Genomic DNA, 55,653 nt, shown 5'->3' with positions numbered 1-55,653 from the left:
ATGCCCGGCATCGACGGCCTCCAGGTCTGCCGGGTGCTGCGCGCCGAGGGCGACCGCACGCCCATCCTGATGCTGACCGCGCTCGTGGAGACCGCGGACCGGATCGCCGGGCTGGACGCGGGCGCCGACGACTACGTGCCGAAGCCCTTCGACGTCGAGGAGGTCTTCGCCCGTCTGCGCGCGCTGCTGCGCCGCACCGGCCCCGGCGCCCGGCCCGAGATCCCGCCGAAACCGACGACGCCGCCCGCCCGCTTCCTGGAGGCGGCCGGGCTGCGCATGGACCCGCAGGCACGGCGCGCCTGGCGCGGGGAACGGGAACTGGAGCTGACCCGCACCGAGTTCGAGCTGCTGGAACTGCTGGTGCGCAACGCCGGCATCGTCCTCGACCACTCCACGATCTACGACCGCATCTGGGGCTACGACTTCGGCCCCGGCTCCAAGAACCTCGCCGTCTACGTCGGCTATCTGCGCCGCAAGCTCGACGGGCCCGGCGGTGCCCCGCCGCTGATCCACACCGTGCGCGGCGTGGGTTACGTGCTGCGGGAAGACTGACGCGATGGCTCGCACGGGCCGTTTCCCTGCCCGCACGGGCGGCCGGCTGGGCGGGCTCATGTCCCGGCGCCGCGCGAAGCTCGTCTCGCTGCGCACCACCTTCGCGGTGTCCTTCGCCACCGTGACCGCCGTCGTCACCGTCCTGGTGGGCGTCCTGTCGTACAGCGCCGCGGCGCGGCTGGTGCGGGTGGACCAGGAGTCGGTGTTCGACGAGGTCGTGCAGGACCTGCGGGACGAGGTGCGCGCGCGGGCGATGCAGCCCGGTGACTTCTCCTCGTCCGCGCCCGGCCACGACATCGTGCGCCCGGCCCGCACGGACGTGCAGGTGCTGGGGCCGGACGGCGCGGTCGTCGACCCCGGCGCGCCCGGGCTGCCGGTCAGGGCCGCCGACCGTGACATCGCGGCCGCCGCGGCCGCCGGGACGCTCACCGAGCACGGCGACGTCGACGTGGGCCACGACGAGTACCGCGTGGCGACCGTCGCGCTCGGCGGCGGCCGGGGCGCGGTGCAGATCGCGCAGGAGTTCAGCGGTACGGAGGACCTGCTGCGGGCGCTCCAGCAGCGGACCCTGATCCTGATGATCGCCGTGGTGACGGCGGCCGGGCTGTTCGGCTGGTGGCTGGCCCGGCGCATCACCCACCGTCTGGTCATCCTCACCACCGCCGCCGAGGACGTCGCCCGCACCCGCCGGCTCGGCGTCCAGGTGCCCGTCACCGGCCATGACGAGGTGGGCCGCCTCGGACGGGCCTTCGACCGGATGCTGGGCCGGCTCGCGCAGTCGGAGGAGGACCAGCGGCGGCTGGTGCAGGACGCGGGACACGAGCTGCGTACCCCGCTGACCTCGCTGCGTACGAACATCTCGCTGCTGCGCCGTATCGAGGAGCTGCCGCCCGCGGCCCGTGAGGAGCTGGTCGCCGACCTGGGCCAGGAGGCCCGGGAACTCACCGATCTCGTCAACGAGCTGGTGGAGCTGGCGGCCGGTCAGTCGGACACCGAGCCGCCCCGGCGGGTCGATCTGGCCGACCTCGCCGAGGACGTCGCCGGGCTCGCGCGCCGCCGTACCGGGCGGACCATCCGGGTGCGGGCGAGCGGGGACACCACCACGGACGGGCGGCCGGCGATGCTCCAGCGGGCGCTCAGCAACCTCGTGGAGAACGCGACCAAGTTCGACCGCGGGGGAGCGGGCCCGATCGAGATCGCCGTCACCGGCCCGGCCGGCCTCGGGCCGGTCCGTGTCGAGGTCCTCGACCGCGGCCCCGGCATCAGCGAGTCCGACCTCACCCGTGTCTTCGACCGCTTCTACCGCGCCGCCGACGCCCGCTCCCTCCCGGGCTCGGGCCTGGGGCTGTCGATCGTCCGGGAGGTGGCCCTCGCCCACGGCGGCGCCCCCTTCGCCGCCCGCCGGGAGGGCGGCGGCTCGACGATCGGTTTCACGGTAGGCGGCGGCCCCGCGGACCACCGGCTGGACGAGGTCTGAGTGGCCGGTGTCACTCCGTCCGGGCGGGTTGATCCGCCCCGGAGCGGCGAGCTGTGCTACGTTCTGAGTGTTGCAGTTGTGGTACCCATGAACCTATGTGCGCCTGACGGGAATGTTTCTCCTTCGGGCGCATTAGTTTTTTCCGGCATCTCCGGATGGGGCCTCTGCCTACAGAAGGAGAAAGTCATGGCACAGGGAACCGTGAAGTGGTTCAACTCCGAAAAGGGTTTCGGTTTCATCGAGCAGGACGGCGGCGGCCCTGACGTCTTCGCCCACTACTCGAACATCGCGACCCAGGGATTCCGCGAGCTCCAGGAGGGCCAGCGGGTCTCCTTCGACGTCACGCAGGGCCAGAAGGGCCCGCAGGCGGAGAACATCGTCCCCGCCTGATCGCCGGACGCGTATCCACTCACCGGGGTCCGCACCGTCATGGTGCGGACCCCGGTTTGTGCTGTTCCCAGGAAGGCAGATAGCCGCATGTCCCGAAGAAGGTCCCAGAAGCCGAACCGGCGGACCTCGTCCCCCTCACCCTCGTCGTCGGGGGCGTCGCCGACGGAGTTCCGGCTGCCCGAGAGCACGACCCCCGCGCTGGACGCCGTGGAGGACTTCGCCGCTCTGGACATGCCCGCGGCACTGCTGAAGACCCTCACCGCGCAGGGTGTGACCAGCCCGTTCCCCATCCAGGCCGCCACGCTGCCCAACTCGCTCGCCGGGCGGGACCTGCTGGGCCGCGGCCGCACCGGCTCGGGCAAGACCCTCGCGTTCGGACTGGCGCTGCTGGCCCGCACGGCAGGACTGCGCGCGGAGCCCAAGGCGCCGCTCGCCCTCGTGCTGGTGCCCACCCGGGAACTCGCCCAGCAGGTCACTGACGCGCTGACCCCTTACGCGACGGCGGTCAACCTCCGGCTCACCACGGTGGTCGGCGGGCTGTCCATCACCAAGCAGGCCGGTGCGCTGCGCCGCGGCGCCGAGGTGCTCGTGGCGACCCCCGGCCGGCTCAACGACCTCGTGGACCGCGGGGACTGCGTGCTGGACGACGTACGCATCACGGTGCTCGACGAAGCCGACCAGATGACCGACATGGGCTTCCTGCCGCAGATCACCAAGCTGATCCAGCGGGTGCGGCCCGACGGGCAGCGCATGCTCTTCTCGGCCACCCTGGACCGCAACATCGACCGCCTGGTCCAGCGGTTCCTGACCGACCCCGTGGTGCACTCGGTGGACCCGTCCGCCGGAGCGGTGACCACCATGGAGCACCACGTGCTCCACGTCCAGGACGAGACCGACAAGAAGGCCGTCACCACGCGCATCGCGGCCCGCGACGGCCGGGTCATCCTCTTCCTCGACACCAAGAGGTCCGCCGACCGGCTCGCCAAGCGGCTGCTGGCCGTCGGCGTCCGAGCGGCGGCACTGCACGGCGGCCGCTCCCAGCCGCAGCGCAACCGCACCCTGGAACAGTTCAAGAGCGGCCAGGTCACCGCGCTGGTGGCGACGAACGTCGCGGCCCGCGGCATACACGTCGACGACCTCGATCTCGTCGTCAACGTCGACCCGCCCACCGACCACAAGGACTACGTCCACCGGGGCGGCCGCACGGCCCGTGCCGGCGGCTCCGGCAGCGTGGTCACGCTGGTCCTGCCCGACCAGAAGCGGGACGTCACCCGGCTCATGTCGGACGCGGGCATCCGTCCCCGGACGGCCCGTGTCACCTCGAGCGACACGGAACTGGCGACCCTCACCGGCGCCCGCGAGCCGTCCGGAGTGGCCGTCACCATCGAGGTCCCCCAGCCGCCGACGCCTCCGGCGTCCCGCCCGAAGCCCGCCCGCCGACGCCGCCCCGAGGGCGCCCGCAAGCCGGCGGCGTCCGCGGAAGGCCGAGCCCCGGGCCGGGCGAAGGCGTCCGAGGACGCTCCCGCTGCAGGCGGCCGCGGCACCGCACGCCGTGCGAAGTCCACCGGGGCCACCGGCCGCCGTTCCGGAGCCGACGGGGCCGCGAACGGGGCCAACAGGGCCGCGAACGGAACCGCCGCAGGCCGTGGCTCCACGCCCGCCGCCTCCGCGAAGACCACGCGCGCGTCGGGCCGCCGGGCGACCCCTAAGAGCGACACCCCGCGAACCGGGGACCGCGCTCGGTCGGCCCGCCGCCCCAGCACCCCCCAGAACGACCGCCCCTGACCTGGCGACACCGACGCACACGACAAGGGCGAGGCCACACGGCCTCGCCCGAATCCGTCGTGCTGTCCGCTCAGGGCCACACCAGGCAATACGGCTGATGTCCCGCCTCATGCAGCCGGTGGCTGAAGTCCTGCCATTCGTGCAGGAGTTGGTACACGTTGAACGCGTCGCGGGGGCCGCCGCGGTCCGGGACCGTGGACCAGATGAACGCCGCCGCGCCCACCGCCTCCTCGCCGATCTCGCGGAGGGGGTCGACGACCGTCATGGGGAGCTTCACGACCGCGTAGTCGGGGTGCAGGACGACCAGTTCCAGCGGCGGCACCTTGTGCAGGGGGACGCCCTCGATGCCCGTCAGGACCATCGCCGCCATCGTCTCCGGCTTGATCTTGGTGAACATGCCGCCCATGCCGAGCTCGTCACCGCCGAGTTCCTCGGGGCGCATCGAGATCGGGACGCGGGCCGCGGTGGCGCCGTCCGGCGCGCCGAAGTACTTGTACGTCACCCCCACCCGACCACCATTCCTGCTCCCCGCCGAGAACCGCTCGACCGCTTGGTCGAGGCGCTCGGACTCGCTCGGTACCCCGGGCACGCCGGGCATGCCGGGTACGCCCTGTGTCTGTCGTACGTCGTCGACTTCCTCCGCGTCGCGCCGGTGCCTTCCCCGCCGGGCACGTCGAGGACCCAGGTCATCAGTCCCCTCGCCCAGTCCGCCACCGCGATGCATATCTCCACCCGACTGCTTTTCTAGGACGCGCGGCCCCCGCCGCGCAACCCGATCATCGTGTCAGTGACCTCCCCCGCGGCCGCACGCCGAAACGTGCGGTGAAGCTCCCGCCCGCGGGATGTGCGCAGTCACACGACACATCGTCGTAAGTGAGCTACGTCCACGAGGCTCGGTCCGTTTCAGTTTCGCAGACGACCGGCCGGTGGGGACTCGGTGACGGCCCCCGTCGTGGCCGGTCCTCGCTGGCCTACCCTGAGGGGGTCATCGGCAACGGAGTCCCAGTACCCCCCCCAGAAGTCGGAGAAGGTCGGAGTAGCCGCAGGTCATGAGTGAAATGCCGTATTCATACGATGCGCCTGTCTCGCAGGCCCTGTTCGACCGGGCGGCCGCCGTCACGCCGGGCGGCGTGAACTCGCCGGTCCGCGCCTTCCGCGCCGTGGGCGGAACGCCCCGGTTCATGGTGTCCGGCTCCGGTCCCTACCTGACCGACGCGGACGGGCGGGAGTACGTCGACCTGGTCTGCTCCTGGGGCCCCATGATCCTCGGGCACTCGCACCCCGAGGTCATCGCCGCCGTCCAGGAGGCCGTCGCGCGCGGCACCTCCTTCGGCACGCCCGGCGAGGGCGAGGTCGCCCTCGCCGAGGAGATCGTCGCGCGTGTCGAGCCCGTCCAGCAGGTGCGGCTGGTCTCCAGCGGCACCGAGGCGACCATGTCCGCGATCCGGCTGGCCCGCGGGTTCACCCGGCGCACCAAGGTCGTGAAGTTCGCCGGCTGTTATCACGGTCACGTCGACTCGCTGCTCGCCGCGGCGGGCTCCGGCGTCGCCACCTTCGCGCTGCCGGACACCCCGGGCGTCACCGGCGCCCAGGCCGGCGACACCATCGTGCTGCCGTACAACGACCTGGAGGCCGTGCACGAGGCCTTCCACCGGCACCCCGGCGAGATCGCCTGCGTGATCACCGAGGCCTCGCCCGGCAACATGGGCGTCGTGCCGCCGCTGCCCGGGTTCAACCAAGGGCTCAAGGACGCCTGCGCCGCCAACGGTGCGCTCTACATCTCCGACGAGGTCATGACCGGCTTCCGCACCAGCCGCGCCGGCTGGTACGGCGTGGACGGCGTCAAGCCCGACCTGATGACCTTCGGCAAGGTGATGGGAGGCGGCTTCCCGGCCGCCGCGTTCGGCGGCCGCGCCGACGTGATGGAGCACCTCGCCCCCGCCGGGCCCGTCTACCAGGCCGGCACCCTCTCCGGGAACCCGGTCGCCACCGCCGCCGGCCTCGCCCAGCTGCGGCTGCTCGACGACGCCGCGTACGCCACGGTGAACTCCGTGTCCGAGCAGATCCAGGCGCTGGTGTCCCAGGCGCTGTCCAAGGAGGGCGTGGCGCACACGCTGCAGAGCGCCTCCAACATGTTCTCCGTCTTCTTCACGGACCGGCCGGTGCGCGACTACACGGACGCGCGGGCGCAGGACTCGTTCCGCTTCACCGCCTTCTTCCACTCGCTGCTGGCGAACGGCGTCTATCTGCCGCCCTCGTCCTTCGAGTCCTGGTTCGTGTCCACGGCCCACGACGAGCGGGCCCTCCAGCGCATCGCCGACGCCCTCCCGGCGGCGGCCCGAGCGGCCGCGGAGGCCACCGCGTGAGCACCGAGAAGACCCCGAGCCCCCAGAACGACAGCGACATCACCGTCGTCCACCTCATGCGCCACGGCGAGGTGGAGAACCCCGACGGAGTCCTCTACGGCCGTCTCGGCGGATACCACCTCTCCGAGCTGGGCCGGCGGATGGCCGACCGGGTCGCCGAGCACCTCGCCCCGCGCGACGTCACCTACGTGTGCGCCTCCCCGCTGGAGCGGGCACAGGAGACGGCCACGCCGATCGCCAAGGCGCACGGGCTCGACCTCGGCAGTGACGCGCGGCTCATCGAGGCCGAGAACGTCTTCCAGGGCAAGACCTTCGGCGTCGGGGACGGCGCCCTGCGCCGGCCGGAGAACTGGAAGCACCTGGTCAACCCGTTCAAGCCGTCTTGGGGTGAGCCGTACGTCGACCAGGTCGTGCGGATGATGGGCGCCCTGAACGCGGCGAAGGACCAGGCGCGCGGGCACGAGGCCGTGCTGGTGAGCCATCAGCTGCCGATCTGGATCGTGCGGTCCTACGTCGAGCGCCGGCGGCTCTGGCACGACCCGCGCAAGCGGCAGTGCACGCTCGCCTCGCTGACGACGTTCACCTACCGGGGCGACACCATCGTCTCCGTCGGTTACACCGAGCCCGCCCGCGATCTCGTGCCCGCCCACCTCCTCGCCGGTGCCAAGCCGGTCAAGGGCAAGGGCAAGGCCTTCGGGGCGTAAGGCGGTTCACTCGCCCTGCAACCCGCTGGGATCAAGTGGCTCATTCCCGGCCATCATCACGAAACTCGCACGAACAAGCGGAACCCCTTTGTTCGCCGCGTCCTCTGAGTGGGTGACCACCAGAGGACGTGACGAACGGGGATTGCCATGCGCACTCTCAGCCGCAGGGGAGCGATCGGGCTCGGAGCAGGAGCCGTGGCCGCCGCCGGACTCGCCGGATGCGGCGGCTCCGCCGACCCGGACGGAGCGAAGCCGTCGTCCGGTTCCGGGAAGAATCGTTCGGGCTCGGCCGGGTCCAGCCCGAGCCCGACCGCCTCGGCCCGCCCCCTCGGTGACGGGTCCACCTCCTTCACCGGCAAGCAGCCCCACCAGCCCGCCGCGCCCCGGCCGCTCGAACCCGGCCAGGAGCCGCCGCAGTTCGTCGTCTTCTCCTGGGACGGCGCCGGCGAGGTCGGCAACGGGCTCTTCCCGCGCTTCCTGGACCTCGCCAAGGAGCACGGCGCGGCGATGACCTTCTTCCTCTCCGGCATCTACCTTCTGCCCGAGTCGAAGAAGCGGCTCTACGATCCTCCCAACAACCGTCGCGGGGCCTCCGACATCGGCTACCTCACCGACGCCCACATCAAGGACACCCTGAAGAACCTGCGCCGCGCCTGGCTGGAAGGGCACGAGATAGGCACCCACTTCAACGGGCACTTCTGCGGGGAGGGCCGCGGCTCGGTGGGCAACTGGACGTCCCAGCAGTGGCGCAGCGAGATAGACCAGGCCAAGTCCTTCGTGAAGGAGTGGCGCACCAACTCCGGCTGGACCGACCTGGCCGCGCTGCCCTTCGACTACGACAAGGAACTCGTCGGCGGCCGCACCCCCTGCCTCCTCGGCCAGGACAACCTGCTGCCCACCGCCCGCGCTCTCGGCTGGCGCTACGACGCCTCCTCGCCCGGCGGCCGTCAGACCTGGCCCACCAAGAAGCAGGGCCTCTGGGACCTGCCGTTGCAGCAGATACCGTTCCCCGGCCGGGGGTTCGAGGTCCTGTCGATGGACTACAACATGCTCGCCAACCAGTCGATCAACTCCACCAAGGCGCCCAGCCACAACTACCCGCGCTGGCGCCAGCAGGCCGCACAGGCGTACATACAGGGATTCAAGCGGGCATTCGAGACGAACCGCGCGCCCTTCTTCGTCGGCAACCACTTCGAGCAGTGGAACGGCGGCATCTACATGGACGCCGTCGAGGAGGCCTTCAAGCACATCGCCCGGGAGAAGGAGAAGGGCGCGGACGTACGGCTGGTCTCCTTCCGGCAGTTCGTCGACTGGCTCGACGTGCAGAAGCCCGAGGTGCTGGCCAAACTCAGGACCCTGGAGGTCGGACAGCGGCCGGCCGGCGGCTGGCGGACCTTCCTCGCGGACCAGGCCCCCGCTTCACCTCGGCCGTCCGCCGCCTGAAATGCGGGTTTCCACCCACAAGGGGGGTGCCCAAGATCCCCAGAACGGGCATGCGAAACTTTTCACATGAGTGCCGCCTGCCGCGCCCCCCGCAGCTCGAGGAACCGGATCCGTACGCGCCGCGCCGCCCTGACCGCCGGCGCCGCCGTCGCGGCGCTGTTCGTGTCCGCGTGCACCTCCGGGGGCACCTCGGGCGGGGGCGGCGACACCAACTTCATCATGGGCGCGGACGGCGTCGCGACCGCGAAGAAGGGGGAGCGGGCCGAGGCTCCCGACCTCTCGGGCGCGACCGTGGACGGCGGGCAGCTCGCCGTCTCCTCCTTCAAGGGCAAGGTCGTCGTCCTGAACGTGTGGGGCTCCTGGTGCGCCCCCTGCCGTGCGGAAGCGCCGAACTTCGAGAAGGTCTACAGCGACCTCAAGGGCCAGGGCGTGCAGTTCGTCGGCATCAACACCCGTGACCCCGAGGTCGACAACGCCCGCGCCTTCGAGAAGCAGCAGGGCGTGACGTACCCCAGCCTGCACGACCCGACGGGCAAGCTGATGCTCCGCTTCAAGAAGGGCACGCTCAACCCGCAGGCGATCCCCTCCACCCTGGTCATCGACCGGGAGGGGAAGATCGCCGCCCGCTCGCTGTCCCCCCTCAGCGAGGAGAAGCTGCGCGCGATGATCTCCCCGGTCCTCGCGGAGAAGTGACGTGAGCACGGTCACGACGCTCGCCGCGGTGGGCGAGCCCAACCAGACGGTGATGAGCGGCGCCCTGCTCGTCGCCCTGCCCGTCGCCCTGCTCGGCGGCCTCGTCTCCTTCTTCTCGCCGTGCGTCCTGCCCCTGGTCCCCGGCTACCTGTCGTACGTCACCGGCGTCACCGGCACCGACCTCGGCGAGGCCCGGCGCGGCCGGATGGTCGCCGGCGCCTCCCTGTTCGTCCTCGGCTTCACGGCCGTGTTCGTCTCCAGCGGCGCCCTGTTCGGCTACTTCGGCGCGACGCTCCTGGAGAACCAGGACGTGCTGACCAAGGTGCTGGGCGTGCTCATGATCCTCATGGGCGTCTTCTTCATGGGCCTGATGCCCTGGATGACCCAGCGGGAGTTCCGCTTCCACAGGAAGCCCGCCGCCGGTCTGGCCGGCGCCCCGCTCCTCGGCGCGCTGTTCGGCATCGGCTGGACGCCGTGCATCGGCCCGACCCTCGCCTCGGTGCTGGCCCTGTCCTCGCAGCAGTCGAGCGCGGGGCGCGGCGCGATACTGACTGTCGCGTACTGTCTCGGCCTCGGCGTGCCCTTCGTGCTGGCCGCGGTCGCCTTCCGCAAGGCGCTCGGCGCCTTCGGCTGGGTCAAGCGCCACTATGTCTGGGTGATGCGGATCGGCGGCACGATGATGATCGTGACCGGTCTGCTGCTTCTTACCGGCGTCTGGGACAGTCTCGTGCAGGACATGCAGTCCTGGTCCACCGGCTTCACTGTGGGGATCTGATCCATGAGCAAGACGACCGTCGGCGAGCAGACCCCGGCCGCCCCCGACGACCAGGGCCTCGGCGCGGCCGGCTCGCAGCTGTCCACCGCCCCGACCGAGACGCTCTCGGGCGCGCCCGCGCTCGGCGTCGTCGGCTGGGCCCGCTGGTTCTGGCGGCAGTTGACCTCGATGCGGGTCGCCTTGCTGCTCCTGCTGCTGCTCGCGCTCGGCGCGATTCCCGGCTCGCTGATCCCGCAGACCGGCACCGACCCCACCAAGGTCGCCGACTTCCTCAAGGAGAACCCGACCCTCGGGCCGGTCTACGACAAGCTGGGCCTCTTCCACGTCTACAGCTCGGTGTGGTTCTCCGCGATCTACCTCCTGCTGTTCGTCTCCCTCATCGGCTGCATCATCCCCCGCACCTGGCAGTTCGTCGGCCAGCTGCGCGGCCGCCCGCCGGGCGCGCCCAGGCGGCTGACCCGGCTGCCCGCCCACACCACGTGGCGCGCGGGGGGCGAACCGGAGGAGGTCCGCGAGGCGGCCCTCGTCCTGCTGAAGAAGCGCCGCTTCCGCGCCCACCTCGCCGGTGACGCGGTCGCCGCCGAGAAGGGGTACCTGCGCGAGGTCGGCAACCTCGCCTTCCACATCGCGCTCATCGTGATGCTGGTCGCCTTCGCCTGGGGCCAGTTGTTCAAGATGGAGGGGAACAAGCTGATCGTCGAGGGTGACGGGTTCTCCAACACTCTCACCCAGTACGACGACATCAAGTCCGGCACCCTCTTCAGCACCGACGACCTGGAGCCGTTCAGCTTCACCCTGAACGACTTCACGGGCACCTACGAGGTCTCCGGCCCCAACAAGGGCACCCCGCGCACCTACCAGGCGGCCCTCACCTACAGCGTGGGCGCCTACGGCAAGGACGAGAAGACCGTCGTCAAGGTGAACCACCCCCTGGAGATCGGCGACTCGAAGGTCTACCTCACGGCCCACGGGTACGCCCCCGCGGTCACCGTCCGGAACGGCAAGGGCGAGGTCGTCTACCGCGACGCTGTCCCCCTGCTGCCACTCGACTCCAACGTCACGTCCTCCGGAGTGATCAGGGTCCTCGACGGCTACCGCGACGCCAAGGGCAAGAGCGAGCAGCTCGCCTTCCAGGCCTTCCTGCTGCCGAGCTACGCCAAGGGCAACGAGGTGTCCTCGGTGTTCCCGGCCCTGCTGAACCCGGTGCTCAACCTGGTGCCGTACCACGGTGACCTGGGCGTGGACTCGGGCATCCCGCAGAGCGTGTACCAGCTCGACAAGAGCCACATGAAGGCGTTCAAGGACGCCAAGGGCCTGCAGATGCGGGAGAACCTCAAGCCCGGGGAGACCCTGACGCTGCCGGGCGGCGCCGGTTCGATCACCTACGACGGCACCAAGGAGTGGGCGAACTTCCAGGTCACCCAGCAGCCGGGCAGCGGCTGGGCGCTGGGCGGCGCGCTCACCGCGATCTTCGGCCTGGCCGCCTCCCTGTTCATCCAGCGCCGCAGGGTGTGGGTGCGTGCGGTGAAGGGCGCCGACGGCGTGACGGTCGTGGAGATGGCCGGCCTCGGCCGCAGCGAGTCCGCGAAGCTCCCCGAGGAGATCGGCGACCTCGCGGGACTCCTCTACGACCAGACGCCCGCCGCACCCGACCCCGACGACGACCCCGGCGGCCCTGAAGCCGCCTCCGGCCCTGACGCCGACCCTGAGCCGACCCCGGGGGCCGCCCCCGAAGCCGCCCCCGGCTCCCCGACCCCCCACCCCCGAGCCGTACCTGCCGAAGGGCTGGAGAAGTGACTCTCGCCGCCGCCACCAACGAGAACCTCGCGAACGTCAGCAACACGCTGATCTACTCCGCGATGGCCGTCTACACCCTGGCCTTCTTCGCGTACATCGCCGAATGGCTCTTCGGCAGCCGCAGCAAGGTCGGCCGCACGGCCGCCGCGCTCACCGCCGACGCCAAGGAGGCGAAGGGCCCGGCCGTGACCGTGAAGAAGGCCGGCGGAACCGCCGTGCTGGAGCGACCGAAGGTCGTCGTCCGGTCCGCGGCCGGCGCGCGAGACGTGCCCGACGGGCCGGGCGCGCACGGCGGGGACGAGCAGGGCGACCTCTACGGCCGCGTCGCCGTCTCCCTCACGGTGCTCGCCTTCCTCGTCGAGTTCGGCGGGGTGCTCACCCGGGCCCTCTCGGTGCAGCGCGCCCCCTGGGGCAACATGTACGAGTTCAACATCACCTTCTCCACGGTGGCCGTCGGCGTGTACCTCGCGCTGCTGGCGCTGCGGAAGAACGTGCGCTGGCTCGGCCTGTTCCTGATCACCACCGTGCTGCTGGACCTGGGCCTCGCCGTGACCGTCCTCTACACGGCGAGCGACCAGCTGGTCCCGGCCCTGCACTCCTACTGGCTCTACATCCATGTCTCCACCGCGATCTTCTGCGGCGCGGTGTTCTACGTCGGCGCGGTCGCCACGATCCTGTACCTGTTCAAGGACTCCTACGAGAGCAAGCTCGCGAGCGGCGGCACCCCCGGCCGGTTCGCGAACTCGGTCCTGGACCGGCTGCCGGCCGCCGCCTCCCTCGACAAGTTCTCCTACCGCGTCAACGCGGCCGTCTTCCCGCTGTGGACGTTCACGATCATCGCGGGCGCGATCTGGGCGGGTGACGCCTGGGGCCGCTACTGGGGCTGGGACCCCAAGGAGACCTGGTCGTTCATCACCTGGGTCGCCTACGCCGGCTATCTGCACGCTCGCGCCACCGCCGGCTGGAAGGGCCGCAAGGCCGCCTACCTCGCGCTGATCGCCTTCGCCTGCTGGCTCTTCAACTACTACGGCGTCAACATCTTCGTCAGCGGAAAGCACTCCTACTCGGGGGTGTGACCACCGGCCCCCCAAGGGGTGCGTGAGGTGTCTGTCGGGGTCAGGCTGGTGTCATGAGCGGTTCGATCGAGCAGGGCACCAGCCAGACCCACGGCGACATCCGCATTTTGCACTTCCTGGTGCGGCTGCCGCGGACCATGGAGGCGGTCTGGCCGGCGTTCACCACCCCGGAGGGGCTCGCGCAGTGGTTCGGGCCCGTCGACGTGCTGGAACCCCGGTACGGGGGCGTGATCGGGCTGCCGGGCCTGGGCGGCGGACAGGTCACCGCGTGGGACGTCGACCGGGTCGCCGAGTACACGGTGGAAGGCGGCGGCCGGATGCGGTTCCACCTGGAGCGGGACGGTGAGCGCGGGTGCGCCCTCCGGTTCACCTACGAGTTCCAGGGCGGCGGCGACGACGAGGACGACGCGGCAGGCACCGCTCGGGCGGGGGAGCCCGAGGGCGGGAGCGAGCCCGGCTGGAGAGCGCGTTTCGAACGTCTGATCGAGCACATGGAGCAGGTCCCCTAGACCGGTCGAGGGTCCTCGACGCAGGCCCCTCGAACGGACCCTCCAGGACAGGTCCGCTACGACGGCGGCAGGCACTCCTTCGCCGGCGGTCTCCCCTCCGGCCAGGCGATGCGGACGAAGCGGGAGGCGCCCTGCGGGGTGAGCTCCACGATCGGCACGGCCTTGTCGTACGGGTTGCCGTGCACGTCCAGACAGATCCACCCGCTCGCCCCGCTCACCCGCAGCGAGCCCTTGACCTGCGGCCACTGGAGGCCGACGTCCGCGAGGGACGGCACGGTCCCGCCGTCGGGAGTGGCCTCCCGGATGCCGTGGACGGCGAGGCGCAGCGCGTCGTACGCGATGATCAGCTGCCCGTCGTCCAGGGCGGTGGGCCCGACCGGGCCGACCGGCTCCCGGACGGCGCGTTCCAGCAGCGAGGTCAGCGCCGCGGCGTCCCGCGCCGAGCCGCCCGTCGCCGGGGCGCCCTTCGTCCAGGCGTCCGGGTGGGCGAGGGCGGTGTAGCGGACGGAGAGGTTGCGGGTGAGGGCGGTGCGGTCCAGTTGGCGGTCGCCCGTCAGGTAGGAGCCCTCGTCGCCGGTGAGCAGGGTGAACCGGCGGTCCTGGCAGCCGCGGCCGCCGAGCGCGTTGATGAACTGCCGCAGCTGGGTGTGGCGGCCGGCGAACAGAATGGTGTCGGTCTCCGGCGAGGTGTCGCACACGAGGTGGGTGATCTGCCGGAAGGTGTTCGCGGTCGTGCCCTCCTGGGAGCGGTCGGCGGGCGGCGTGAACGGTTGCGGCTCGTAGGGGGAGCCCTTGATCAGCGCGGCGAACGACGTCTGCAGCGTCCGGGTGTACGGATCGCCGGGCTTGTCGTACACCAGCAGCGCCCGCCCCGCGGTGACCTTCGCGAACGAGGCCAGTGCGCGCGCCTCGTCGGTGTTGGTGGGGGAGACCCGGGCGAGCCCCGGGAAGGGGTCCTTGCCGCCGTGCCCGTTGGCGAGGTCGTCGGCGGTGATGGACGCGCCGATGACCGGGATGCCCCGCCGGGTCAGCTCCGCCACGGCCCGTTTGTTGTCCTCGGTGCTCATGCCGACCCCGGCGACCGCGCGCAGCCGCTCCGGGCCGGTCGTCATCCGCTCCAGCTGGTCCACCAGGCGCTCCCAGTGCGCGCTGGTCGCACCGGGGTTGGCGAGCACCAGCCGGATCGCCGGGGCCTGCCCGTTGGAGGTGTGGTTGGCCTCCGACTGGGCGAGATAGGCGCCCTGCACCTCGTGCAGGATGTCGCTGAGGGTGGAGGCGGTGGTGGCGGTGTACGGCATCATCAGCGCCACCGTCACGTAACTCCCCTCCTTCAGCCGGTCGTTCTCCCGGTCGATGGCCCGCACCGCGTCCCGGAACTGGGGCCGCCCGAAGTCGTACGCGGTCGACGTCACGCCCACGCACTCGTCGCTGCCCTCGGGGCGGGACACGCCCGGCGCGCAGGAGCGGTCCTCGCGGGTGAGCGCCCGCGCCGCGAAGAACGCGCCGGTGACCAGGGCGGCCGCGACCAGCACCGCGACATAGCGGTAGAGGCGGATCTCCCAGATCTCCCGCAGCCACCGCCCGAAAGAACCTCTGCCGCCGCCGGAATCTCTGCCGCCGTCAGCCATCACGCCTCCCCGTCCCCGTCCACGTCATCGGCGTCGTCGTCCGCGGGGACGCGCAGGGGGCGGCCCGCGAGGGCGTCCCGGTGCCAGGACCGGGACGCCGCGAACAGCAGTGCGCCCCCGGCGGGCCGCAGGTCGGACAGTTGCAGCAGTTCGAACCGCAGCCGGTCGCACACCGTCGCCTCGGGCGGCACCAGCGGGTCGGTCAGCTGCCACACCGCGTGCAGCAGCCGCCGTACGCGCAGATGGAGGGCGGCGTCCACGCCGTGGGGCGGCCGCTCGTCCCCGTCCGTGCGGCCCAGGGCGATCGCCGACCGGCGGTCGTCGTCGCGGGCCGGGAAGCAGGGCGCGGAGGCGAGGAAGGCGAGCGTGCCGAGCCAGGCCCGGGTGTCCAGCGTGGGGAAGGTGTCCCGCAGATGGGCCACCGCGCCGGCGGTGTCGCCGAGGGCCAGTTCGTGGTGGAGCCGGTAGCGGGCGTGGGACGGGTCGGCGTCGCCCTCAAGGCCGGGCGTGTAGTGCCGGATCAACGTCTCGTGCACCTCCCGCCACTTGGCGCGGTCGGCGTTGCGGTGGTGCAGCCGGAGCAGCAGCAGGGTGCGGACGAAGGGGTCGCCGACGAAGTGGTCCGGCCGCCCCGCGAGTCCCTCCGCGGCGAGCCGCGCCCGCAGGGACCGTACGCCCGACGAGCCGAAGTCGTCGGGAAGTTGCGCGGCGGCGAGGGCCACGGCGGAGTCGTGGTCGTGGGCGGCCGCGAGGACGGTCAGCTCGTCGAGGCGGTCGGCGGGGACCAGCCGGGTGAGCAACTCCGTGTAGGCGGACCGTCCGTCGTCGGTCTGGTCCTCGGTGAGTTTGATCCGAGCGGTCAGCAGCCGGCCCAACGACGATGCGCGGTCAGGGTGTTGTCGGGCAGCGGCGGCGGTGAGCACGATGCCGAGCGGGTTGCCGCCGGTCAACCGGTGCACCGCGTGCGGAAGTCGAGGTGGCACGACGACGTCGTCGCAGACCGCGCCCACCATGTGCAGGGTGTCGTCCGGGGACAGCGGCGGCAGCGGCACCAGCAGCGCCCGCGAGGACGGCGACGAGCCCGGCGTCCAGCCGGTGGCGCGGGCGACCTCCGCGAGCTCGCGCCGTACCGCGTCCCGCAGCGAGGGGGGACCGGTCCCGCGTACGGTCGCCGCCCACACCACCTGGTCGGCGATCCCCTCGGCCCGGTCCCGCAGCACGGCGTCCAGCAGCCCCGGGCCCGGCCCGCCGCGCGCGTTGTCCAGCAGGATCAACGGCCGCCCCAGCCGCCGCAGATGGGAGCCGAGCCCCGAGTACGCCTCGGCCAGGTCGGCGAGCAGCGCCCGCACCAGCCAGCGCTCGGCGTGCTCGCGGGACGCGCCGCCGGCCCGGAAGTTCCCCGCGAGCAGCAGCAGTCCGCGCTTGGCGTTGCCGCCCGCGTTGGGGTAGGCGCGGTACCAGGTGGCCGGTTTCTGCTCCTTGCGGGAGGTGACGCCCTCCGACAGCGCCTCCAGCGTGGCCTCGATGGCCGCCGCCACGAAGGCGCCCTGGCCGCTCGCCGTCGAGACGACCTGCACCGCGACCCGTGCCGCCCACCGCCCGGCCATGCTGAACCGCGAACCCCGCTCGTTCAGCAGCAGGATCCGGGTCAGCTCCCGCCGGATGCGCTCCGAGTCGCCGCGTCCGCTCCAGTCGCCGGCCCGCACCGCCACCAGGCCCGCCGTCAGCCGCGGGAAGGTGAGCTGCCCGGCCGCCTTGACCGGCTCGGTCAGCTGCTCGGCCAGCACCAGCAGCGCCTGCCAGACGGGGGACCAGGACTCGGGGCTCTCCGCGTGCGGCGGGCGCGCGAACTGCTCGTCCTCGCAGTCGATCAGCGCGGCCGGCGTCCGCTTGCGGGTCTCGCCGCCCCGCAGCCGCTCGGTGTACGCGCCGAGGATCTCGGCGAGCACCGCGCTCTTGCCCGCGCCCCGGCCGCCGGCCAGCACCAACAGGGGCGGCCCGCCGGGGTGTTCCACCCGCTCCGCGTGATGCTCGTACGGCCGTAGCCCCACCAGCCGCGACACCAGCCCGGCCGGCTCGACGTCGAACAGCGCCCCCCGTCCGTACAACTGTCCGTGCACCGCACCTCCCCCGTGGCCGGTCTACGACGCCAGGGTAAGGAGGGAGTGTTGATGTGTGCCAGACCGCGTGAGGCCCGCCGGGTGCGGCCCGACGGGTGAGAACCGCGTCAGGACTGCTCGCCGTCGTCCTTGCGCCGCTTCTTCTCCTCCTCGTCCAGCGACTTCAGGAACTCGGGGTTGTCGTCGGGTGCGACCCACCCTCCGCGCTGCCGGCCGCTGCGGACGCCCGACCAGCCCTCGGCGGCCGGGCTGCGCTTCTTGCCCGCGATCAGCCAGGAGATCGAGCCGACGAGAGGGAACAGCAGCACGAGGATCGCCCACAGCGGCTTGGGCATGTGGCGGATGTCGTCGTCCTTCGTGCTGATGCAGTCGATGAACGCGTACACGCTCAACGCCAGCGGCACCAGGAACATCAGTACCCGGAGCATGGGGGCCTCTCAGAGCAGTCGTGGTCGGGGCCGCGGTCCGAGGGCCTTGCGCAGGTGCAAGGACCCCTGAGGGCCCCAGGTACTGGGTCAGGGTAGCCGCTCGGGGATACTTGGCCCCATGGCTTACGACGATCTTCGCTCCCTGCTCAGGGCCCTGGAACGCGAGGGCGACCTCAAGCGCGTCAAGGCCGAGGTCGATCCGTACCTGGAGGTCGGGGAGATCGTCGACCGGGTGCAGAAGGCCCAGGGCCCCGCGCTGCTCTTCGAGAACGTGAAGGGCTCCGCGATGCCCCTCGCGATGAACGTCTTCGGCACCGACCGCCGGCTCCTCAAGGCCCTCGGCCTCACCTCGTACGCGGAGATCAGCGAGAGGATCGGCGGTCTGCTCAAGCCCGAGCTGCCGCACGGCTTCGTCGGCGTCCGCGAGGCCTTCGGCAAGCTCGGCGCGATGGCGCACGTCCCGCCGAAGAAGGTGAAGGACGCCCCCGTGCAGGAGGTCGTCCTGCGCGGCGACGAGGTGGACCTCGACCGGCTGCCCGCGCTGTTCACCTGGCCCAAGGACGGCGGTTCCTTCTTCAACCTGGGCCTGACCCACACCAAGGACCCGGAGAGCGGAATCCGCAACCTCGGTCTGTACCGCCTCCAGCGCCACGACCGGCGCACCATCGGCATGCACTGGCAGATCCACAAGGACAGCCGCAACCACTACCAGGTGGCGGCCCGCCGCGGCGAACGCCTCCCGGTCGCCATCGCCTTCGGCTGTCCGCCCGCGGTCACGTACGCCTCCACCGCCCCGCTCCCCGGCGACATCGACGAGTACCTCTTCGCCGGGTTCCTCGCCGGCAAGCGGATCGAGATGGTCGACTGCAAGACCGTGCCGCTCCAGGTGCCGGCGCAGGCGGAGGTCGTCCTCGAAGGCTGGCTGGAGCCGGGGGAGATGCTCCCGGAGGGCCCCTTCGGCGACCACACCGGCTTCTACACCCCGCAGGAGCCGTTCCCCGCGCTCACCATCGACTGCGTCACCATGCGCCGCCGCCCGCTGCTCCAGTCGATCGTCGTCGGCCGCCCCCCGACGGAGGACGGCCCGCTCGGCCGGGCGACGGAGCGCTTCTTCCTCCCGCTCCTGAAGATCATCGTCCCGGACATCGTGGACTACCACCTGCCCGAGGCGGGGGGCTTCCACAACTGCGCGATCGTCTCGATCGACAAGAAGTACCCCAAGCACGCGCAGAAGGTCATGCACGCGATCTGGGGCGCGCACATGATGTCGCTGACCAAGCTGATCGTGGTCGTCGACTCCGACTGCGACGTCCACGACCTGCACGAGGTGGCCTGGCGCGCCCTCGGCAACACCGACTACGCCCGCGACCTCTCCCTCGTCGAAGGGCCGGTCGACCACCTCGACCACGCCTCCTACCAGCAGTTCTGGGGCGGCAAGGCGGGTATCGACGCCACGAAGAAGTGGCCCGAGGAGGGTTACACCCGCGACGGCGGCTGGCCCGACATGGTCCTGTCGGACCCGGAGACGGCGTCCCTGGTGGACCGCCGCTGGAAGGAGTACGGGCTGTGACCTCCGCCTCCGCGGCGCTCCCGCAGCAGCCGGGACGCACGAAAGCATTCCTGCGCCTGGTGATGATCGAGCACTCGGTCTTCGCGCTGCCCTTCGCCTACATCGCCGCCCTCACCGCGATGTTCCAGCTGGACCGCAACGTCCACTGGGGCCGGCTCGCGCTGGTCACCGTCTGCATGGTGGGCCTGCGCACCTTCGCCATGGCGGTCAACCGGATCATCGACCGTGAGATCGACGCGCGGAACCCGCGCACCGCCGGGCGCGAGCTCGTCACGGGCGCGATGTCGGTGCGGCACGCGTGGACGGGCGCGCTGATCGCGCTGGCGGTCTTCCTGGGCGCGGCGGCTCTGCTGAACCCGCTGTGCCTGGCGCTCGCCCCGGTCGCCGTGGTGCCGATGGTGGTCTACCCCTACGGCAAACGCTTCACGAACTTCCCCCAGGCCATCCTGGGGGTGGCCCAGGCGATGGGCCCGATCGGCGGCTGGCTCGCGATCACGGGGGAGTGGTCGTGGGACGCGGTGATCCTGGGGCTCGCCGTGGGTGTCTGGATCGGCGGTTTCGACCTGATCTACGCCTGCCAGGACGTCGAGACCGACCGCGAGATCGGCGTCCGATCGGTCCCGGCCCGCTTCGGCGTCCCGGCGGCGATCTGGGGAGCCCGCGTCTGCCACGCGATCACCACGGCCCTGTTCGTCTGGTACGCCCTCGCCACCGGCGCGGGCGCGTTCTTCTGGCTGGGCCTGCTGATCGTCGCCGGCGCGTTCGTCTACGAGCACACCATCGTCCGCCCGCATGACCTGTCCCGGGTGAACAGGGCGTTCTTCTCGGTCAACGGTTTCATCGGCATCGCCTTGTTCGTGTGCGCGCTGCTTGATCTCGCGGTGCGGGGTCTGACCGTCTGACCACGCGCCCACCGGTACGCTCAAGGTGTGAACGCAGGAGAAACGCAGCGCGTGCCTTGGATCGTGGGGGTCTCCGGGGCGTCCGGTACGCCCTATGCCGCCGCTGTCCTGCGGGCGCTGCTCGCCGCGGGCGAGAGTGTCGACCTGGTGGTCAGCCGGGCCTCGCGGCTCACGCTGCTCGACGAGACGGGGATCTCGTTCCGGGACGCGCACTGGCGGGACGACCTGCGCGAATGGCTGGCGCGCGGCGCGGACGGCAAGCCGGACGCCTTCGACGTGAGCCTGGACGCAGTGCGGTACTGGGGCGCGGGGGACCTGGCGGCGGGGCCGTCCTCCGGGTCGTACACGACGAAGGGGATGCTGATCGTCCCGGCGTCCACGGCCTGTGTCGCCGGGGTGGCCGTCGGGCTGTCCAAGGACCTCCTCCAGCGCGCGGCGAGCGTGACGCTGAAGGAGCGCCGGCCGCTCGTCGTCGCCGTACGGGAGACCCCGTTGAACGGGCAGACGCTGCGGCACCTCGTGGCGCTCGACGACGCGGGCGCGAGCGTGGTGCCCGCCTCCCCCGCCTTCTACGCGGGCGCGACCCACATCCAGGACCTGGTCGACTTCGTCGCGGGCCGGGTGCTGGACGCGGCGGGCGTCGGGCACGGGCTGTACCGCCGCTGGGAGGGCGAGCTCGGCCGGGCTCTGGGCGGCGGCAGCGGAACCCGCACGCCCTGAACGCCATCTGAGCAAGTCGCAGTACGACTCATCACTTCAGGAACTCTTTCGGAAGGCTCGATCGCATGGACGCGGTGGACAGGCAGCTCATCCAGGCCCTGAGGGAGAACGGCCGGGCCTCGTACGCGGAGTTGGGGCGCCTCGTCGGCCTGTCGGGACCCAGCGTCACCGACCGCATCAACCGGCTGGAGGCGGCCGGCGTGATCACCGGCTACCGCGCGACGGTGGACGCCGCCTCCCTCGGCCTCGGCGTGACCGCCCTCATCGGCATCTCCCTCTCCGACGCGGCCGACCACGAGGACGTGGCCGCCCGGATGAAGGACCTCAGTGAGATCGAGGACTGCTGGTTCATCGCCGGCGACGACTCCTTCATGCTCAAGGTGCGGGCCAACGACGTCGACGGCCTGGAGCGGATCATCCGGCGGTTGTCCGGGACGAAGGGCGTCTCCCGGACCCGCACCACCATCGTGCTCTCCACGAAGTGGGAGAACCGGGTGGGGGAGCTGCCCGAAGAGGTCTAGGACCACTGCGGGCGTACGGTGTACGAAGTCTGTCTACGAGAGGGATGATCATGGACGTCGGGCTCAAGCGCGAGCTGGAGGAGAAGGTCCGCTCCGGCGAGCGGCTGACCCGCGAGGACGGCATCGCACTGTACGAGTCGGACGACCTGGCCTGGCTCGGCGGCCTCGCGCACGAGGTGCGGACGCGCAAGAACGGCGACGTCGTGCACTTCAACGTCAACCGGCACCTCAACATGACCAACGTGTGCACGGCGTCGTGCGCGTACTGCTCCTTCCAGCGCAAGCCGGGGGAGAAGGACGCGTACACGATGCGCATCGAGGAGGCCGTCAAGCTCGCGAAGGCGATGGAGTCGGAGAACCTCACCGAGCTGCACATCGTCAACGGCCTGCACCCGAACCTGCCGTGGCGCTACTACCCGCGCTCGCTGCGGGAGTTGAAGGCCGCCCTCCCGGACGTCTCGCTCAAGGCCTTCACGGCCACGGAGATCCACCACTTCGAGACGATCAGCGGTCTGTCGGCCTCCGAGATCCTCGACGAGCTGATCGACGCCGGTCTGGAGTCCCTCACCGGCGGTGGCGCGGAGATCTTCGACTGGGAGGTGCGCCAGCACATCGTGGACCATCGCACCCACTGGGAGGACTGGTCCCGCATCCACCGCCTGGCGCACGAGAAGGGTCTCAAGACCCCGTCCACCATGCTCTACGGGCACATCGAGGAGCCGCGCCACCGCGTGGACCACGTGCTGCGGCTGCGGGAGCTCCAGGACGAGACGGGCGGCTTCCAGGTCTTCATCCCGCTGCGCTACCAGCACGACTTCGTGGACATGCAGGACGGCAAGGTCCGCAACCGCCTCCAGGCCCGCACCCAGATGGCGACCGGCGCGGAGGCCCTGAAGACCTTCGCGGTCTCCCGCCTCCTCTTCGACAACGTCCCGCACGTCAAGGTCTTCTGGGTCATGCACGGCGTGCAGACCGCGCAGCTCGCGCTGCAGCACGGCGCGGACGACATGGACGGCTCGGTCGTCGAGTACAAGATCACCCACGACGCGGACAACTACGGCACGCCGAACAAGCTGACCCGCGAGGACCTGCTGGACCTCATCCGCGACGCCGGCTTCCGCCCCGTGGAGCGCAACACCCGCTACGAGATCATCCGCGAGTACGAAGGCCCCGACCCTCTCCTGCGCGAATCCCCCCAGCCGATGCGCGTCTGAAGCCCGGGAGAAGGGTGAGCCGCTCCAGCCCGTCCGGGGGCTGGGGGCGGCAGCCCTCAGGGAGGGGCGGGCAAGGGCGGCGGGGGCGAGAGGACTCGCACTGAGCGGGTACCCGGCTCGCATGGCCGGCACGAAGGCTCCCGAGGACGCGTACACCGCCGCCCCCTTCGTCCCGAAGACGCCCCGAGGCCTCGACGCCCTCCGCGAGGCCGCCGCCGACTGCAGGGGCTGCCCCCTGCACCGCGCGGCCACCCGGACCGTCTTCGGCGCGGGCGACCCGCGAGCCCGCCTCATGCTCGTGGGCGAGCAGCCCGGCGACCAGGAGGACCGTCAGGGCAGACCCTTCGTGGGACCCGCGGGCGGACTCCTCGACCGGGCCCTCGCCGACGCCGGCCTGAATCCCGCGGACGCGTACGTCACCAACGCCGTCAAGCACTTCAAGTTCACCCAGGCCGAACCCCGCAAGCGCCGCATCCACAAGGCGCCGACCCTGAGGGAGGCGGCGGCCTGCGGCCCCTGGCTGGCGGCCGAGCTGGCGATCGTAGAGCCCGAGCTGATCGTGGTGCTGGGGGCGACCGCCGGGAAGACGCTGCTCGGCTCCTCGTTCAGGGTCACCGAGGCGCGCGGGACGCTCCTGGAGCGGGAGATCCACGGCCGCCCCGAGCGTCTGCTCCCCACCGTGCACCCCTCCTCCGTCCTGCGGGCCGACGACCGCGAGGCCGCGTACCGGGGCCTGGTCGCGGATCTGAGGACGGCGGCCCGCGCACTGTCGTGAGCGTCACGGTGAATCCGCGCTGCTGTAATGGTTAAGATCGCTGTGTGCCTCTTACCTTCACCCTTGACCCCGCCATCACCCCCGGCCTGCGTGACGGCATCCTCGACCTCTGGACGGACGTCAGCAACGCCGGCGGAGCCGTCGGCTTCGTCCCTCCGGTCTCGCGGGAGACGATCCGGCCCGAGCTGGTGGGGACCCTCGCCCGGATCGCCGAGGGGGGCACCCGCCTGCTCGTCGGGCACGACGAGAGCGGGCGGGTCGCGGCGACCGCGTTCATCACCTTCAACACCCACCGGCTGAGGACGCACTGGGTGTGGCTCTACACGGTGATGGTGCACCCGGAGCACCAGGGCAAGGGCCACGGCCGCGACCTGCTCGCCGCCGCCGCGGAGGCGGCCCGCGGCTTCGACGGGGTCGAGGCGATACGGCTGTCCTGCCGGGGCGGTCTCGGCCTGGAGGGCTTCTACGCCTCCTGCGGATACCAGGAGGTCGGCCGCGTCCCCGGCGCGATCAGGGTGGCGCCCGGCGACGACCGGGACGACGTCACGCTCCTGCTGTCCCTGAACTGACCGGCGCCGCAACCCCCGTGCAAGATCGGCCCCCCGGCGTGCTTCACTGGACAACGGACCCATATCCGACCGACCGGAAGACTGGATTGAGATGCTCCGCTACACGTTGATGCGCCTCGGTGTGTTCGCAGGCTGCCTCGTGGCCGTCTGGGGGCTCGTCTACTTCGGTGTGGTTCCGCGCGGCCTCGGCCAGTCCAACGGCATGTGGATCATCCTGCTCGCGCTGGTGCTCTCCGCGCCGCTCAGCTTCGTCCTGCTGCGCAAGGAGCGCGACCGCGCCTCGGAGACGGTCGTGCGCCGGGTGGACCGGATGAAGGCCAACCTGGAGGCGAACCGCTCCCAGGAGGACGAGGCCGTCGACTCCGCCCGACCGCAGGGGCAGACCTCGTAGTCTCGCGGGACCTCGGGGCCGCGTACGGAAGTCCCCCGCGCCGCCCCCAACTAGGCTTGCCCCATGGGTGCCGTGAAGACCAAGCGGATGCCGCGCGCCGTCCGTGAGCAGCAGATGCTCGACGCCGCCGTGGAGATCTTCGGGCGGCGGGGGTACATGGCCGCGTCGATGGACGAGATCGCCGAACTGGCGGGCGTGTCCAAGCCGTTGGTGTACCTGTACCTGAACTCCAAGGAAGACCTCTTCACCGCCTGCATCCGGCGCGAGGCGAAGGCGCTCGTGGACGCGGTGCGTTCCGGCGTCCGCACCGACCTGCCCGCCGACCGCCAGCTCTGGGACGGCCTGCTGGCGTTCTTCGCGCACACCGGCCGGCACCCGCACGCCTGGTCCGTGCTGCACCTCCAGGCCCGCACCCACGGGGAGCCGTTCGCCGCCGAGGTCGCCGCGATGCGCGCGGAGATCGTCGCCTTCGTGACCCAGCTGATCGCCGTCGCCGCCCGTGAGGCGCACCGCGCGCCCGACCTGCCCGAACAGGAGGTCGGCGGCCTCGCCGAGGCCCTGGTGGGGGCCGCCGAGTCCCTGGCCGCCTGGGCCAACGCCACCGAGGGCGGCACCCCCCGGCAGGCGGCGGCGACGCTGATGAACTTCGCCTGGGCAGGCCTGGGCAACCTGATGGCCGGCCGGCCCTGGTCCCCGCCGGAGGCGTAGTCCCGCCGCGCTCCGGCCTCTCAGACGAGGGGCTCCACCCGCCCGTTCACGTGCAGCCGGTCCGATCCCGCCGGTCCGCGCAGCTCGAACCGGGTGCCGTCCGCCGCGAAGGTCACCGTTCCCGGCAGCAGGACCGGCGCCCGGAAGTCGGCCCGCACCCGGACCGCCTCCGGGGCGCCGTGCGCGGCCAGGCAGCGGGCCGCGGTCCACATGCCGTGGGCGATGGCGCGCGGGAAGCCGAACAGGCGGGCGGTGAGGGGATGCAGGTGGATCGGGTTGCGGTCGCCCGAGGCGGCGCCGTAGCGGCGGCCCACGTCGGCGCCGAGCCGCCACTCGTCGAGCACGGGAAGCGGGACCCCGCCTCCGCCTGTGAGAGACGCCCCGGGCCCGTCCCCGGCGCCGGCCGCCGTGGAGGACGCCCCCGGAGTGCGGTGCCGGGCGAGATAGGTGCTGCGGGACTCCCACACCAGCTCGCCGCCGTCCCGCGCCTCGGTCACGACGGTCGCTTCGGTGCCGCGTCGGTGTGGGGCCAACCGGTCGACGTGCACGCCGAGTTCGAAGCACCCGGAGACCGGCAGCGGGCGGTGGCGGGTGATCTCGATCGAGGTGTGGACCAGGCCGAGCAGCGGCAGCGGGAAGCGCCGGTCGCTCATCAGCCGCATGGCCAGCGGGAAGCCGAGGACGTGCGGGTAGGTGACCGGCAGCGTGTCCTCGCCCGCGCCGAAGCCGCACACCCGCTCGTACGCGGTCAGCCGGCTCTGGTCGATCCGCAGCCGGGGCAGGACGAGCCGGACGCCCGGATGGCCGGCGTCGGGGCGCGGCCGCTTGAACGGGGAGAGCAGCGCGCCCCGGGCGAGGAGCGGGGCGAGGGCGGGCGGCGACGGCAGGGAGACGGTCGTCATCACGCCCCCAGCAGGCTCTGGCCGCACACCCGCACGACCTGTCCGTTGACCGCGCCGGAGGCGGGGTGGGCGAGCCAGGCGGTGGTCTCGGCGACGTCCACGGGCAGCCCGCCCTGGGCGAGGGAGTTCATACGGCGGCCCGCCTCGCGGATGAGCAACGGCACCGCGGCGGTCATCTTCGTCTCGATGAAGCCCGGTGCGACCGCGTTCACCGTCACCCCGTGCTCGGCGAGGGCGCGCGGCGCGAGAGCGCGGACCAGCCCGGCGACGCCCGCCTTGCTCGCACCGTAGTTGGTCTGGCCCGCGTTGCCCGCGAGCCCGGCGATGGAGGCGGTGGCCACGATCCGCCCGCCGGGTCTCAACGCGCCCTTGGCGAGCAGCGCGTCGGTGGTCCGCAGCACGCTCGCGAGGTTGACGTCGAGCACCGAACTCCAGCGCTCGGCGGGCATGTTGACCAGCCGGCGGTCCCGGGTGACGCCCGCGTTGTGGATCAGCGCGTCGAGTCCGTCGGGGACTTCGGCGGCGATGCGCTCCCCGGCGTCGGCGGCCGTGATGTCGAGGGGGAGCGCGGTGGCGCCGCCGCCGAGGCGGGCGGCGAGGTCGCGGGCGTCCCGTTCCGCCGCCGGGACGTCCAGGACGACGACCCGTGCGCCGTCCCGGGCCAGCGTCTCGGCGACGGCCGCGCCGATCCCGCGGGCGGCGCCGGTGACGAGGGCGGTACGGCCGGCGAGGGGACGGCTCCAGTCGTCCGGGCCGGTGATCGCGCCCGTGCCCACGCCGATCACCTGGCCGCTGACGTAGGCCGACTTGGGGGAGAGAAGGAACCGCAGCGTGGACTCGGCGGCGGCCGCGTCCGTGAGCCGGACCAGGTTCACGGTCCCGCCCCGGCCGATCTCCTTGCCGAGCGAGCGCGTGAAGCCCTCCAGCGCCTGCTGCACGGCGGCCCGGTGATGGTCCTCGGGGTCGAGGGGCGCGCCCAGCAGCACGATCCGCCCGCTCGCCGCGACCGACCGCACGACCGGGTGCAGGGCCGCGTGCACCTCGGCGAGCGTGTCGACGTCCCGGACGCCGGTCGCGTCGAGGACGACGGCGGCGAGGGACGAGGGGGAGGGAGGCGAGGAGGCGGGCGTCAGTCCCGTCCGGGCCAGGACGGGCGGGAGGTCGAGCGCGGACGTCCCGGCGGTGAGGTGGAGCAAGCCGCCGTCCAGGGAGGGGTGTTCGGCGGACCAGCGCCTGAGCGCCGCCGGCTGCGGCAGCCCGAGCCGTCGGGTGAGGAAGCGGCCGGGCGCGGTGGCGCTGAGGCTCAGATAGCGGTCGGCCACGTTCGGCTCCTAGCGATCGCGGGGCATGACGACAGTGACTCCGGTCCTTACTCTGGAGTAAGGTTACCGCCGGTAAGCTTATGTCACCGTTGAGGAGCAGGTCGAGATGATCCCCGTGAACCGGCCGCCGCGGGCCGTCCGCCGCGTCGCGATCGTCGGCGGCAGCCGGATCCCGTTCGCCCGCTCCGACGGCCCGTACGCCACCGCCTCCAACCAGGAGATGTTGACGGCGGCGGTGGACGGCCTGGCCAAGCGGTACGGGCTCGACGTGCCCGGCGTCGTGGGCGAGCTGGTCGCCGGCGCCGTCCTCAAGCACAGCCGCGACTTCAACCTCGCCCGCGAGACCGTCCTCGGCTCGAAGCTGGACCCGCGCACCCCGGCGTACGACGTCCAGCAGGCCTGCGGCACCGGGCTCCAGGCGATCGTCGCCGCCGCCAACAAGATCGCCCTCGGGCAGACCGAGTCCGCGATCGCGGGCGGCGCCGACACCGCGAGCGACGCCCCGCTCGGCGTCAACGACCGGCTGCGCCGCATCCTCCTCGAAGCCCGCCGCGCCAAAACCACCGGCGCCCGCCTCAAGGCACTCGCCCAGGTGCGCCCAGCGCATCTGATCCCCGACATCCCGCGCAACGCCGAACCGCGCACCCGCCTGTCCATGGGCGAGCACGCGGCGGTCACCGCCCGCGTCCGGGGCGTCGACCGCGCGGCGCAGGACGAGCTGGCCGCCGCCAGTCACCGACGGCTGGCGGCCGCCTACGACGACGGCTTCTTCCAGGACCTGGTCGTCCCCTTCCGAGGCCTCGACCGCGACCAGAACCTGCGCCCCGACTCGACCGTCGAACGACTGGCCCGTCTGAAGCCGGTGTTCGGGCTCGACGCACCCGACCCGACGATGACGGCGGGCAACTCCACCCCGCTCACCGACGGCGCGGCCGTGGTCCTGCTGGCCTCCGAGGACTGGGCCGACGCGCGCGGCCTGGAGCCGCTGGCCTACCTGACCGAGTACGAGACGGCCGCGGTGGACTTCGTGCACGGGGACGTCGCCGGCGGTGAGGACGGGCTGCTGATGGCGCCCGCCTACGCCGTGCCGCAGATGCTGGAGCGGGCCGGCCTCGGCATGGAGGACTTCGACCTGGTCGAGATCCACGAGGCGTTCGCCTCCCAGGTGCTGGCCACGCTGGCGGCCTGGGAGAAGCGCGGGCTCGCCCCGGTCGACCGGGACCGTCTCAACACGGCCGGGTCCTCCCTCGCCACCGGCCACCCCTTCGCCGCCACCGGCGCCCGCATCGTGGCCACCCTCGCCAAACTGCTCGCCGAACGCGAGGGGCCGTCCAGAGGCCTGATCTCGATCTGCGCGGCCGGCGGCCAGGGCGTCACGGCGATCCTGGAACGCCCTTGACCCGTACGAGCGTCTGAGACTGCACAGCCTGATCCCCGGACCATCTCCGAACCCGCACACACCCCCCACGCGAACGTCGTACGATCCCCTACCCAACCGGCGGTAACCCCGGCACTCGGGGGCAACCCGGTGAACGCCTCGACACGCGAGGCACGTACCTCATGCAGCAAGCAGTCCTCTGTCGCTGCACGCCCAGGGAGCCGCCCGTGTCCACCCCGTACTCAGAGCCCGCCCCGGACTACGCCGACCCCGACGCTCCCCCCGTGCTGGTGGAGCCGGAGACGCGCCGCCTGGACGGCGCCGTGCGGGAGGCGTCCGTACCGGCGTTCGCGCGCCCGGTGACCTACGGTTCCCTCGCCGACCTGCCCTTCGAGAACGCGGCCGCCGCCCCGGACGCGGTGGTCCTCAGCCGCAAGACGGCGGACGGCGAGTGGACAGACGTGACGGCGGAGCAGTTCGCCGCCCAAGTCCACGCCGTGGCGAAGGGGTTGATCGGCGAGGGCCTGATGCCGGGCGACCGGATCGCCATCATGGCCCGCACGACCTACGAGTGGACGCTGCTCGACTTCGCCGCCTGGGCGGCCGGACTGGTCAGCGTGCCCGTCTACCCCACCTCCTCCGTCTTCCAGACCCGCTGGATCCTCCAGGACTCCGGCGCGGTCGCCCTCGTCACCGAGACCATGGGCCAGGCCGCGGCCATCGGCCCCGAACGCGACCGGCTGCCCGACCTCCAGCACATCTGGGTGATGGAGAAGGGGCACCTCGACCGGCTGGCGGAACTCGGCGAGCAGCACACGCCCGACGCCGAAGTCGACATCCGCAGAGGCATGTTGGTGCCCGACACCCTCGCCACCCTCATCTACACCTCCGGCACCACCGGTCGCCCCAAGGGCTGCGCGCTCACCCACGGCAACTTCTTCACCGAGGTCGACAACGCGATCGAACTCCTCTACCCCGTCTTCAAGTCGGACACCGAGGACCTCTCCGTCCTGCTCTTCCTCCCCATGTCCCACGTCTTCGGCCGGATGGTCGCCATCGCCTGCGTCCGCGCCCGCGTCCGCCTCGGCCACGCCCCCAGCCTCAAGGCGGACCAACTCCTGCCGGATCTGGCCGCGTTCAGACCCACCTGTCTCCTCGCCATCCCCTACATGCTGGAGAAGATCTTCAACTCGGCCCGCGCGAAGGCCGAGTCGGGCGGCCGGGTCGGCGCCTTCGACCGCGCCGTCAACACGGCCATCCGCTACGGCGAGGCCGTCGAGGCCCACAAGACCGGGACCGGCAACGGCCCCGCCGCCACCGTGCGAGCCGCCCGCACCTTCTACGACCCGCTCGTCTACCGTCGCCTGCGCAACGCCATGGGCGGACGGGTCCGGCACGCCATCTGCGGCGGCTCCCCGCTGGGCCGCCGCCTCGCCGCGTTCTACCTCGGCGCGGGCATCGAGATCTATGAGGGCTACGGCCTGACCGAGACCACGGGCGCGACCACCGTCACCCCACCCCTCAAACCCCGTCTCGGAACGGTGGGTTGGCCCCTGCCCGGCACGAAGATCCGCATCGCGGCCGACGGTGAGATCCTCATCGCCGGCGAGCACGTGCTGCGCGGCTACTGGGACCCGGCGGCCGGCGGAGTGGTCCCCGCCGCGCCCGACGGCTGGCTCGCCACCGGCGACATCGGGGAACTCGACGACGAGGGCTACCTGACGATCACCGGCCGCAAGAAGGAGATGATCATCACCGGAGGCGGCAAGAGCGTCGCCCCGGCCCCGCTGGAGAACTGGCTGCGCTCGCACCCCCTGATCTCCCAGTGCATCGTCCTCGGCGACGCCCGCCCCTACGTCTCCGCGCTGATCACGCTCGACGCGGACGGCCTCACCCACTGGCGCCAGATGAACGGCAAGCACCCCGTCCCGCCGGAGCTGCTGATCGGCGACGAGGAACTCAACGGGGTGCTCCAACGGGCGGTCGACGAGGCCAACAAGCTCGTCTCCCGCCCGGAGTCGATCCGCCGCTTCGCCGTACTGCCCCGCGACTTCACGGAGGTGGACGGCCACCTCACCCCGTCGATGAAGCTGCGGCGCGAGGCGATCCTGCGGGACTTCGCGAAGGAGGTGGAGGGGCTCTACCCGGAGGTCACTTGAGAGCGGAGGTGAACGCGGCCCAGGTGCCGGGGGAGAGGTCCAGCACGGGGCCGGCGGGGTCTTTGGAGTCGCGGATGTGGATGGTGGTGGGGCGGGTGGCTACTTCGAGGCATTCGCCGCCTTCGCCACTGCTGTAGCTGGACTTGAACCAGGTGAGTTCCCTGTCGCTCATAGCTCCACCAGCTTCTTCTCGATCAACATGCGCGTCTCCCGGGGGGAGAGAGCCATCGCTCGCATGATCCCATAGCGGTCAGCGATCTTACGGACATCTTCCGGGTCGGTGATCAGCCTTGGGAAGCCCTGTGCCTCCGTGTACGCCACTTGTGCATGCTTCTTGGGCGTCAGCAAGTTGAACGCACTGTCCAGGTTTGGGTGTTCCTCGAGTCGAGTGGGCATCACTTGAAGCGCTACGTTCCGCATGTCGCTGACACGCAGCAGGTTCTGCAACTGGGCTTTGAAGATGGAGGGTCCGCCGATCGGACGGTCCATCAGGACCTCTTCGATCACGTAGCTCACGATGGGAGCGGGCCAGCGCTCGAAGACCTGTTGCCGCGACAGCCAGTCGGTGACCCGCTTATCGATCGTTTCCTTACTCAACAGGGGCCGCCGCTGCCGGAAGACGGTGAGCGCGTAATCCTCAGTCTGCAACAGCCCCGGCATGGCCTGGTTGGCGTAGAAGTGCAGCTCGACCGCCTCCGCCTCGAGCGCCGCGTACCCGCGATACCACTCCGGATGCCGAGTCCGAACGCGCCCCATGGCCTCCCGCACCTCGGGAATCGCGTCCTTCAGCATGCCGCCGGCGTCCAGCAGCACGTCGGCCTGCTCCAGCACCTCGGGGCGGATGAGCCGTACGCCGCGTTCCATCGCGGAGATGGCGTCCGGGCCGTACCCCACCAGTTGCCCGAACTCCTTCTGCGTCAGCCCCTTCCGCTCACGGAGCCGTTTCAGCATCTTGCCCAGCGCTGTGAACAGCCCCGTCGTCCCGTCGGCCTCCGCCGGGGTCTCCGGCCTGCGCTCCCGTTCGTCCGTCATGGCACTGCACCGCCCTCACGTCGCTGATGTCACTGTCGACAACACGTACGCCTCCTCCAGCGCATCCGTACGGCTACGGAGAGTCGCCAGGTCGCCCCTGGTCAGAGTAGAGACAACCGACCACGCTCGGTGAGGTGAACTCCGAAAATTCCACCCGGATCCCGACCCCCCTCGGCGAGCTCGCCCTGCGGCTGAGCGCGACGCCCCGGGGCGCACGTCTGGCGCGGCGGCTGACCGCGCAGCAGCTCGACGCGTGGGGCTACCCGCACGACGGGGAGGCGAGCGACACCGCGCAACATGTGGTCGCCGAGCTGGCGGCCAACGCCGTCACGCACGGACGGGTGCCGGGACGGGACTTCGAGCTGCGTCTGCTGCTGCTCCCGGAGGGCCTGCTGCGGATCGAGGTGAGCGACGCGCGGGGGGACCGGGGGCTGCGGATCGTGACGGAGACGGACGCGGAGGGCGGGCGGGGGCTGATCCTCGTCACCGTGCTGGCCACGACGTGGGGCGTCGCGGAGCGGGAGGTGGGCAAGACGGTGTGGGCGGAGCTGTCGCTCAGTCCGTCGCACCGGGCGACGCCGAGGCCGTCCGCCCGCGCTGCTCGATGACGAGGTCGGCGAAGGCCCGCGCCGGCGGGCTCAGCGCGTCCCAGCGCCGCACGGCCCAGCCGACGGGGAGGGGCCGCAGCGCGGGCACGGGGATCAGGCGCAGGCCCCCGTCGGCGGGCTCGGACAAGCCCGGCAGGGCGGGGACGACCGCGCGGCCCACGCCCAGCTCGGCGAGGAGCAGCGCGGTGTCCCAGTCGGCGACGCCGGTGTCGTACGAGAAGCGGACGCCCAACCGGGCGCAGGAGGCGTCCAGATGGGCGGCGGAGGCGGAGTTCGGGGGCAGCCGGATCAGCGGTACGTCGCACAGGTCGTCGACGTCGACGTGGGGGAGGTCGGCGAGCGGGTCGCCGGCGGGTACGGCGAGCATCCAGGGGAGGTCGACGACCCGCCGTTGCACGATGCCGCGCACCGGGGGGCCGAGGGTGATCCAGGCGAGGTCGAGTGTGCCGTCGGCGAGCGCGTCGAAGGAGCCGCGGCCCGAACTCACCGTGCGGAACTCCAGTTTCACGCCGGGATGGGCGCGGCGGTACGCCACGAGGGCGTCGGACATGAAGTGCCGTACGGTGGTCGCGCCGGTGGCCACGCGGACGTATCCGCTGACGCCGTCGGACAGGTCGCGCACCTGCCGCAGCGCCAGGCCGAGTCCGGCGATGCCCTCGGCGGCGGCGGTCTCCAGGATCCGCCCGGCCTGCGTCGGCACGACTCCGCGTGGCCGGCGCTCCAACAGGCCCACGCCCGTCTCCCGCTCGAGGCGCTTGACGTGCTGGCTCACGGCCGACTGCGTGCATCCGAGTTCCCGCGCCACCGCGCTCAGGCTGCCCGCCCGGCACACGGCCACGAACACCCGCAGATCCTCCAGTGTCATGAGGGCCAAGCTTAGACTTGGAGGTGACCACAAATCCTTAGGATTGACTGAGCAGTTGGGGCCGTAAGACGATCTGCTCAGGGCCCTGGGCGGCAACCCGCTCCTCACCCCCGTGGGCGTCCGGACGCCCGGGGCGGGGAGCGGGTGCCGACCCCCGTCGCCCCGAGGAAGAGGAAGGGGGCGCTGCCATGACCGAAGCCGGGTCCGTGGAGGGAGCCGAGGCGCTGCTGCGGGATCTGGGCGCGGGCGCGCTGGCCCACCCGGGCGGCACGCTCCTGGCCCATCTGCGCCGCGTACGCTCCCGGCTCGCCGCGTGGGAGGCGCGCCCGGCCCTGCAGACCGCCGGCCTCTGTCACGCCTTCTACGGCACCGACGGCTTCCCGGACGGTCTGCTCCCGCTGGAGCGCCGTACCGAACTCGCCCGGGTGATCGGGCGGGAGGCGGAGGCGATCGTGTACCTGTACGCGAGCTGCGACCGCGAGGCGACGTACCCGGGCCTGGCCGGTCCGGCTCCCTGCTTCCACGACCGCTTCTCGGGCGTCCAGTGGACGCCCGCGCCCCGCACCCTCCGCGATTTCGCCGACCTCACGGCCGCCAACGAACTCGACCTCGCCGCGCACGACCCGGAGTTCCGCGACCGGTGGGGCCCGGAGCTGCTCACCCTGTTCACCCGCCTTCGCCCGCTGCTGAGCCGTGCGGCGTGGGAGGACTGCCGGAAGATCCTGTCGAAGGCGGCGTGAGGACTGCGGTCGCCTCAGTCGCCCTGCGGCTTGCGGGCGATCAGATAGGCCTGCCGGACCTTCTCGCCGAAGGAGGGCTCGGGCTCCCGCACGGTCCATGAACGCATCTCGAACCCGCCCGCGACGAGCAACCGGGTCATCAGCTCGGGCTCCCGCCGCAGGAAGTCCAACGCCACGGGGTGTCCCCAGGGCTGGTCGTGGCGCTGGACCTCGTCCCCGGCCTGGAAGGCGAGCAGGAGATGCCCGCCGGGGCGCAGGACCCGCAGGAACTCGGCGAAGAGCGCCGGCAGCTCGGGCTCGGGTGTGTGGATGGACGAGTACCACGACACGACCCCGTCGACCGAGCCGTCCTCGTGCGCGAGCTCCGTCATCGAGCCCAGCTCGAACTTGATCCCCGGATTCTCCCGCCGGGCGACGGCGAGCATCCCCTCCGACAGATCCACCCCGGACACCACCAGCCCGAGCGACCCGAGATGCCGCGTGACCCGGCCCGGCCCACACCCCAGATCGAGCACCACTCCACCGCGACCGACGATCTCGGCATACCCCCCGAGCACCCCCCGGTCCATAGGCCGGGCCGGTTCCTCGGAGAAGAGCTCGGCGTAGTCACCGGCGACGGCGTCGTAGAAGGTACGGGTGTCGGAGAGGAAATCGCGTGGGGTCATGGGGTGCGAGGCTAGCGGGGGCGACTCAGCCCGTCCGGCGTTTGAGGACGAGGCCCGTCCAGGGCCGAAGCGGGGGGCCTGGGGGCGGCAGCCCCCCAGGGGCGGGACGGGAAGGGGCGGCGGGGGCGAACCGACACACCGAAGCGACACGCACCCCCGCCCCCACCCGGGTGACCCCACAGCCGACCAGCGCCCCCACCACCCCCACGCCCCCCACCGCCACCGCCCACCGAACAACCTCCGATCGGCGGCTGCCGATCCACTCCCCCGAGTGAAGCCCACCCGCCCGAGCGCCGCAGGCAAAGGCAGGCAAAGGCAGGAGCCCCACCGCCACAAAAGTGGCGCGGGGCTCCTTGGGTACTGCTCTCAGACTTGCGATGTCACGGACGTGACGATCAGACGGGGGTGACGTTCTCCGCCTGCGGGCCCTTCGGACCCTGAGTCACGTCGAAGGAGACCTGCTGGTTCTCCTCCAGGGAACGGAAGCCCTGCGCGTTGATCGCGGAGTAGTGGACGAAGACGTCGGGGCCGCCGCCTTCCTGGGCGATGAAGCCAAAGCCCTTTTCGGCGTTGAACCACTTCACGGTTCCGGTAGCCATAAGCCCTCCTTGGGCCCAAAGGGTTGCCCTGCTCCAGAACCCTGCAAGCGTGAAAGCAAGTGCCGCACAACTGCATACGTCTGAAAACGACGAGAGCCCGCGGTTACATGCTCCGCAGGCTCTGTACTGCAAGGGAAACCAAACTGCAACTTGCGGCGAGCCTAGCACGCGGGCAGCCGAACGCAATAGAGGTCAAGATCACGTCACCCGAATGTTTGAACATCCGGAGAAGCGGTTGACCGAGGGGCCGGAGACAGGAGCGTATCGGACGGGGTCTAGTCTCGCGATGTGGACAATTCTCGCAACCGACCCCGCGTGGGCCACATCCAGTTCCTCAACTGCCTGCCCCTCTACTGGGGGCTCGCGAGAACCGGCACGCTCCTCGACTTCGAGCTGACCAAGGACACCCCCGAGAAGCTCAGCGAACAGCTGGTGAGCGGGGACCTGGACATCGGCCCCGTCACCCTCGTCGAGTTCCTGAAGAACGCCGACGACCTGGTCGCCTTCCCCGACATCGCCGTCGGCTGCGACGGCCCGGTGATGTCCTGCGTGATCGTCTCCAAGGTCCCCCTGGCGGAACTGGACGGTGCGCGCGTCGCCCTGGGCTCCACCTCACGTACCTCCGTGCGCCTGGCCCAGCTCCTCCTGTCGGACCGCTACGGCGTCCGCCCCGACTACTACACCTGCCCGCCCGACCTGAGCCTGATGATGCAGGAGGCGGAGGCGGCCGTCCTGATCGGCGACGCGGCCCTGCGGGCCAACCTCCTGGACGGGCCGACGTACGGCCTGGAGGTCCACGACCTCGGCGCGCTCTGGAAGGAGTGGACGGGCCTGCCGTTCGTCTTCGCGGTCTGGGCGGCGCGCCGCGAGTACCTGGAACGAGAGCCGGTCATCACCCGCAAGGTCCACGAGGCCTTCCTCGCCTCCCGCAACCTCTCCCTGGAGGAGGTCACCAAGGTCGCCGAACAGGCGGCCCGCTGGGAGGCCTTCGACGAACGCGTCCTGGAGCAGTACTTCACCACCCTCGACTTCCGCTTCGGCCCCGCCCAGCTGGAAGCGGTGACGGAATTCGCCCGCCGAGTAGGCCCCACCACCGGCTTCCCGGCAGACGTGAAGGTGGAACTCCTCACCCCGTGACGACGACATTCGGCGAGGTGGCCCTGCTCGCCGTCGCGGCGGTGTGGGGCGCGGTGGCCGGCGTCCTGCTGCCTCGCGCCGCGTACCGCTTCTCGGTGGCGTTGCCGCCGAGCGGGACGGACGGCGAGGCGGGGGACGACGGGGCGGGGGCGGACGGCGAGGGACCGCCCGTGCCCGGGTGGCGTGACCGCTGTCCTCAAGGGCATCCCGTTCGCGCCTGGATCGGTCCCGCCCGCTGTCCGCGCTGCGCCGAAGACGCCGGCGCCGATGCGCGCCCACGGGGGCGGGCCGGGTCGTACGGTCCCGGCGGGGCACTCCTCGCCGCCGTCACCGCCGGCCTCTGCGCCGTCCTCGGCTTCGCCACCGGCCCCCGGCCCGAGCTGGCCGTCTGGCTGCTGCTCGCGCCCGTCGGGGTGCTGCTCGCCGTCGTCGATCTGCGGGTGCAGCGGCTGCCCGACCCGCTCACCCTGCCCTTCGCGGCGACCGCCCTCGCCCTGCTCGGTGTGGCCGCACGGCTGCCGGAGCACGCCGGCGACTGGACGACGGCCCTCCTCGCGTCCCTCGCGCTGAGCGCCGGCTACCTCGTGCTGCACCTCGTCAACCCCGGCGGGATGGGCTTCGGCGACGTGAAGCTCGCGCTCGGCGCGGGCGCCGTCCTCGGCTGGTACGGCTGGCCCACCGTCATGCTGGGGACCTTCACCGGGTTCCTGCTCGGCGCGCTGTACGGCGGCGCGCTCCTCGTCGCGCGCAAGGCCGACCGCAAGACGGCGGTCCCGTTCGGGCCGTTCCTGATCGCGGGCGCGTACGTGGGGTTGCTGCTGGGCGCGTACACGGCCTGACGTCGGCCGTGGCGAAAGGCTGGCGTAGGCTGACTTGGTCCGTCCACAACCCTTGACGAAAGGGACGCTCCGGTGACCGAGAAGGCCGACCTCACCTCTGTTGATGTCACAGCCGTCCTCGAACGTGCCGCCGGGGGCGGACGGATCACGCCCGAGGAGGCGCTCGTCCTCTACCGCGACGCGCCCCTGCACGCGCTGGGCGCCGCCGCCGACGCCGTACGCCGCCGTCAGTACGCCGGCACTGAGCACATCGCGACGTACATCATCGAGCGGAACATCAACTACACGAACGTGTGCGTCACCGCGTGCAGGTTCTGCGCCTTCTACGCGGCGCCGAAGGACACGGCCAAGGGCTGGACCCGCGACCTGGACGACATCCTGCGCCGGTGCGCGGAGACCGTGGAGCTGGGCGGCACCCAGATCATGTTCCAGGGCGGCCACCACCCGGACTACGGCGTCGAGTACTACGAGAAGCACTTCTCCGCCATCAAGCAGGCCTTCCCGCAGCTCGTCATCCACAGCCTGGGGGCGAGCGAGGTCGAGCACATGGCCCGCATCTCCAAGGTGTCGGTCGAGGAGGCGATCCAGCGCATCCACGCGGCGGGCCTGGACTCCTTCGCCGGCGCCGGCGCCGAGCTGCTGCCCGAGCGGCCGCGCAAGGCCATCGCTCCGCTGAAGGAGTCCGGCGAGCGCTGGCTGGAGATCATGGAGGCGGCGCACAACCTCGGTGTCGAGTCCACGTCGACCATGCTGATGGGCACCGGCGAGACCAACGCCGAGCGCATCGAGCACCTGCGGATGATCCGTGACGTACAGGACCGGACGGGTGGGTTCCGCGCTTTCATCCCGTACACCTACCAGCCCGAGAACAACCACCTGAAGGGCCGTACCCAGACGACCCTGTTCGAGTACCTGCGGATGATCGCGATCGCCCGTCTGTTCCTCGACAACGTCCGCCACATCCAGGGCTCCTGGCTGACGACGGGCAAGGAGGTCGGCCAACTCTCCCTGCACTACGGCGCGGACGACCTCGGCTCCATCATGCTGGAGGAGAACGTCGTCTCCTCGGCCGGCGCCAAGCATCGCTCCAACCGCCTGGAGATCATCGACCTGATCCGCAAGGCGGGCCGCGTCCCGGCGCAGCGCTCCACGACGTACGAGCACCTGGTCGTCCACGACGACCCGGCGAACGACCCCGTCGACGAGCGGGTCGTCTCGCACATCTCCTCGACGGCGATCGAAGGCGGCACCGCCCACCCCGAGTTGAAGCTGCTCGCGCCCAACTGACCGGCCACCGCACCGAACTGACGCTGCCGTGCTGACCATTCACGCCGCCGACGAGCTCCGCCGCGCCTGGGACGACCCGTCGCCGGTCGAGGGCGGAGCCGTCGCCGTCCAGGGCGACCGGGTCGTCGGCGTGGGCGCCCGGTCCGAGTTGGAGGCGCGGTTCCCCGGTGCGCGCGTGCGGCACTGGCCCGGCGTCCTCGGCCCCGCGCGTCTCCACGAGGGCCCCCTTCCGGACGCCCCCAGCGCACGCGAGCGCGTCCACGCCGTGCTCAAGCTCGGCGCGGCGGCCGTCCTGGCGGAGCACGCCGGCTCGCCCGAACTCCGGGCGGCCGCCGCGCGCAACCACGTCGCCGTGCTGCCGAGCGCACGACGGACCGAGATCGTGGAGAACGGGCGCGCCGACCTCGCCGTCTTCGTGCGCGACGAGACGGGCAGCGGTGAGGAGGCGGGCAGCGGTGAGGAGGCGGGCAGTGGTGAGGGGGCCGGCGTCTGCGTCGCGACCGTCTGCGCGGGACGGCTGGTACACCGTCGGCGGTGACCGGTCCGACGTGGGTCGTGTGTGTCAGTCCGCCGCCGAGAACGCCTTCGCGAACGCCCCCGCACTCTGCTTCACCCCACTGCAGTCGGTGAGCGGTTCGTCCTGTCCGGCGACCCCGTCCGCGCAGCTCCGGTCGCGGAAGGCGGACCACATCGACACCCAGGCGACGCCCTTGCCCTCGGCGAACGTCCGCACCTGCGCCGCGTCCGCGAGCGTGAACGTCTCGTTGTCGACGTCGTTGACGCCGATCATCGAGGTGAGCGCCATCCCCTTCCAGGCGGCGGCGTCCGTCGTGCCGAAGGCCTTCGTCAACTGCGCGTGCGCGGCCGTGGCGGCGGCGATCGCGTAGCCGCCCATGTCGCCGGTGTACGACTCGCCGTAGTTCATCGTCATGATGTTGACGGTGGAGACCTGGACGTCGTACTCGTTCGCCGCCTCGAGCAGCGCGAGGCCGCCGGCGTCCAGCCCGGAGGGCATCACCGGGAGCGTGAAGGTGACTTCCAGGTCCGTGCGCTCCTTCTGGAGCAGGGCGATGGCCTGGGAGCGCAGGGCGACCGACCCGGCGTCGGCGAGGTCGTCGCCCTCGACGTCGAAGTCGGCCCGCGTGGAGCCGGCGGCGTCCAGGGCCGCGCCGTACGCCTCGGCCAGTTCCGCCGCGCTGTCGCAGACCGCCGCCAGTTCCTTTCCGGAGGCCCCGCCGAAGGAGACCCGGACGGAGCCGCCCGACTTCGTGAGAGCGGAGACGCGGGAGGCGACGGACGGGTCACCGATGGCGTGCGTGCCGTTCCACTTCGGCGTGCAGCCGCTTCCGTCCGAGATGACGAAGGCCAGGTTGTACGTGGCCGGGGAGCCGGCCGTGTCGTGGGCGGACGCCGTCGTCGCGTTCACGTAGGGCGCGTACGCCGTCGCTGTCGCCGTACCGGCTGCGGCGCTCGGCGAAGGGGACCTGACGGACGGCGCTTTCGACGTGTCGTCGGGCCCCGCGGAGCAGCCCGCCAGGGCCAGGGCGAACAGACAGGTCAGTCCGGCCGCCGGCGTCAGGAGACTCCGCATTGCGCATGCACCCGCTTTCGTGGATTCAAATTGAGGCGACGAAAGATGTCCTCGAAAGGGGAATGTCCCACATCCGGGCAGCGTGCGCGGGAACACTGAGCACACAGACGCTCTGTGGACTTAAGTGAGCATAGAGGGTCAACCGACCGCCCGAACAGGACAATCGACCCTCTCGTTCTTGCAGGTGCCGGCGTCGCGATTCGCCGTTTCTCTCAGGTGAATGACAGGTTCGGGCGGTTCTCATGGCCGACTCACAACAATTCCAGAGTTTGAGGCAAATAAAGGCTCCCTAACATCCGGGGAATGCATTCCGAGCCTGCCATCGAAAGCCGTGCCGCCACTCGTGGTCGCCGCCGCAAACGCGTCGACGACTCCGGCGAAGGGCCCGTGTTCGTTGACAACTCCGGACGCAGATCCAAGCTGCTGCGTCGGATCGGCCTCCTCGTCGGCGTCGGCTGCCTCACCTACGCGGTCGTCCTGGGCGCCGCGTTCATGGGCTGGGGCGCCTCGCTCACCCCGTCCTCCCTGCTGCCGTTCGGCGGCAACGGCCAAGGAGGCCCCGGCGGTCAGGGCGGCCCGAGCGGTCAGGGGCCCGGGGGCGGACCGCCGGACGGCGGGGCGGGCGGGGCGGGCGACCAGGCCGCTCTGCCGGGTGGCGCGCGGCCCTCGGCGCCATCCGGCTCTTCCCCGGCCCCCGGCCCCGCTTCCGCCTCCCCTTCCTCCACCCCGTCCTCGTCCCCCGCGCCGTCCGCCTCCGCGACCGCCGACTGACCGGAGCCCAGCCACCCCCATGACGACCACCGACTCCCGCCGGCGCCGCCGCGCCCCCTCCCGTATCGAACGGGCGGCCGGCAAGGCCGCGGCCCTGCAGAAACCGCGGGTCATCCTCGCCCTGCTGCTCCTGCTCGCGCTCACCAGCGTGATGCTGCTCGACGGCTATCTGCGCGCCGAGGTCGGCGGCGACCAGCGCGTCCGCACCGGCGCCGACTCCGGCGAGGTGCCCGACGACGTCCTCGCCGGGGGGCCGATCCTCACTTTCCGCGGCGGACGGGCCGCCACCGTCTCCGTCCCGGACAAGACGATCGCCCTCACCTTCGACGACGGCCCCGACCCGACCTGGACGCCCCAGGTGCTGGAGATCCTCGAGAAGTACGACGTCCCCGCCACGTTCTTCGTGGTCGGCTCGATGGTCTCCCGTCACCCGGACGTCGTGCGGGACATGGTCGAGCAGGGCAACGAGGTGGGCATCCACACCTTCACCCACATCGACCTCTCCTATCAGAGCGACGCCCGCGTCGACCGCGAGATGCAGCAGACGCAGCTCGCGCTCGCGGGCGCGGCCGGCATCACCACCACGCTGTTCCGCGCGCCGTACTCCTCGAAGACCGACGCCATCGACGACTACAGCTGGCCCGTCTATCGCCGGCTCGGCGAGGAGGGCTACACCAGCGTCTTCGTCGACACCGACAGCGACGACTGGAAACGACCGGGCGTCTCCAAGATCATCCAGTGGGCCACGCCCGAGGACGGCGCGGGCGCGTCGGTGCTCTTCCACGACGCCGGCGGAGAGCGCTCGCAGACGATCAAGGCGCTGCCGACGTACATCGAGAAGATGAAGGCGGCGGGGTACACCTTCACCACCGTCAGCGGCGCGATGCAGGAGGACGAGGCGGGGGCCGCGGGCGCGGGCGCGGGGAATGCCGGTGGTCCCGCAGGTGGTCCCGCAACCGGCCCCGGGGGAGCCGTCGACCGTCTCCAGGCCGCCCATCGTGAGGCCACCGGCCTCACCCTGTACGAGGGCAAGGCCCTGGTAGCGGCGGTCGCCCTCGCCGAGTGGACGGTTCCGGCGCTCTCGGTCGGGCTGATGGCCGTCGGCGTGGCCGTCATCGGCCGGTTCGGCATGATGCTGGTCCTCGCCCGCCGCCACCACCGGATCCGCAACCGGCGCCGCTTCAGCTGGGGGCCGCCGGTCACCGGCCCGGTGAGCGTGATCGTCCCCGCGTACAACGAGAAGGAGTGCATCGCCAACACCCTCGACTCACTGGCGCGGAGCACCCATCCGATCGAGATCATCGTCGTCGACGACGGCTCCACGGACGGCACGAAGGAGATCGCCGAGTCGCTGGGCATCCCCGGCGTCCGCGTCATCCGGCAGGAGAACGCGGGCAAGCCGGCCGCCCTGAACAACGGTGTGCGCAACGCCCGTCACGACATCGTCGTGATGATGGACGGCGACACCGTCTTCGAACCCGACACCGTGCGGCAGTTGGTGCAGCCCTTCGCCGACCCGAAGGTGGGCGCGGTCGCCGGGAACGCCAAGGTCGGCAACCGCGACACGGTCATCGGCGCCTGGCAGCACATCGAGTACGTGATGGGCTTCAACCTCGACCGCCGTATGTACGACCTGCTCCGCTGCATGCCCACCATCCCCGGCGCGATCGGGGCGTTCCGCAGGGACGCGGTGCTGGAGGTCGGCGGCATGAGCGAGGACACCCTCGCCGAGGACACCGACATCACCATCGCCATGCACCGGGCGGGCTGGAACGTCGTCTACCAGGAGCACGCCAGGGCGTGGACCGAGGCGCCGGGCTCCCTGAAGCAGCTGTGGTCCCAGCGCTACCGCTGGTCCTACGGCACGATGCAGGCGCTCTGGAAGCATCGCAGGTCCCTGACGGACAAGGGGCCTTCGGGCCGCTTCGGCAGGGTCGGCATGCCGCTGGTGGTGCTCTTCCAGATCGTCACACCGGTCTTCGCCCCGCTCATCGACGTGTTCACCGCCTACTCGATGATCTTCATCGACTTCCGGGCGGCGCTGCTGGCCTGGCTGGCCGTCCTGGGCGTCCAACTGGTCTGCGCGGCGTACGCCTTCCGGCTCGACCGGGAGAAGTACCGCTACCTGCTGATGATGCCGCTGCAGCAGCTCGCCTACCGCCAGATGATGTACCTCGTCCTCATCCACTCCAGCATCACGGCCCTCACCGGCGGCCGCCTGCGCTGGCAGAAGCTGAAGCGGACGGGCGAGGTCGGGACCCCGGCGGGGGTGCGCTGATGGGCGCGCACAGCAAGGGGGCGGTACGGCCCCCGGACGGCCCGCCCGAGCCGGCGGCCCTCCCCGCCGGCACCGCGGCGCTGTCGCAGGCGGAGCCCATGGCGGCGCTGTCGCGGGCGGAGCCCACGGCGGCGGCGCTGTCGCAGGTGGAGCCCGCGGTGGCGGCGCTGTCGCAGGTGGAGCCCGCGGTGCGTGACCGCCGCTCCGACAGGCCCGCGGGCCGGGACAGGTACTTCGACACGCTGAGAGCCCTCGCCCTCGTCAGGGTCGTCGCCTACCACACCTTCGGCTGGGCCTGGGCGGGCCTCGTCTTCCCCTCCATGGGCGTCATGTTCGGGCTCGCCGGCACTCTGATGGCCAAGTCCCTGGAGCGTCCGCCGCTCACGGTGGTGAGGAGCCGGTTCCGCCGCCTGCTGCCGCCCTTCTGGTTCTGGGGCCTCTTCGTCGTCCTGGCGATGCTGGTCCACGGCTGGATGCCGGGCCCGCAGATCGTCTACTGGGTCGTCCCGCTCGGCGACCCGCCGGGCGACGCCTGGGGTGAGCAGGCCTGGGAGATCCTCTGGTACCTGCGCACCTACCTGTGGTTCGTCCTGCTCTCCCCGCTGCTCCTGCGCCTCTTCCGGCTCGCCCCGGCCGCCGTGCTCGCCCTCTCCCTCGTCCCGGTCCTCGTGCTGAACTTCCTCTGGCCGGGTCCGGACGGCCGGTTCGGCAGCGCCCTGTGGGACCTGTCGACGTACCTCTGCTGCTGGATGCTCGGGTTCGCGCACCGGGACGGCGTGCTCCAGCGGCTGAAGCCGGCCCTGGTGGCGGTCCTCTCGCTCGCCGCGATGGCCTGCGGCGGCTGGTACGCCTTCGCCCACCAGGCCGACGTCGGCACCTACGACCTGGACGAGAACCCCCTCGCGCAGGCCTTCTGGTCGGCCGGTTCCGTCACCCTGCTGATGTGGGCGAAGGCGTACTTCCGGATCGACTTCGCCTGGCTCACCCGCTTCAGCCGCACCGACCGGATCGTCACCGTGTTCAACGCGCGCGCGGTCACGATCTACCTCTGGCACGAGATCGCGCTGATCCTGGCCGTTCCGTTGATCGACCGCTGCTGGGACGTGCCCGCGTTCGAGAAGTACCTGCCGTTGGACAGCCCGTGGTTCACGTTCGCCGTGGGCTGGCTGCTGATCGCGGTGTTCGTCCTGCTCTGCGGCTGGGTCGAGGACGTGGCGGCGCGCAGGAGGCCAAGGCTGCTGCCGTGAGCGCGGGCTGCGGCTGCGTTGAGTCGGCGGGGCGCGGGTTGCGTTGAGTCGGCGGGGCGCGGGCTGCCACGAGCCGGAGAGGCGCGGGCTGCCACGAGCCGGAGAGGCGCGGGCTGCCACAATGGGCGGGTGACCCGCGCTTCCCTGAACAAGCAGCCGCACGAAGTCGCCTCGATGTTCGACGACGTGGCGGAACGGTACGACCTGACGAACGACGTCCTCTCGCTCGGCCAGGACCGGAGGTGGCGCAAGGAGGTGGCCCGCGCGGTCGACGCCCGCCCCGCGCAGAAGATCCTGGACCTGGCGGCCGGCACGGCCACCTCCTCCCTGCCCTTCGCCCGCTCCGGCGCCTACGTCGTCCCCTGCGACTTCTCCCTCGGCATGCTCCAGGTCGGCAAGCGCAAGCACACCTGGCTGCCCTTCACCGCCGGCGACGCGACGAGGCTGCCGTTCAAGGACGACACCTTCGACGCCGTCACGATCTCCTTCGGTCTGCGCAACGTGCAGGACTTCGACTCCGCCCTGCGGGAGATGCACCGGGTGACCCGCCCCGGCGGCCGGGTCGTGATCTGCGAGTTCTCGCACCCGACCTGGGCGCCCTTCCGCACGGTCTACACCGAGTACCTGATGCGCGCCCTGCCGCCGGTCGCCCGGGCCGTCTCCTCCAACCCGGACGCGTACGTGTACCTCGCCGAATCCATCCGCGCCTGGCCCGACCAGCCCGCCCTGGCCGAGCACCTGCGCAAGGCCGGGTGGACGAAGGTCGCCTGGCGCAACCTGACCGGCGGCGTGGTCACCCTGCACCGGGGCTTCAAGGAGAGCTGAGCAGGGCCGAGGGGGCGGCCGGCCCGGTCGCCGGTGGCCGCCTCCCCGTGCTTCAGCAGGAGCTGACCGTTTCGAAGGCGTCGCCCGGCCGGTCCAGCTCGCGTTCCAGCCCGCCTCCCCCCGGTCCGGGCACGCGCGGCTCGCGCACGCCCGAGCCTCCGCCGCCCTCGCCCTCGGCGAAGTCGAACCACACGGTGACGACGGCGCCGCGCGGCACCTCGACCCCGGGCGGCGGGTACTGCCGTACGACGTAGTCGACGACGGTGCGGTGGAAGTCGGGCCGGTCAGGAGCGGCCAGCAGCACGCCTCGCGCCATGGCCGTCTCGCGCGCGTCCATCGCCATCAGGCCGACGAGCCTCGGCACGCGCACTTCGGGTGTTTTTGGCCGTATGAGCACAGATGTCACCCCCAGCGGTACTGGAAGGGTAACCGGCCGGGGGTGTCGTCCGGAAGCGCCGGGTGGCTTTCCGTGACAGGCGGTCACTCAGGGTCATGCGTCACAGGTCGAGGCGGTAGCAGTGCCCCTGCGACTTCGACTGCGGGGTGGTGAAGACCTCCGCCAGCCGCATGCCGAGCCGCTGCGTGACCGCGATGGAGCGGGCGTTGCGCGCGGCGACCATGGCGACCACGCTCGGCACGCCCGCCTGTCTCACCCGGTCCACCGTCATCCGCGCCGCCGCGGTGACGTACCCCTGGCCCCAGTGCTCCCGCCCCAGCCGCCACCCGATCTCGATCTCGCCCGCCGGACCCCAGTCCCGCTCCCAGGGCTGGGCGCCGGTGAAGCCGATGACACGGCCCGACTCGTCGAGCATCGTCCACAGGCAGTACCCGCGCTCGGCGTCGTGCCGGCGCTGGCGGGCGGTGAGTTCCTCGTAGACGGACAGTCCCGCGGACCGGCCGCCATGGAACTCCATGACGTCGGGGTGGTCGAAGATCCGGTGCCAGGCGACCGCATCCTCGTCGGTGGGGACGCGCAGCCGTACCACGGGGAGAACTCGCTTCACGGGGGCAGCCCTTCAGCCGGTGATCAATGCCGCTGAATAGACTGCCCATGTCCAGTGCCCCCCGGCACCCAGATTCCGAACTTGGGGAGTTCCCGCCGTGACTCAGCCCCTCTCCGCCAACACCGCCGACGTGATCGTCGTCGGCGCTGGGCCGGCCGGCTCCACGACCGCGTACCACCTCGCCAAGGCCGGACTCGATGTGCTCCTGCTCGAGAAGACCGAGTTCCCGCGGGAGAAGGTCTGCGGCGACGGTCTCACCCCGCGCGCCGTCAAGCAGCTCGTCGCCATGGGCATCGACATCTCCGAAGAGGCGGGCTGGCTGCGCAACAAGGGGCTGCGCATCATCGGCGGAGGCGTCCGCCTCCAGCTGGACTGGCCGGACCTCGCCTCCTTCCCCGACTACGGTCTCGTCCGCAAGCGCGACGACTTCGACGAGCAGCTCGCCCGCCAGGCGCAGAAGGCGGGCGCCCGACTCCACGAGCGCTGCAACGTCGGCGCCCCGATCGTCGACGACCGCACCGGGCGCATCACCGGGGTGCACGCCAAGCTGGGCGAGGACAAGCGCGAGGTCACCTTCCACGCCCCTCTGGTCGTCGCCGCCGACGGCAACTCCACCCGCCTCTCGCTGGCGATGGGCCTGCACCGCCGCGAGGACCGTCCCATGGGCGTCGCGGTGCGCACCTACTTCACCTCGCCGCGCCACGACGACGACTACCTGGAGTCCTGGCTGGAGCTGTGGGACCGGCGCGGACCGGGCGAGGACCGGCTCCTGCCGGGCTACGGCTGGATCTTCGGCATGGGCGACGGCACGTCCAACGTCGGCCTCGGCGTCCTCAACACCTCCGACTCCTTCAAGGAACTGGACTGGCGCGAGGTCCTCAAGGCCTGGTGCGCCTCCATGCCCGAGGACTGGGGCTACACGCCGGACAACATGACCGGCCCGATCCGCGGCGCCGCCCTGCCGATGGCCTTCAACCGCCAGCCCCACTACACCAAGGGCCTGCTGCTCGTCGGCGACGCCGGCGGTCTGGTGAACCCCTTCAACGGCGAGGGCATCGCCTACGCCATGGAGTCCGGGCAGATCGCCGCCGACGTCATCGTCCAGGCGCACGCGCGGGCCACCCCCGGCCAGCGCGAACTGGCTCTCCAGAGCTACCCGCGCATCCTCAAGGACACCTACGGCGGCTACTACACGCTGGGCCGGGCCTTCGTGAAGCTCATCGGCAACCCGAAGGTCATGAAGATCGCGGCTCAGCGCGGTCTCACGCACCCCGTGCTGATGAAGTTCACCCTGAAGCTCCTCGCGAACCTCACCGACCCGACGGGCGGCGACGCGATGGACCGCATCATCAACGGCCTGAGCAAGGTGGCCCCGAAGGCGTGACGTCGCCCGCGCGACGGTGACGGGGCGCCCCCTCCCTCTGAAGCGGGGGAGCGCCCTTCGCTCAAAGGGCGGCGAACATCCGCCGCCCGGCCGCCCGGTGACCTGACGCAAACTCGTGCGCTAGTGAACTCGGGTCCGGCGCGGTGAACTCGGGTCCGGCGCGGCCGCGTTGACGGCGGCCGGTGCGTGCGCTCCGCGGGACGTCACCTCGGCCGGAGGCCGAGGACGCCGGGCCCAGTACGCCGGGCCGAGGACGCCGGGAATGGCTGAAGGGCCGCTGCCCCGAGTGGCTGCGGCCCTTCTGACGGTTCCGTACGTCTCAGAGGACGCGGACGGCGCCCGACGCCGGGTAACCGGAAAGGTCCTGGATGACGACGCCCTTGGACGGGTTGGCCGCGTCCAGGTACTGGCCGTTCCCGATGTAGACGCCCACGTGGTAGGCCGAACCCTTGCCGCCCCAGTACAGGATGTCGCCGACCTGGACGTTGTCCAGCGACACGTCCGTGCCGGCCATCGACTGGTCCTGCGAGACGCGCGGCAGGTCGACGCCGACCTGCTTGAACGCGGCCTGGACCAGGCTGGAGCAGTCCCAGGCGTTGGGGCCGGTGGCACCCATGACGTACGCGTCGCCCAGCTGGGCCTTCAGGAAGGAGATGACCGTCCCGACGCTGCCGCTGGCGGGAGCGGAGACCGACGCGGAGCCGGAGTCGGAGACGGACGCGGACGCGGACGCGGAGAGGGTGCTGCGCTCCGCGGAACGGGACGCGGCGGCCTCGGCGGCGGCCTTACGGGCTTCCTCGGCCTTCTTCTTGGCCTCGGCCTTCTTCGCGGCGGCGAGGTCCTTCTTGGCCTCGGCGGCCGCTGCTGCTGCGGCGGCGTCGCGCTCGGCGTCCAGCTGGTAGTTCGCGGCCGCCTGCTGCGTGACTTCGGCGGACTGCGCGACCTGTGCGGCCAGATCGCCCGTGAGGACGGGCAGTTCGAGCGTCTGCGTCACCGGCTCGGCGGCGTTGGCCGATCCTGCCGCCGTGGCGACGGCCAGCGTGCCGAGGACACCACTGGCGACTCCGGCCCGCATCGCGATCTTCGACGCGCTGCGGCGGGGTTTCCGGTGGCTGCGTATGTGAGCGGTGTGGGACATGGGTACAAGCGGTATCAGGGGCTCCTCCATACCTTCAAGAAACGTGTGGTGCGCCACAATTACTCAATGGAGGCCCTGAACACCTGTCACGCCGCACCTTATTGACGCCTTAACGGACATTGCGGACTCAGGTGATCAAGCCTGTGATCATGGGCTTTCGTCGTTACGTCCGGATTGCCCTGCGCCTACCACTGGTCGAGACAGTTGGCCAAGCCCGGTTCTCGGGCGCACTTTCGGGTGTGGCAGAGGTCACGGAACGGTTACCGGGGCCGGGGCGTCATGCGCGCGATGGAGCGGTCGACTCCGCTCGTGAATGCGCGCACACGTCCACTTGATGCCGTCCTGCTCCCCCTGATGTGTGAACGAGGCCTCTAGCAGGACGCCCCGCCCGAGGCGAATTTGCATGCAGAGGAACTCTCTTGATATTGAGACGCGCCCTGCGGCCTGCGCGGACGAGCGTAAATGTCACCTCTTGTGATCACTCTGACGCTTCCCGTGCGAAGATCACCGCTGATATGACTTCATGATCCTTCGTCAGGTGGTGGAGATCACAAAGCTTGTGCAATACCCCGTGTCGCAGATCACAGACCGGCAGGCATAGGATGCGTGGCAGTTGGGCTTGTGACCTGCTTCACATGTTCGCGATCTTCGCCGGGACGGGCGGGGTTCGAGGGAGATGTGAGACGGATGTGAGCCCGTGCCATCGCCAGCAGTCAGTGCCGACTGAGAGGAGCGAGGAGCGGTGAACGCTTATGCGCCCATCCTCGTACTGGGAGCCCTCGGGGCAGGCTTTGCGATCTTCTCCGTGGTCATGGCCACGCTGATCGGGCCGAAGCGGTACAACCGCGCCAAGCTCGAGGCCTACGAGTGCGGTATCGAGCCGACCCCCACGCCGGCCGGCGGCGGGCGCTTCCCCATCAAGTACTACCTGACGGCGATGCTCTTCATCGTCTTCGACATCGAGATCGTCTTCCTCTACCCCTGGGCCGTCACCTTCGACGCCCTGGGGCTTTTCGGGCTCGTGGAGATGCTGCTCTTCGTGCTCACCGTCTTCGTCGCCTACGCGTACGTGTGGCGCCGCGGCGGCCTGGAATGGGACTGAGGGGCCTTTAGCCATGGGACTCGAAGAAAAGCTGCCGAGCGGTTTCCTGCTGACCACCGTCGAGCAGGCCGCGGGCTGGGTGCGCAAGGCGTCCGTCTTCCCCGCCACGTTCGGCCTCGCCTGCTGCGCCATCGAGATGATGACCACCGGCGCCGGCCGCTACGACCTGGCGCGCTTCGGCATGGAGGTCTTCCGCGGTTCGCCCCGCCAGGCGGACCTGATGATCGTCGCCGGCCGGGTCAGCCAGAAGATGGCGCCCGTGCTCCGGCAGGTCTACGACCAGATGCCGAACCCCAAGTGGGTGATCTCCATGGGGGTCTGCGCTTCCTCGGGCGGCATGTTTAACAACTACGCGATCGTCCAGGGCGTCGACCACATCGTCCCCGTCGACATCTACCTCCCGGGCTGCCCACCCCGCCCGGAGATGCTCATGGACGCCATCCTCAAGCTCCACCACAAGATCCAGAACTCCAAGCTGGGCGTGAACGCCGAGGAAGCGGCCCGCGAGGCGGAGGAAGCGGCGCTCAAGGCCCTGCCCACGATCGAGATGAAGGGGCTGCTGCGGTGAGCGACGCGAACGGCGCCGGCGCGGGGTCCGGCGGGACCAACCCCGAAAAGGACCTCTCCGCATCCAACCTCCCCGGTCAGCGGGGCCAGGGCGGTGAGGAGATCCGCGTGCAGCGCGGAATGTTCGGCGCCGACAGGGGCGGCGACACCTCCGGCTACGGCGGCCTGGTCCGCTCCGTCCGGCTCCCGGGACCGGCGAGCCGGCCCTACGGCGGCTGGTTCGACGAGGTCGCCGACGAACTCGAGGGCGCGCTGGAGGAGCAGGGGCTCCTCCCCGACAACGCGATCGAGAAGACCGTCGTCGACCGCGGCGAACTCACCTTCCACATCGAACGCGAGCACCTGGTGCGCGTCGCCCGCACCCTGCGCGACGACCCCGCCCTGCGCTTCGAACTGTGCACCGGCGTCAGCGGCGTCCACTACCCCGCCGACAAGGGGCGCGAGCTGCACGCCGTCTACCACTTGCGCTCGATCACCCACAACCGGCTGATCCGGCTCGAAGTCAGCGCCCCCGACAGCGACCCGCACGTGCCGTCCCTGGTCCCCGTCTATCCGACCAACGACTGGCACGAGCGCGAGACCTACGACTTCTTCGGGATCGTCTTCGACGGTCACCCGGCCCTGACGCGGATCATGATGCCGGACGACTGGCAGGGCCACCCGCAGCGCAAGGACTACCCCCTCGGCGGCATCGCCGTCGAATACAAGGGCGCCCAGATCCCGGCTCCGGACCAGCGGAGGTCGTACTCGTGAGCACTTCGCACGCCTCCCCCAGGGAGACCACCGAGGGCACCGTCTACACCGTCACAGGCGGCGACTGGGACGAGGTCGTCCAGTCCGCGGCCCGCGCCGACGACGAGCGCATCGTCGTCAACATGGGCCCCCAGCACCCCTCCACCCACGGAGTGCTCCGCCTCATCCTGGAGATCGAGGGCGAGACGGTCACCGAGGCCCGCTGTGGCATCGGCTACCTGCACACCGGCATCGAGAAGAACCTCGAGTTCCGCACGTGGACCCAGGGCACCACGTTCGTGACGCGCATGGACTACCTGACGTCCTTCTTCAACGAGACCGCCTACTGTCTCGCCGTCGAGAAGCTCCTCGGCATCGAGGACCAGCTCACCGAGCGGGCCAAGATCATCCGGGTGCTCCTGATGGAGCTGAACCGGATCTCCTCCCACCTGGTGTGCATCGCCACCGGCGGCATGGAACTCGGCGCCACCACGATCATGATCTACGGATTCCGCGATCGTGAAATGATTCTCGACATCTACGAGCTCATCACGGGCCTCAGGATGAACCACGCGTACATCCGGCCCGGCGGACTCGCCCAGGACCTGCCGCCCGGCGCGGTGGACCAGATCCGCGAGTTCGTGAAGAAGATGAAGAAGAACCTCCCGGAGTACGACAAGCTCGCCACCGGGAACCCCATCTTCAAGGCCCGCATGCAGGACGTCGGCTACCTCGACCTGGCCGGCTGCATGGCCCTCGGCGCCACCGGCCCGATCCTGCGCTCCACCGGCCTGCCGCACGACCTGCGCAAGGCACAGCCCTACTGCGGCTACGAGACCTACGACTTCGAGGTCCCGACCGCCGACTCCTGCGACTCCTACGGCCGCTTCCTCGTCCGCCTGGAGGAGATGCGTCAGTCGCTGCTGATCGTCGAGCAGTGCCTGGACCGGCTCCAGCCGGGGCCCGTCATGATCGCCGATCGCAAGATCGCCTGGCCCGCCCAGCTCGCCCTGGGACCCGACGGGCTCGGCAACTCCCTCGACCACATCAAGAAGATCATGGGCACCTCCATGGAGGCCCTGATCCACCACTTCAAGCTGGTCACCGAGGGCTTCCGCGTACCGCCGGGACAGGCGTACACGGCCGTCGAATCGCCCAAGGGCGAACTCGGGGTGCACGCCGTCTCCGACGGAGGCACCCGCCCCTTCCGGGTCCACTTCCGCGACCCGTCCTTCACCAACCTGCAGGCCATGGCGGCGATGTGCGAGGGCGGCCAGGTCGCCGACGTCATCGTCGCCGTCGCGTCCATCGACCCCGTGATGGGAGGCGTCGACCGGTGACCACCACCCCTTCCTCGGAGCGGGGCGTCAGCCTGGGCATGCCCGAACTGCCCGCGCCCGCGTACCCGGACGACGTCCGAGCCCGCCTCGAGCGGGACGCGCGCGAGATCATCGCCCGCTACCCCGACTCCCGGTCCGCGCTCCTGCCGTTGCTGCACCTGGTGCAGTCGGAGGAGGGACACGTCACGCGCACCGGGATGCGGTTCTGCGCGGACGTCCTGGACCTGACCACCGCCGAGGTCACCGCGGTCGCCACCTTCTACACCATGTACCGGCGCCGCCCCAGCGGCGACTACCAGGTGGGCGTCTGCACCAACACGCTGTGCGCGGTGATGGGCGGCGACGCGATCTTCGAGGCACTCCAGGAACACCTGGGACTCGGCAACGGCGGGACCACCGACGACGGCAAGGTCACCCTGGAGCACATCGAGTGCAACGCGGCCTGCGACTTCGCGCCGGTCGTGATGGTCAACTGGGAGTTCTTCGACAACCAGACCGTTCAGAGCGCGAAGCGCCTGGTGGACGACCTGCGGGCCGGACGGCCCGCGTCGCCCACGCGTGGGGCGCCGCTGTGCACCTTCAAGGAGACCGCCCGGATCCTGGCGGGCTTCCCGGACGAGCGCGAAGGCGCCGTCGAGGCGAGCGGCAGCGCGGGGCCGGCGTCGCTGGTGGGCCTTCGCCTGGCAAGGGGAGAGGCCGCATCCGCGCGCGTGGTCCATCCGCGCGACGGCAAACCGGACGCCCAGCCGCAGGACAGGCCCGTCCACGAGCCGTCGCCGACCGAGCACCTCAGCTCACACGACGCGCCGCAGGACACATCGGCCTCCGACCCGGCCCACCCGGCAGGGCCTACCGCCGAGGAGGGGGAGTGATGACCTTGGCACCCGAGCTGAAAGACACCAGCCCCGAGAAGCTGCTCGCACCCGTGCTGTCGGCCTTCTGGGACGACGACCGGTCCTGGACTCTGGACGTCTACCGGAGGCACGAAGGGTACGAGGGGCTCCGCAAGGCGCTCGCCATGTCGCCGGACGACCTGATCGCGTACGTCAAGGACTCCGGTCTGCGCGGCCGCGGTGGCGCTGGATTCCCCACGGGAATGAAATGGCAGTTCATTCCCCAAGGGGATGGAAAACCGCACTATCTAGTTGTCAACGCCGACGAATCGGAGCCCGGGACCTGCAAGGACATCCCGCTCCTCTTCGCGAACCCGCACAGCCTCATCGAGGGCATCGTCATCGCGTGCTATGCCATCAGGTCGTCTCATGCCTTCATCTATCTGCGTGGTGAAGTCGTCCCCGTTCTGCGGCGGTTGCACGAGGCCGTGCGCGAGGCCCACGCGGCGGGCTACCTCGGCGAGAACATCCTGGGCAGCGGACTCGACCTCCGACTCACCGTGCACGCCGGCGCCGGCGCGTACATCTGCGGTGAGGAGACCGCGCTGCTCGACTCGCTCGAAGGCCGCCGTGGACAACCGCGGCTGCGCCCTCCCTTCCCTGCTGTGGCAGGTCTCTACGCCTGCCCGACTGTGGTGAACAACGTCGAGTCCATCGCGTCGGTTCCCGCGATTCTGAACAACGGGAAAGAATGGTTCAGGTCGATGGGAAGCGAGAAGTCCCCGGGCTTCACGCTGTACTCGCTCAGCGGCCATGTCGCCAGCCCCGGCCAGTACGAGGCCCCGCTCGGCATCACCCTCCGTCAGCTCTTGGAGATGAGCGGCGGCATGCGACCGGGCCACCGCCTGAAGTTCTGGACCCCGGGCGGCTCCTCGACCCCGATGTTCACCGACGAGCACCTCGACGTCCCTCTTGACTACGAAGGAGTGGGCGCCGCGGGTTCCATGCTCGGCACGAAAGCACTCCAGTGCTTCGACGAGACGACCTGCGTCGTGCGGGCGGTCACCCGCTGGACCGAGTTCTACGCCCACGAGTCCTGCGGCAAGTGCACCCCCTGCCGCGAAGGCACGTACTGGCTCGTGCAGTTGCTGCGGGACATCGAGGCCGGCAAGGGAGCGATGTCCGACCTCGACAAACTCAACGACATCGCCGACAACATCAACGGCAAGTCCTTCTGCGCCCTCGGCGACGGCGCCGCCTCGCCGATCTTCTCCTCGCTCAAATACTTCCGCGAGGAGTACGAGCAGCACATCACGGGCCGCGGCTGCCCCTTCGACCCGGCCAAGTCGACGGCCTGGGCCGACCGCACGGAGGTGAACGCATGACCGTGACCACCAACGCCCCCACCGGCGGGGGCGAGGCGGCCGTCCCGCCGGAGGACCTGGTGACGCTGAGCATCGACGGCGCCGAGATCAGCGTGCCCAAGGGCACCCTGGTCATCCGTGCCGCCGAGCAGCTCGGCATCGAGATCCCGCGCTTCTGCGACCACCCCCTCCTCGACCCGGCCGGCGCCTGCCGCCAGTGCATCGTCGAGGTCGAGGGCCAGCGCAAGCCGATGGCCTCCTGCACCATCACCTGCACGGACGGGATGGTGGTGAAGACCCACCTCACCTCGCCCGCGGCCGAGAAGACCCAGCACGGTGTGATGGAACTCCTCCTCATCAACCACCCGTTGGACTGCCCGGTCTGCGACAAGGGCGGCGAGTGCCCCCTGCAGAACCAGGCCATGTCCCACGGCCAGGCCGAATCCCGGTTCGAGGGCCGCAAGCGGACGTACGAGAAGCCCGTCCCCATCTCCACCCAGGTGCTGCTCGACCGTGAGCGGTGCGTGCTGTGCGCCCGCTGCACCCGCTTCTCCAACCAGGTCGCGGGCGACCCCATGATCGAACTGATCGAGCGGGGCGCGCTGCAGCAGGTCGGCACCGGAGAGGGCGACCCCTTCGAGTCGTACTTCTCCGGCAACACCATCCAGATCTGCCCGGTCGGCGCGCTGACCTCGGCGGCGTACCGCTTCCGCTCCCGGCCCTTCGACCTCGTCTCCTCGCCCTCCGTGTGCGAGCACTGCTCCGGCGGCTGCGCCACGCGCACCGACCACCGGCGCGGCAAGGTCATGCGGCGCCTCGCCGCGAACGACC

56 protein-coding genes (2 of these 56 only partly in view) are annotated in these 55,653 nt (G+C 71.1%); 41 read left to right on the top strand and 15 right to left on the bottom strand.

All coding sequences use genetic code 11. The features are described 5' to 3' along the window. From ACIRS4_RS24005 to ACIRS4_RS23990, 4 genes are all read left to right on the top strand, one after another. A protein-coding gene (locus ACIRS4_RS24005) for a response regulator transcription factor (protein WP_404199388.1) crosses the window boundary here: on the top strand, positions 1-552 show its 3' portion. Its footprint begins 165 nt before the window's first position; 552 of the gene's 717 nt are visible here — the last part of the coding sequence; the start codon falls outside the window, past its left edge; the stop codon is at positions 550-552. A gap of 4 nt (positions 553-556) precedes the next feature. After that, a complete protein-coding gene (locus ACIRS4_RS24000; protein WP_404199386.1) occupies positions 557-2,029 on the top strand; it encodes an ATP-binding protein in 1,473 nt (490 codons plus the stop codon). A 186-nt stretch (positions 2,030-2,215) separates the two neighbouring features. Further along, complete coding sequence (locus ACIRS4_RS23995) at positions 2,216-2,419, top strand: cold-shock protein (protein WP_007502648.1); 204 nt, start codon at positions 2,216-2,218, stop codon at positions 2,417-2,419. Positions 2,420-2,506: 87 nt separating this feature from the next. Then, a complete protein-coding gene (locus tag ACIRS4_RS23990; protein WP_404199384.1) occupies positions 2,507-4,204 on the top strand; it encodes a DEAD/DEAH box helicase in 1,698 nt (565 codons plus the stop codon). Positions 4,205-4,274: 70 nt separating this feature from the next. Here the strand turns inward: ACIRS4_RS23990 and ACIRS4_RS23985 are convergent, their stop codons facing one another. After that, on the bottom strand, positions 4,275-4,928 hold the full coding sequence (locus tag ACIRS4_RS23985) for a hypothetical protein (protein WP_404199382.1): 654 nt from the start codon (positions 4,926-4,928) through the stop codon (positions 4,275-4,277). Positions 4,929-5,253: 325 nt separating this feature from the next. Here ACIRS4_RS23985 and hemL point away from each other — a divergent pair, with 325 nt between their 5' ends. The 8 genes from hemL to ACIRS4_RS23945 all read left to right on the top strand — a co-directional run bounded on the left by hemL (position 5,254) and on the right by ACIRS4_RS23945 (position 13,567). Next, positions 5,254-6,570 carry a glutamate-1-semialdehyde 2,1-aminomutase gene (gene hemL, locus ACIRS4_RS23980; RefSeq protein WP_404199379.1) on the top strand — a complete coding sequence of 439 codons (1,317 nt, stop codon included), beginning with the start codon at positions 5,254-5,256 and terminating at the stop codon, positions 6,568-6,570. 56 nt (positions 6,571-6,626) lie between these two features. After that, the gene (locus ACIRS4_RS23975) at positions 6,627-7,274 is read left to right on the top strand and encodes a histidine phosphatase family protein (RefSeq protein ID WP_404199524.1); all 648 of its coding nucleotides are present in this window, start codon (positions 6,627-6,629) and stop codon (positions 7,272-7,274) included. Positions 7,275-7,421: 147 nt separating this feature from the next. Then, a complete protein-coding gene (locus tag ACIRS4_RS23970; RefSeq protein WP_404199376.1) occupies positions 7,422-8,717 on the top strand; it encodes a hypothetical protein in 1,296 nt (431 codons plus the stop codon). A gap of 66 nt (positions 8,718-8,783) precedes the next feature. Further along, positions 8,784-9,410 carry a TlpA family protein disulfide reductase gene (locus ACIRS4_RS23965; RefSeq protein ID WP_404199374.1) on the top strand — a complete coding sequence of 209 codons (627 nt, stop codon included), beginning with the start codon at positions 8,784-8,786 and terminating at the stop codon, positions 9,408-9,410. Position 9,411: 1 nt separating this feature from the next. Next, complete coding sequence (locus ACIRS4_RS23960; RefSeq protein ID WP_404199372.1) at positions 9,412-10,185, top strand: cytochrome c biogenesis CcdA family protein; 774 nt, start codon at positions 9,412-9,414, stop codon at positions 10,183-10,185. Positions 10,186-10,188: 3 nt separating this feature from the next. Continuing rightward, a complete protein-coding gene (locus ACIRS4_RS23955; protein WP_404199370.1) occupies positions 10,189-11,982 on the top strand; it encodes a cytochrome c biogenesis protein ResB in 1,794 nt (597 codons plus the stop codon). Beyond that, positions 11,979-13,058, top strand: a complete 1,080-nt coding sequence (ccsB, locus tag ACIRS4_RS23950) for a c-type cytochrome biogenesis protein CcsB (RefSeq protein ID WP_404199367.1) — start codon at positions 11,979-11,981, stop codon at positions 13,056-13,058. The genes ACIRS4_RS23955 and ccsB overlap by 4 nt, the downstream gene beginning before the upstream one ends. Positions 13,059-13,111: 53 nt before the next feature. Then, entirely contained in the window at positions 13,112-13,567 is a 456-nt protein-coding gene (locus ACIRS4_RS23945) for an SRPBCC domain-containing protein (RefSeq protein ID WP_404199365.1), read from the top strand. A 56-nt stretch (positions 13,568-13,623) separates the two neighbouring features. Here the strand turns inward: ACIRS4_RS23945 and ACIRS4_RS23940 are convergent, their stop codons facing one another. The 3 genes from ACIRS4_RS23940 to ACIRS4_RS23930 form a co-directional block, all read right to left on the bottom strand. Beyond that, the gene (locus ACIRS4_RS23940) at positions 13,624-15,195 is read right to left on the bottom strand and encodes a hypothetical protein (protein ID WP_404199362.1); all 1,572 of its coding nucleotides are present in this window, start codon (positions 15,193-15,195) and stop codon (positions 13,624-13,626) included. Then, a complete protein-coding gene (locus ACIRS4_RS23935; protein WP_404199360.1) occupies positions 15,195-17,315 on the bottom strand; it encodes a hypothetical protein in 2,121 nt (706 codons plus the stop codon). The genes ACIRS4_RS23940 and ACIRS4_RS23935 overlap by 1 nt, the downstream gene beginning before the upstream one ends. A 107-nt stretch (positions 17,316-17,422) precedes the next feature. Further along, positions 17,423-17,743 carry a PLD nuclease N-terminal domain-containing protein gene (locus ACIRS4_RS23930; RefSeq protein ID WP_404199358.1) on the bottom strand — a complete coding sequence of 107 codons (321 nt, stop codon included), beginning with the start codon at positions 17,741-17,743 and terminating at the stop codon, positions 17,423-17,425. A 118-nt stretch (positions 17,744-17,861) separates the two neighbouring features. Here ACIRS4_RS23930 and ACIRS4_RS23925 point away from each other — a divergent pair, with 118 nt between their 5' ends. From ACIRS4_RS23925 to ACIRS4_RS23885, 9 genes are all read left to right on the top strand, one after another. Next, positions 17,862-19,313, top strand: a complete 1,452-nt coding sequence (locus tag ACIRS4_RS23925) for a menaquinone biosynthesis decarboxylase (protein WP_404199355.1) — start codon at positions 17,862-17,864, stop codon at positions 19,311-19,313. Next, complete coding sequence (gene mqnP / locus ACIRS4_RS23920; protein ID WP_402158669.1) at positions 19,310-20,215, top strand: menaquinone biosynthesis prenyltransferase MqnP; 906 nt, start codon at positions 19,310-19,312, stop codon at positions 20,213-20,215. Before ACIRS4_RS23925 ends, mqnP begins: the two co-directional genes overlap by 4 nt. 51 nt (positions 20,216-20,266) lie before the next feature. Continuing rightward, positions 20,267-20,935 (top strand): UbiX family flavin prenyltransferase, encoded by a 669-nt coding sequence (locus tag ACIRS4_RS23915; RefSeq protein WP_404199352.1) that lies wholly within the window; start codon positions 20,267-20,269, stop codon positions 20,933-20,935. Positions 20,936-21,000: 65 nt separating this feature from the next. After that, the gene (locus ACIRS4_RS23910; RefSeq protein ID WP_404199349.1) at positions 21,001-21,456 is read left to right on the top strand and encodes an Lrp/AsnC family transcriptional regulator; all 456 of its coding nucleotides are present in this window, start codon (positions 21,001-21,003) and stop codon (positions 21,454-21,456) included. Positions 21,457-21,506: 50 nt separating this feature from the next. Continuing rightward, positions 21,507-22,670 (top strand): aminofutalosine synthase MqnE, encoded by a 1,164-nt coding sequence (gene mqnE / locus ACIRS4_RS23905; protein ID WP_356681711.1) that lies wholly within the window; start codon positions 21,507-21,509, stop codon positions 22,668-22,670. Positions 22,671-22,791: 121 nt separating this feature from the next. Beyond that, positions 22,792-23,445 carry a UdgX family uracil-DNA binding protein gene (locus tag ACIRS4_RS23900; protein ID WP_404199346.1) on the top strand — a complete coding sequence of 218 codons (654 nt, stop codon included), beginning with the start codon at positions 22,792-22,794 and terminating at the stop codon, positions 23,443-23,445. A 44-nt stretch (positions 23,446-23,489) separates the two neighbouring features. Beyond that, positions 23,490-24,014 carry a GNAT family N-acetyltransferase gene (locus tag ACIRS4_RS23895; protein ID WP_404199344.1) on the top strand — a complete coding sequence of 175 codons (525 nt, stop codon included), beginning with the start codon at positions 23,490-23,492 and terminating at the stop codon, positions 24,012-24,014. Between the two features lie 91 nt (positions 24,015-24,105). Continuing rightward, complete coding sequence (locus ACIRS4_RS23890; protein WP_404199341.1) at positions 24,106-24,405, top strand: DUF4229 domain-containing protein; 300 nt, start codon at positions 24,106-24,108, stop codon at positions 24,403-24,405. Positions 24,406-24,468: 63 nt separating this feature from the next. Continuing rightward, complete coding sequence (locus ACIRS4_RS23885; RefSeq protein ID WP_404199339.1) at positions 24,469-25,113, top strand: TetR/AcrR family transcriptional regulator; 645 nt, start codon at positions 24,469-24,471, stop codon at positions 25,111-25,113. Positions 25,114-25,133: 20 nt separating this feature from the next. Here the strand turns inward: ACIRS4_RS23885 and ACIRS4_RS23880 are convergent, their stop codons facing one another. Together ACIRS4_RS23880 and ACIRS4_RS23875 are read right to left on the bottom strand one after the other, a co-directional pair. Further along, positions 25,134-26,015, bottom strand: coding sequence for a MaoC family dehydratase (locus ACIRS4_RS23880; RefSeq protein WP_404199336.1), 882 nt, complete (start codon positions 26,013-26,015; stop codon positions 25,134-25,136). Continuing rightward, on the bottom strand, positions 26,015-27,337 hold the full coding sequence (locus tag ACIRS4_RS23875; protein ID WP_404199334.1) for a 3-oxoacyl-ACP reductase: 1,323 nt from the start codon (positions 27,335-27,337) through the stop codon (positions 26,015-26,017). Before ACIRS4_RS23875 ends, ACIRS4_RS23880 begins: the two co-directional genes overlap by 1 nt. 106 nt (positions 27,338-27,443) lie before the next feature. On the opposite strand from ACIRS4_RS23875, the gene ACIRS4_RS23870 reads away from it, so the two are divergent. After that, complete coding sequence (locus tag ACIRS4_RS23870; protein WP_404199331.1) at positions 27,444-28,736, top strand: acetyl-CoA C-acetyltransferase; 1,293 nt, start codon at positions 27,444-27,446, stop codon at positions 28,734-28,736. 206 nt (positions 28,737-28,942) lie between these two features. Next, positions 28,943-30,874: an AMP-dependent synthetase/ligase gene (locus ACIRS4_RS23865; RefSeq protein ID WP_404199329.1), complete on the top strand. Its 1,932-nt coding sequence runs from the start codon at positions 28,943-28,945 to the stop codon at positions 30,872-30,874. Here ACIRS4_RS23865 and ACIRS4_RS23860 read toward each other — a convergent pair. Further along, entirely contained in the window at positions 30,867-31,046 is a 180-nt protein-coding gene (locus tag ACIRS4_RS23860; RefSeq protein WP_404199326.1) for a DUF397 domain-containing protein, read from the bottom strand. The two genes, ACIRS4_RS23865 and ACIRS4_RS23860, sit on opposite strands and share 8 nt — an antisense overlap. After that, positions 31,043-31,906, bottom strand: coding sequence for a helix-turn-helix domain-containing protein (locus tag ACIRS4_RS23855; RefSeq protein ID WP_404199323.1), 864 nt, complete (start codon positions 31,904-31,906; stop codon positions 31,043-31,045). The genes ACIRS4_RS23860 and ACIRS4_RS23855 overlap by 4 nt, the downstream gene beginning before the upstream one ends. A gap of 134 nt (positions 31,907-32,040) precedes the next feature. Here ACIRS4_RS23855 and ACIRS4_RS23850 point away from each other — a divergent pair, with 134 nt between their 5' ends. Continuing rightward, the gene (locus ACIRS4_RS23850) at positions 32,041-32,514 is read left to right on the top strand and encodes an ATP-binding protein (protein WP_404199320.1); all 474 of its coding nucleotides are present in this window, start codon (positions 32,041-32,043) and stop codon (positions 32,512-32,514) included. Here the strand turns inward: ACIRS4_RS23850 and ACIRS4_RS23845 are convergent. Then, positions 32,462-33,379, bottom strand: a complete 918-nt coding sequence (locus ACIRS4_RS23845; RefSeq protein ID WP_404199317.1) for a LysR family transcriptional regulator — start codon at positions 33,377-33,379, stop codon at positions 32,462-32,464. The two genes, ACIRS4_RS23850 and ACIRS4_RS23845, sit on opposite strands and share 53 nt — an antisense overlap. A 188-nt stretch (positions 33,380-33,567) precedes the next feature. Between ACIRS4_RS23845 and ACIRS4_RS23840 the strand changes: the two genes are divergently transcribed. After that, positions 33,568-34,119: a DUF6817 domain-containing protein gene (locus tag ACIRS4_RS23840; RefSeq protein ID WP_404199311.1), complete on the top strand. Its 552-nt coding sequence runs from the start codon at positions 33,568-33,570 to the stop codon at positions 34,117-34,119. A 14-nt stretch (positions 34,120-34,133) separates the two neighbouring features. Here the strand turns inward: ACIRS4_RS23840 and ACIRS4_RS23835 are convergent, their stop codons facing one another. Together ACIRS4_RS23835 and ACIRS4_RS23830 are read right to left on the bottom strand one after the other, a co-directional pair. Continuing rightward, entirely contained in the window at positions 34,134-34,784 is a 651-nt protein-coding gene (locus ACIRS4_RS23835) for a class I SAM-dependent methyltransferase (protein ID WP_404199308.1), read from the bottom strand. A gap of 395 nt (positions 34,785-35,179) precedes the next feature. Next, on the bottom strand, positions 35,180-35,383 hold the full coding sequence (locus tag ACIRS4_RS23830) for a cold-shock protein (protein WP_003974443.1): 204 nt from the start codon (positions 35,381-35,383) through the stop codon (positions 35,180-35,182). Between the two features lie 288 nt (positions 35,384-35,671). Here ACIRS4_RS23830 and ACIRS4_RS23825 point away from each other — a divergent pair, with 288 nt between their 5' ends. From ACIRS4_RS23825 to ACIRS4_RS23810, 4 genes are all read left to right on the top strand, one after another. Continuing rightward, complete coding sequence (locus ACIRS4_RS23825) at positions 35,672-36,520, top strand: menaquinone biosynthetic enzyme MqnA/MqnD family protein (RefSeq protein ID WP_404199305.1); 849 nt, start codon at positions 35,672-35,674, stop codon at positions 36,518-36,520. After that, the gene (locus ACIRS4_RS23820; protein ID WP_404199302.1) at positions 36,517-37,359 is read left to right on the top strand and encodes a prepilin peptidase; all 843 of its coding nucleotides are present in this window, start codon (positions 36,517-36,519) and stop codon (positions 37,357-37,359) included. Before ACIRS4_RS23825 ends, ACIRS4_RS23820 begins: the two co-directional genes overlap by 4 nt. 72 nt (positions 37,360-37,431) lie before the next feature. After that, on the top strand, positions 37,432-38,646 hold the full coding sequence (mqnC, locus tag ACIRS4_RS23815) for a cyclic dehypoxanthinyl futalosine synthase (protein ID WP_404199300.1): 1,215 nt from the start codon (positions 37,432-37,434) through the stop codon (positions 38,644-38,646). 28 nt (positions 38,647-38,674) lie between these two features. After that, positions 38,675-39,184 (top strand): imidazolonepropionase-like domain-containing protein, encoded by a 510-nt coding sequence (locus ACIRS4_RS23810; protein ID WP_404199298.1) that lies wholly within the window; start codon positions 38,675-38,677, stop codon positions 39,182-39,184. 24 nt (positions 39,185-39,208) lie between these two features. On the opposite strand, the gene ACIRS4_RS23805 is transcribed toward ACIRS4_RS23810, so the two are convergent. Beyond that, positions 39,209-40,237, bottom strand: a complete 1,029-nt coding sequence (locus ACIRS4_RS23805; protein ID WP_404199295.1) for a chitinase — start codon at positions 40,235-40,237, stop codon at positions 39,209-39,211. 303 nt (positions 40,238-40,540) lie between these two features. Here ACIRS4_RS23805 and ACIRS4_RS23800 point away from each other — a divergent pair, with 303 nt between their 5' ends. From ACIRS4_RS23800 to ACIRS4_RS23785, 4 genes are all read left to right on the top strand, one after another. Beyond that, positions 40,541-41,008, top strand: a complete 468-nt coding sequence (locus ACIRS4_RS23800; protein ID WP_404199292.1) for a hypothetical protein — start codon at positions 40,541-40,543, stop codon at positions 41,006-41,008. 19 nt (positions 41,009-41,027) lie between these two features. Then, the gene (locus ACIRS4_RS23795; protein ID WP_404199289.1) at positions 41,028-43,286 is read left to right on the top strand and encodes a bifunctional polysaccharide deacetylase/glycosyltransferase family 2 protein; all 2,259 of its coding nucleotides are present in this window, start codon (positions 41,028-41,030) and stop codon (positions 43,284-43,286) included. Continuing rightward, on the top strand, positions 43,286-44,533 hold the full coding sequence (locus tag ACIRS4_RS23790) for an acyltransferase (RefSeq protein ID WP_404199286.1): 1,248 nt from the start codon (positions 43,286-43,288) through the stop codon (positions 44,531-44,533). The genes ACIRS4_RS23795 and ACIRS4_RS23790 overlap by 1 nt, the downstream gene beginning before the upstream one ends. Before the next feature lie 129 nt (positions 44,534-44,662). Beyond that, complete coding sequence (locus ACIRS4_RS23785) at positions 44,663-45,358, top strand: demethylmenaquinone methyltransferase (protein ID WP_404199283.1); 696 nt, start codon at positions 44,663-44,665, stop codon at positions 45,356-45,358. Between the two features lie 52 nt (positions 45,359-45,410). On the opposite strand, the gene ACIRS4_RS23780 is transcribed toward ACIRS4_RS23785, so the two are convergent. Together ACIRS4_RS23780 and ACIRS4_RS23775 are read right to left on the bottom strand one after the other, a co-directional pair. Further along, entirely contained in the window at positions 45,411-45,728 is a 318-nt protein-coding gene (locus tag ACIRS4_RS23780) for a PASTA domain-containing protein (protein WP_404199280.1), read from the bottom strand. A gap of 127 nt (positions 45,729-45,855) precedes the next feature. Beyond that, entirely contained in the window at positions 45,856-46,362 is a 507-nt protein-coding gene (locus ACIRS4_RS23775) for a GNAT family N-acetyltransferase (RefSeq protein ID WP_404199277.1), read from the bottom strand. Positions 46,363-46,459: 97 nt separating this feature from the next. Here ACIRS4_RS23775 and ACIRS4_RS23770 point away from each other — a divergent pair, with 97 nt between their 5' ends. Further along, a complete protein-coding gene (locus ACIRS4_RS23770) occupies positions 46,460-47,746 on the top strand; it encodes a geranylgeranyl reductase family protein (RefSeq protein WP_404199274.1) in 1,287 nt (428 codons plus the stop codon). A gap of 319 nt (positions 47,747-48,065) precedes the next feature. Here the strand turns inward: ACIRS4_RS23770 and ACIRS4_RS23765 are convergent, their stop codons facing one another. Then, positions 48,066-48,914, bottom strand: coding sequence for a C40 family peptidase (locus tag ACIRS4_RS23765; protein WP_404199271.1), 849 nt, complete (start codon positions 48,912-48,914; stop codon positions 48,066-48,068). 712 nt (positions 48,915-49,626) lie between these two features. Between ACIRS4_RS23765 and ACIRS4_RS23760 the strand changes: the two genes are divergently transcribed. The 7 genes in view from ACIRS4_RS23760 to ACIRS4_RS23730 are tightly spaced (at most 38 nt apart) and all read left to right on the top strand, a layout consistent with a single transcriptional unit that may run on beyond the window. After that, entirely contained in the window at positions 49,627-49,986 is a 360-nt protein-coding gene (locus tag ACIRS4_RS23760; protein ID WP_030494815.1) for an NADH-quinone oxidoreductase subunit A, read from the top strand. Between the two features lie 13 nt (positions 49,987-49,999). After that, positions 50,000-50,554 (top strand): NADH-quinone oxidoreductase subunit B family protein, encoded by a 555-nt coding sequence (locus ACIRS4_RS23755; RefSeq protein WP_055635348.1) that lies wholly within the window; start codon positions 50,000-50,002, stop codon positions 50,552-50,554. Continuing rightward, on the top strand, positions 50,551-51,306 hold the full coding sequence (locus ACIRS4_RS23750; RefSeq protein WP_404199268.1) for an NADH-quinone oxidoreductase subunit C: 756 nt from the start codon (positions 50,551-50,553) through the stop codon (positions 51,304-51,306). The genes ACIRS4_RS23755 and ACIRS4_RS23750 overlap by 4 nt, the downstream gene beginning before the upstream one ends. After that, the gene (locus ACIRS4_RS23745; protein ID WP_404199264.1) at positions 51,303-52,625 is read left to right on the top strand and encodes an NADH-quinone oxidoreductase subunit D; all 1,323 of its coding nucleotides are present in this window, start codon (positions 51,303-51,305) and stop codon (positions 52,623-52,625) included. The genes ACIRS4_RS23750 and ACIRS4_RS23745 overlap by 4 nt, the downstream gene beginning before the upstream one ends. A gap of 38 nt (positions 52,626-52,663) precedes the next feature. After that, the gene (nuoE, locus tag ACIRS4_RS23740) at positions 52,664-53,497 is read left to right on the top strand and encodes an NADH-quinone oxidoreductase subunit NuoE (RefSeq protein WP_404199522.1); all 834 of its coding nucleotides are present in this window, start codon (positions 52,664-52,666) and stop codon (positions 53,495-53,497) included. Then, on the top strand, positions 53,497-54,843 hold the full coding sequence (gene nuoF, locus ACIRS4_RS23735) for an NADH-quinone oxidoreductase subunit NuoF (RefSeq protein ID WP_404199261.1): 1,347 nt from the start codon (positions 53,497-53,499) through the stop codon (positions 54,841-54,843). The genes nuoE and nuoF overlap by 1 nt, the downstream gene beginning before the upstream one ends. Next, a protein-coding gene (locus tag ACIRS4_RS23730) for an NADH-quinone oxidoreductase subunit G (RefSeq protein WP_404199259.1) crosses the window boundary here: on the top strand, positions 54,840-55,653 show its 5' portion. The gene runs 1,691 nt beyond the window's last position; the window shows 814 of its 2,505 coding nt (coding positions 1-814); it begins with the start codon at positions 54,840-54,842; its stop codon lies beyond the right edge, outside the window. The genes nuoF and ACIRS4_RS23730 overlap by 4 nt, the downstream gene beginning before the upstream one ends.

It is taken from the genome of Streptomyces sp. NPDC101166, assembly GCF_044768125.1.
In the GTDB taxonomy this organism is placed as follows: domain Bacteria; phylum Actinomycetota; class Actinomycetes; order Streptomycetales; family Streptomycetaceae; genus Streptomyces.
The sequence above is the reverse complement of the archived record's forward strand: the minus strand, read 5'-3'. Positions and strand labels throughout refer to the sequence as shown.

Coding starts and splice junctions, on each gene's coding strand:
- ACIRS4_RS24000 (WP_404199386.1), top strand. CDS start 557: ATGGCTCGCACGGGCCGTTTCCCTGCCCGCACGGGCGGCCGGCTGGGC.
- ACIRS4_RS23995 (WP_007502648.1), top strand. CDS start 2,216: ATGGCACAGGGAACCGTGAAGTGGTTCAACTCCGAAAAGGGTTTCGGT.
- ACIRS4_RS23990 (WP_404199384.1), top strand. CDS start 2,507: ATGTCCCGAAGAAGGTCCCAGAAGCCGAACCGGCGGACCTCGTCCCCC.
- ACIRS4_RS23985 (WP_404199382.1), bottom strand. CDS start 4,928: ATGCATCGCGGTGGCGGACTGGGCGAGGGGACTGATGACCTGGGTCCT.
- hemL (WP_404199379.1), top strand. CDS start 5,254: ATGAGTGAAATGCCGTATTCATACGATGCGCCTGTCTCGCAGGCCCTG.
- ACIRS4_RS23975 (WP_404199524.1), top strand. CDS start 6,627: ATGCGCCACGGCGAGGTGGAGAACCCCGACGGAGTCCTCTACGGCCGT.
- ACIRS4_RS23970 (WP_404199376.1), top strand. CDS start 7,422: ATGCGCACTCTCAGCCGCAGGGGAGCGATCGGGCTCGGAGCAGGAGCC.
- ACIRS4_RS23965 (WP_404199374.1), top strand. CDS start 8,784: ATGAGTGCCGCCTGCCGCGCCCCCCGCAGCTCGAGGAACCGGATCCGT.
- ACIRS4_RS23955 (WP_404199370.1), top strand. CDS start 10,189: ATGAGCAAGACGACCGTCGGCGAGCAGACCCCGGCCGCCCCCGACGAC.
- ACIRS4_RS23945 (WP_404199365.1), top strand. CDS start 13,112: ATGAGCGGTTCGATCGAGCAGGGCACCAGCCAGACCCACGGCGACATC.
- ACIRS4_RS23940 (WP_404199362.1), bottom strand. CDS start 15,195: ATGGCTGACGGCGGCAGAGATTCCGGCGGCGGCAGAGGTTCTTTCGGG.
- ACIRS4_RS23930 (WP_404199358.1), bottom strand. CDS start 17,743: ATGCTCCGGGTACTGATGTTCCTGGTGCCGCTGGCGTTGAGCGTGTAC.
- ACIRS4_RS23925 (WP_404199355.1), top strand. CDS start 17,862: ATGGCTTACGACGATCTTCGCTCCCTGCTCAGGGCCCTGGAACGCGAG.
- ACIRS4_RS23910 (WP_404199349.1), top strand. CDS start 21,001: ATGGACGCGGTGGACAGGCAGCTCATCCAGGCCCTGAGGGAGAACGGC.
- mqnE (WP_356681711.1), top strand. CDS start 21,507: ATGGACGTCGGGCTCAAGCGCGAGCTGGAGGAGAAGGTCCGCTCCGGC.
- ACIRS4_RS23900 (WP_404199346.1), top strand. CDS start 22,792: ATGGCCGGCACGAAGGCTCCCGAGGACGCGTACACCGCCGCCCCCTTC.
- ACIRS4_RS23890 (WP_404199341.1), top strand. CDS start 24,106: ATGCTCCGCTACACGTTGATGCGCCTCGGTGTGTTCGCAGGCTGCCTC.
- ACIRS4_RS23885 (WP_404199339.1), top strand. CDS start 24,469: ATGGGTGCCGTGAAGACCAAGCGGATGCCGCGCGCCGTCCGTGAGCAG.
- ACIRS4_RS23880 (WP_404199336.1), bottom strand. CDS start 26,015: ATGACGACCGTCTCCCTGCCGTCGCCGCCCGCCCTCGCCCCGCTCCTC.
- ACIRS4_RS23870 (WP_404199331.1), top strand. CDS start 27,444: ATGATCCCCGTGAACCGGCCGCCGCGGGCCGTCCGCCGCGTCGCGATC.
- ACIRS4_RS23860 (WP_404199326.1), bottom strand. CDS start 31,046: ATGAGCGACAGGGAACTCACCTGGTTCAAGTCCAGCTACAGCAGTGGC.
- ACIRS4_RS23855 (WP_404199323.1), bottom strand. CDS start 31,906: ATGACGGACGAACGGGAGCGCAGGCCGGAGACCCCGGCGGAGGCCGAC.
- ACIRS4_RS23845 (WP_404199317.1), bottom strand. CDS start 33,379: ATGACACTGGAGGATCTGCGGGTGTTCGTGGCCGTGTGCCGGGCGGGC.
- ACIRS4_RS23840 (WP_404199311.1), top strand. CDS start 33,568: ATGACCGAAGCCGGGTCCGTGGAGGGAGCCGAGGCGCTGCTGCGGGAT.
- ACIRS4_RS23835 (WP_404199308.1), bottom strand. CDS start 34,784: ATGACCCCACGCGATTTCCTCTCCGACACCCGTACCTTCTACGACGCC.
- ACIRS4_RS23830 (WP_003974443.1), bottom strand. CDS start 35,383: ATGGCTACCGGAACCGTGAAGTGGTTCAACGCCGAAAAGGGCTTTGGC.
- ACIRS4_RS23805 (WP_404199295.1), bottom strand. CDS start 40,237: ATGCGGAGTCTCCTGACGCCGGCGGCCGGACTGACCTGTCTGTTCGCC.
- ACIRS4_RS23800 (WP_404199292.1), top strand. CDS start 40,541: ATGCATTCCGAGCCTGCCATCGAAAGCCGTGCCGCCACTCGTGGTCGC.
- ACIRS4_RS23795 (WP_404199289.1), top strand. CDS start 41,028: ATGACGACCACCGACTCCCGCCGGCGCCGCCGCGCCCCCTCCCGTATC.
- ACIRS4_RS23790 (WP_404199286.1), top strand. CDS start 43,286: ATGGGCGCGCACAGCAAGGGGGCGGTACGGCCCCCGGACGGCCCGCCC.
- ACIRS4_RS23765 (WP_404199271.1), bottom strand. CDS start 48,914: ATGGAGGAGCCCCTGATACCGCTTGTACCCATGTCCCACACCGCTCAC.
- ACIRS4_RS23755 (WP_055635348.1), top strand. CDS start 50,000: ATGGGACTCGAAGAAAAGCTGCCGAGCGGTTTCCTGCTGACCACCGTC.
- nuoE (WP_404199522.1), top strand. CDS start 52,664: ATGCCCGAACTGCCCGCGCCCGCGTACCCGGACGACGTCCGAGCCCGC.
- nuoF (WP_404199261.1), top strand. CDS start 53,497: ATGACCTTGGCACCCGAGCTGAAAGACACCAGCCCCGAGAAGCTGCTC.